A 55,258-nucleotide genomic window follows, 5' to 3' on the forward strand; every position below is an offset into this window, starting at 1 on the left:
CACCGAGAGGCACATCGTGAAGAACAAGATCTTGACGACCGCAGCGGGATTCGGCACCGTCGCCGTCCTCGCTCTCACCGGCTGTTCCGCAAGCTCCGGCCCGTCGGCCGACGGCACCGTCACCTTGCAGATGGTCGAGAGCCTGACCAACCCTGCCCGCACCGAGCTCCTGCGCGGGCTGCTCGACGACTTCGAGAAGGCGAACCCGAAGATCACGGTCAACCTCGTCTCACCGCCCACCGAGCAGGCAGATGCGAAGATCCAGCAGATGCTGCAGTCCGGCAAGGGCGTCGACGTACTCGAAGTCCGTGACATCACGGTCGGCCCCTTCGCCAACAACGGCTGGCTGTACGACCTCGCCCCCGACCTCGAGAAGTGGGACGGCTGGGATGCCCTGACCGACAACGCCCAGTCCGCCTCGGTCGCCGCCGACGGCAAGAGCTACTTCGTGCCCTACGGCTTCTACGGGCTGTCGCTGTTCTACCGCACGGACCTCGTGAAGGACGCCGGCTTCGACGGTCCGCCGCACAGCTGGAAAGACCTTCTGGAGCAGGCGAGCAAGATCCAGGACCCGTCGAACAACATCTACGGCTACGCCTTCCGCGGTGGCCAGAACGCCAACAGCAACGTGGTCGCGGCCATCGAGGCGTACACGATCGACGGACTCGACGTCGACGACGCGTTCCTCATGGAAGACGGATCGACGATCTTCGCCGCGCCCGAGGCGCAGGATGCCGTCGACGACTACTTCGACCTGTTCACGGAGGCCTCCCCGCCCTCGGCCGTCTCGTGGGGCTACCCCGAGATGGTCGCCGGCTTCACGAACGGCACCACCGCCTTCCTGCTGCAGGACCCCGAGGTCATCGCGACGGTGCAGGACTCCTCGCTGACGGAAGACCAGTGGGACACCGCTCCGCTGCTCGTCGGCCCTTCGGGCAAGGCTGCGCAGCCGCTCGCCGTCGCCGGCTGGGGCGTCGCTGAGGCCAGCGAGAGCAAGGAGGCGGCCGTCAAGCTGGTCGAGTTCCTCTCATCGGCCGAGCCCGCCACCGAGTTCGCGCAAGCCAACAGCCTGGTGCCGATCATCTCCGCCGCCGCAGACGACGAGTTCTACGCCTCCGGCCCCTGGACGAGCTACGTCACGATGACGGACGACCCGGAGACCTACGTCAACGTGCGCCAGCCGCGCGGGGTCAGCTGGTGGACCGAGTGGATCCAGAAGTCCGACCAGGACGTGCAGAACGTGCTGCTGGGCAACATGTCGACCAGCGACCTGCTGGCCTCGTGGGATGCGTTCTGGACCGAGAAGTACGCCGCGGAAAAGGGCTGACCTGTGGCCCGCACCGCTCTTGAGGGAGGCTCCGTCGGCACTGCTTCGCAGCAGACCGCCGTCGGGGCCTCCCCGGCATCCCCTCGACGCCGCCCGTTCCGAGGCCGCCAGGCATGGACGCTGCTGGCCTTCCTCGCACCGGCGATCGTCTTCGTCTGCTGGTTCACCTACTGGCCGATGCTGCAGGGCGCGCGCATGGCCTTCCACGACTGGAACCTGTGGGACCTCACCTCGACGCCGTTCGTGGGCTTCGACAACTTCCTCGCGGTGTTCCGCGATCCGGCCTTCCCGACAGTGGCGTGGAACTCAGTGCTGTGGGTCGTCGGCTCGCTCGTGCCGCAGCTCGTGATCGGGTTCCTGATCGCGCTGGCCCTGCGCAAGAAGTTCCGCTTCCGCGGGCTCTACCAGGCGCTCGTGTTCTTCCCGTGGGCGGTGTCGGGCTTCCTGATCGGCATGCTGTTCCGTTGGATGTTCAACGCCGAGTTCGGCGTGGTCAACGACCTGCTCATGAAGGCGGGGCTGATCGACGCACCGCTGCCCTGGCTGGCCGATCCGAAGCTCGCGATGTTCGCGGTGATCGTCGCGAACGTCTGGTACGGAGTGACGTTCTTCGCGATCATGATCCTCGCAGCCCTGCAGTCGGTGCCCGACGAGATGCTGGAGGCTGCGAGCCTCGACGGCGCGGGCAAGTTCCGGCAGCTGTTCTCGATCATCATCCCGTACATCTCGATGACGCTGCTGCTGACGATCCTGCTGCGGGTGATCTGGATCTTCAACTTCCCCGACATCATCTACGCGATGACCAACGGCGGCCCCGCCAACCAGACGCACATCATCACGACCTGGATGATCAACTACACCCAGCAGGGCAACTACGGCTTCGCGAGCGCGATCGGCCTCATCGTGATGGCCGTCCTGTTCGTGTTCTGCGCGTTCTACCTGATGGCGATGCGGAGAGTGCAGCGATGACCATGACAGACACCTCCCGGACGGGGTCCTCGATCACCGAGACCCGGCGCATCACCGTGCCGGATCCGGCATCCGCACCACGCCCGAAGCCCCGCGTCACGATCGGCGGCGTCGTCCGCGTCGTGGGTCTCGGGCTCTGGCTCGTGATCACGCTGTTCCCGCTGTATTGGATCGCGCTCACGTCGATCAAGTCGCCGGGCACGATCAACCGCTTCCCGATCGAGTACTGGCCGAGCGAGCCGTCGCTCGAGAATTACATCAGCCTGTTCCAGAAGAGCTCGTTCGGCGTCTTCCTCGGCAACTCCGCCCTGGTCGCCGTCGTCGGCGGGGCGGTGGCGACGCTCATCGCCCTGCTGAGCGCCTACGTGCTCGCCCGGTTCGAGTTCCGCGGAAAGGGAGCGGTCCTGATCGCATTCCTGCTCACGCAGATGATTCCGGCGTTCATCGCGCTCGGTCCGCTGTACTCGATGATGACCGACCTCGGTCTGGTCGACACCAAGCCAGGACTCATCCTCGTCTACATCGCGATCTGCATCCCGTTCTCGACGGTCATGCTCCGCGGCTTCTTCGAGAACGTGCCGGACGCGCTCGAAGAGGCGGCGATGATCGACGGATGCTCACGCCTCGGCGCCCTGTTCCGGGTGCTCGTGCCGGTGATGACCCCCTGCATCATCGCGGCGTTCATCTTCAACTTCGTGAACTGCTGGAACGAGCTGTTCCTGTCGGTCGTGCTCATGAACACCGATGCGAACCGCACCGTGCCCTCGGCGCTGAACGGCTTCATCTCGACGTTCAACGTCGACTGGGGTTCGATGAGCGCCGCAGCCGTCCTGACGATCCTGCCGACCATGGCGATGTTCGCACTCGCGAGCCGCTGGATCGTGCAGGGCCTGACCGCCGGCGCCGTCAAGGAGTAGCCCTCGGATCTCGCAAATGGCCCCATCTGCCAGGCGGATGGGGCCATTTGCGCGATTCGAACCTGTGGTTCAGACCAGACGGGACTTCGGCGAGGTCGAGTACGTCGCCTCGGCGTCGCGGTTGACCGTGTCGCCCAGGGCCGTGTCGATCGCGGCGAGGGTGTCGGCGTCGAGCTTCACTCCAGAGGCCTTGACGGTCTCGGCGAGCTGCTCCGGACGGGAGGCCCCGACCAGGGCCGCCGCCACGTTCGGATTCTGCAGAACCCACGCGATCGCGAGCTGCGGCATCGAGAGCCCGGCCTGCTCGGCGATGGGCTTCAGGCGCTGGACGGCGGTGAGGATGTCGTCCTGCAGGAAGCTCTTGATGAAGTCGGCGCCGCTGTGCGGGTCGGTCGCGCGCGAGCCCTCGGGCACCGGCTGACCGGGCAGGTACTTGCCGCTGAGCACGCCTTGCGCCATCGGCGACCAGACGATCTGCGAGATGCCGAGCTCTTCAGAGGCCGGCACGACCTTGCCCTCGATCACACGCCACAGCATCGAGTACTGCGGCTGGTTCGAGATGAGCTGGATACCGAGCTGCTTGGCGAGAGCGTGCCCCTCGCGCAGCTGCTCGGCCGTCCACTCGGAGACGCCGATGTAGAGCGCCTTGCCCTGACGGACGACGTCGGCGAACGCCTGGAACGTCTCCTCCAGCGGGGTCTCGTAGTCGAAGCGGTGCGCCTGGTACAGGTCGACGTAGTCGGTGCCGAGGCGGGTGAGCGAGCCGTTGATCGACTCGAAGATGTGCTTGCGGCTCAGGCCGGTGTCGTTCGGCCCCTTCGGACCGGTCGGGAAGTAGACCTTCGTGAAGATCTCCAGCCCCTCGCGGCGCTGACCCTCCAGTGCCTTGCCGAGCACGACCTCAGCCGCCGTGTTGGCGTAGGTGTCCGCTGTGTCGAACGTGGTGATTCCGGCATCCAGTGCGGCATGCACGGTCTTGACGGCGGCGTCGTCGCCGACCTGCGAGGCGTGGGTGACCCAGTTGCCGTAGGTGATCTCCGAGACCTTGAGACCGCTGTTGCCGAGATAGCGATAGTTGACCATGGATCAACGCTACTGGCTGCCCACTATGACAGGGCCGGATGCGGCGGACGGCGTCAGGCGACGGCGCGGGCAGGGCGCTGACGCACCGCGGACATGATGCCCACGACGACGAGTGCGACCCCGTAGAGCGCGCTCACGGCGTAGAGCGGCACGGCCCAGGGTGAGTAGTCGCCACCGCTGATCCCGAATGCGTCGGCGAGCCCCATTCCGGCGCCGAACGAGGCAGCGAAGTAGCCGATCGTACCGAGCATCAGCAGCACCAGGAAGCCGATCGTCGGCACCAGAGGATGCGCGCCCGTGCCGATCGAGACCACGGCGAGCACCACGGCAAAGACCACGCCGATGCCGAGGATGAAGAACATCGCGCCCTCGCTGAGATTCTCCCCCGCGTTCGCCATCTCGGACCCGATCTCGTCGAGCGTGAGGCCGGGGGCCGCGGCGAGCGGGTTCAGCACGAGGATCTGCACCGCCGCCAACGCCGCATAGGCCGTGACGGCGAGCACGCCGGCGATCGAGATCCACAGGGTCCGACGCTGCATCCGTGTCATGCGGGTCATCCTAGGAACGCATCCCGAGATTCTCCCGATACTCACGCCAGGCCGCACCGAGCCGGCGGATGCCTTCGGTGAGCACATCGTCGGGCGCGGTGAAGGGGATGCGGATGTGGTCGTCGGGCGAGGTAGCGACGGCGAAGGCCGCACTCCCGGCGATCGAGACACCGTGGGCGGCGGCGACGCGGGCGAGCGCGGCCGCAGACCCCGCCGGCAGCGCGACCCACAGCGACAGCCCGCCGCGGGGAGGGTCGACGGTCCACTCGGGCAGGTGTTCGGCCATCAGGCTCTGCAGCAGCCTCAGTCGCTCCTGGTGGATGCGGCTGTTGGCCCTTCGGAGGTCGTCGGCGCGGGCGATCAGGTCGAGGGCGAGCAGCTGCCCCGGCACACTCGTGGACTGGTCGGCGAGCTGCCGCGCACCGCGCAGACGTCGCACGAGCACGGGGTCGGCGCGCAGCCAGCCGATCCGCAGCCCCGCCCACACCCACTTCGACACCGACTCGACCACGATGACGGGGGCATCGGCGCGCTCGGCCGCGAGCGTGGGCGGCACCACCCCGTCGAACGAGATGCCGGCGAGCACGCGGTCCTCGATCACCGGCACGCCATACTGCGCGGCGAGCTCTGCGATGCGATGCCGCGCGGCGGCGGGCAGGCGCGACCCCGTCGGGTTCTGGTGGTGCGGGTTGAGTGCGACGAGCACGGGTCGCAGTCGCGCGAGTGCCTGCTCGAGCGCAACGACATCGAGGCCGTCGTCGCCCATCGGGATGCCGTGCACCGTGCCGCCGCGCAGGCCGACCGAATCGGTGACTCCCGGCCAGGTGATCTCTTCGGCGAGCACGATGTCACCGGGGCCCACGAGCGCGTTGACCACGAGACTGATCGCCTGTTGCGCGCCATGCGTGACGAGGATCTGCTCGGGCGTGGTCGGCGTCCCCTCCGCGGTGTACATGTCGGCGATGAGGGTCCGCAGTGCAGGGAGGCCTGCGGGATCGGTCTCGGGCAGCAGGGCGAGGTCGAGTCGCGGTTTGTGATCGCGGATGAGTTGCACCCCGAGTTCGGAGATCTGCGGCACGGTGCGCAGCAGATCGATCGCATTGGGCAGGGCGGAGAACAGTGCTTCGCCGCGTCCCGGTCGCTGGGCAGGCACGGAGGTTGCCACGGCACCGGCGATACGCGTGCCACTCCCCTGCCGCCGATCCACCAGGCCACGTTCGGCGAGGTCCGCGTATGCGGCGACGACCGTTCCGCGCGACACCGAGCCTGCAGCGGCGAGCGCCCGCTCGGCCGGCAGCCGGTCGCCCGAACGCAGCTCGCCGCTCCCGATCAGCGCTTCGATGCCTCGCGCGAGCCGAGTGGCGAGCGTGCCGTCGCCATGCGTCCAGCGACCGAGTCGCGCCGAGAGCGCATCCGATGACACCTCGCCGCCGCGCACGAGGGACCGAGAGGCATCCGGGGCCGATCCGTGGTCCAGTGGCCGCTCATTGGCCCTGTCATCCGCGCTCATGAGACCTGATTCTGGACCAATGGACACACCATTGACCACCCTCGCCTCCGATCTTGAGCCAATTGATCCGAATTGGACCATAGCCGAGCTCGTCGAGTGGCTCAGTGACGACGCGCGTCAGCACGATCCGGCACTGCAGCAGCCGCTGGCCCTGATCGAGGCGGCCCTCACCGGATCCGCATGGTCGCGCTCACCGTCGACGGTCGCACTGATCCGCTCGCTGACTCTGGCGGCCCCGCATCGTCCCGGCTCCGTGATCGCCGACGTGCTGCTTCCGGTCGCAGTTCCTGCCGCTCATCGCGTGAGCGGACGGCAGCAACTGCGACCGGAAGGAATGCCGCAGCGTCAGGTCGCCTGAGCGGAAGACGCCGCAGCCGACGTCGTGGCAGCCGACGTCGTGGCAGCCGACGTCGTGGCAGCCGACGTCGTCGGCGATGGGGTCGACGGCGTCGAGACGACGATGTCCGCGCGGTCGCGGAAACCCTCGGCCGTCACCCTGTCCAGCGCGACCTGCTTGCGGATCGCGGCGGCCTTCTCGTACAGGCTCGGATCGCCGTAGCTCGTGAGCACCTTCACCAGCACCGGCAGCAGCTCGATCATGAAGAACAGCGCGGCGATCAGGATGTGCGCCCACAGGATCGAGGGCTCCTTCTCGCTCAGCCGGTTCAGTCCGCTGATCTGGCTGAGCAGTCCGACAGCTCCCGCATTGCCCTGCGCCACGGCATCCGCTCGCGCGTTGTACGCGGCGAGCGCCTGGTCGTAGGAGTCACGGGCGGTCGGCAACTGCGAGTTCGCCTGCTCGCGGTTCTGCGTCTCGGAGGACGAGGTGTTCTCCTTGGCGGCAGTGCCGGCGGCGGCGAGCTCCTCGTTCGCCGTGCGCAGCTGCGCGGCGAGCGCGTCGTAGGTCTGCTGGGCCTCGGCGAGCTGTGCCTTCGCGGCGTCCGAACTGGCTCCCTGGCCGTTGACGCCGGTGCAGCCGGGAACCGTGCCGGCACCCTCACCGGTGAGTTCGCACTGGTACAGCACGCGCGCCTGGTCGATCACGGCCTGCTGGGCGGTCATCTTCGCCGTCACGTCGTCGACCGTGGCCTGGGCTGCCGACTCGGTCGCCGATGAGGAATCGGTGCCGGCCACGATGCCTGTCGCCGCCTGGTTCTCGAGCGCTGCGACCTTGGCGGTCGCTGCGTCCAGCGCGATCTTCTCCGGTCCCGTCTCCAAGGCCTCCTGATCGGACTGCGACTGCGAGATGTTGGTGGAGGCGACCTCGCGGGCGATGTCGTTGTGGAAGATCTGCAGGACCAGCGGCTCGGCGACGACGAAGCCGATGATCGCTGCCATGATCACACGCGGGATCGCGAGGCCGATGAGGCGCCACACGTTCCTGGTCGAGCTCATGGTGGAGGTGAGGAAGCGGTCGAGGTTGAAGATGATGAGCGCCCACACGAGCGCCAGCGGCACGGCCAGCCACATGGCCGCCTGCACACCGGTGGTGAGGGCGAAGAGCATCGAGATCGCCGAGACGAGCGCGGTGCCGGCGAGCACGAAGAACATCTGGACGAAGCGCGGGGTCTCGCCGGGGACGCGGTCGAGGATCTCGCCTTCCGCTCCTCCGAGGATCGCCAGGGTCCGTGCGCGCGAGCCGCGAGTGCGCGGTTCGCGCTTCTTGCGGGGCTTGCGGACGCGCGGCTGACGCGGAGGCTTCGCGGGGGCGGGGTCATCCGCGATCGCATCGGCGATCGGGGTCGCCTCGGCGGGGGCTGTGACGGGCGCCTCTCGGGTGGCGTCGTCGGTGCCGGAGGGCTCGTACTCGCGCAGAAAGTCGAGGTCATCCGTGACGGCGTCGGGTTCGCTGTCGAGGATGATCCGACCCTGCGAGTCGTAGCGACCCGGCCTGTGGGCGGAATAGGGCATCCCGACAATCTACGAAACTTCGCCTGTGCATCGCGTGGAAGAGTCCTTTGAGCGACTCACAGGTTCCCGCAGATCCAGGAGAATTCAGTCTCCCGGGAGCAGCCGATCGAGTGCTGCGGCGTAGGCGGAAAGACCGTCGTCGAGTGTGAAGTGGCCGGCTGCGGCGAGCGTGCCGAGGCCGTGGATCAGCCCCCAGAGCGCCACCACATCGGACGGACGGTCAAGGCCCACCGCGGCCGCCCCCTCGGCGAGCACGGCCTCGAGCCCATCGATCAGGGGTGCCATCGTCGCTGTCGGTGATCCGGGGACGCAGACCGTCGGGTCGTAGACGGCATCGAACGCGTGCGGGTGCTCGACGGCGAAGCGGATGTACGCCGAGCCGCCGTCGGTGAGTGCTGCCCGCGGGGGCGAGGCCTTCTCGGCAGCGGCGCGGACCTGCCCGAGGAGGTCGGCCATGCTGCGCTCGGCGATCGCCTTGAGGAGTCCGAGCCGGTCGGAGAAGTGGTGGTACGGGGCGTTGTGGCTGACGTTCGCGGCCCGTGCGACCTCGCGCAGGCTGATCTCCGCCGCGGGCATGCGCTCCAGCAGCTGCATGGCGGCATCTTCCAGGGCACGGGCGAGATCGCCGTGGTGGTAGCCATCCTTCGAACTTGACATGAGCAACATCATCTCCTATCTTGACAGTGTCCACCAGCTTGACACTGTCCAGATAGGAACAACGCCATGACTGCTCTCGTGATCGACGGCCACCCCGACGCCCGCTCCCTGACCGCCGCGCTCGCCCAGCGCTATGCCACAGGACACGGCGACGCCCGCGTGCTCGCGCTGCGTGACCTCGACTTCGACCCCAACCTGCGCTTCGGCTACCGAGAGCGCATGACGCTGGAGCCCGACCTCGTCGAGGCGAAGCTCGCGCTGCAGAGCGCCGACACGGTCGTCATCGCGACGCCGCTGTGGTGGGGGTCGGTCCCCGCCATGCTCAAGGGCTTCTTCGACCGCGCTCTGCTGCCGCAGCAGGAGTACCGCTACACGAAGCTCGGCCTCGTCGAGGGGCTGCTGCCTGCGCGCAACGGCCGCCTGCTCCTGCTCGCGGACACACCCTGGTACTTCGTGCCGTTCACGGGGCTCCCCGCGCAGACCCACGTCGCCCGAGGGACGATGCGCTTCTGCGGGATCCGCTCGGTGCGCACGCATCGCATGCTCGGCGTGAAGGACGCGAGCAGTGCCACCATCACGCGATGGCTCGACCGCGCCGAACGTCTCGGCGCCGCAGACGGACGCCGCACGGGTGCGCCTCAGACCATCGCGTCTGCGCCTCAGGCCATCGCGGCGGAGGCAGCCTCGTCTTCGGTGGTGGCGACGAGCTGACCGCAGGCGCCGTCGATCTCCTTGCCGCGGGTGTCGCGGAGGGTCGTCGGGATGCCGGCGTCGTTGAGGCGACGCACGAACTCGTTCGTGACGTCTTTCTCGGATGCGGTCCAGATCGAGCCGGGCGTCGGGTTCAGCGGGATCGGGTTCACGTGCACCCACCCGCGACCGCGCTCGTTGAGCTTGTCGGCCAGCAGGTCGGCACGCCAGCCGTGGTCGTTCATGTCCTTGATCAGCGCGTACTCGATCGAGACACGGCGACCGGTCTTCTCGTAGTAGTAGCGGGCGGCGTCGAGCGCCTCGTCGACCTTCCACCGCGAGTTCACCGGGATGAGCTCGTCGCGCAGGTGGTCGTCCGGTGCGTGCAGCGACAGCGCGAAGGTGACGGGGATGCCCTCGTCGGCCAGCTTCTTGATCGCGGGCACCAGGCCGACCGTCGACACGGTGATGCCACGGGCACTCATGCCGAGGCCGTCGGGCTGCGGGGCGACCATCGAGCGCACCGCATCCATGACGCGCTTGTAGTTGGCGAGCGGCTCACCCATCCCCATGAAGACGATGTTCGAGACGCGCTCCATGCTGTGGTCGTCGGCCTTCTTGCCGCCGAGGCCGCCCTCGGCGATCAGACGGTTGGCGCGCACGATCTGCTCGATGATCTCGGCGGTCGACATGTTGCGGGTCAGCCCCGCCTGTCCGGTCGCGCAGAACGGGCAGTTCATGCCGCAGCCGGCCTGGCTCGACACGCACAGCGTGATGCGGCCGGGGTAGCGCATGAGGACCGACTCGACCAGCGCGCCGTCATGCAGGCGCCACAGGAACTTGATCGTGTCGCCCTTGTCGGTCTCGAGGCGTCGCACCTCGGTGAGCAGCGGCGGCAGCATCCCGCCGACGAGCTGCTCCCGGGTGTCTGCCGGGAGGTCGGTCATGTGCTCGGGGTCTGACGTGTAGTGGCGGAAGTAGTGCGTCGAAAGCTGCTTCGCGCGGAAGCCGGGAAGCCCGAGCTCCTTCACCTTCTCGATACGCTCGGCCGGGGTGAGGTCGGCCAGGTGCACCGGCGGCTTGCCGCGCTTGGGGCTCGCGAACTGCAGGAGCGGACGCCCCTCGGCATCCTTCTGCTGGGTCCAGCCCTCGGTCGCAGGGCGCACCTGTGGCTTCTTGGTCTCGCGGACCTTGCCCTGGGCGGGCCGACCCTGCGGAGCGGACGCGGATGCTGCGGGGCGCGTCTCGCGCGTGCGGGGAGTCTCGGTCATACCCTCCAGGGTACGCGGTGACGGATGGGAACGCCCTGGGGCGCGGGACGCTGCTCCCGTAGACTGCCCCCACGATGGATGGATGGGACAGTCTCCCGTGGCTTTTCCTGGGGTTCCTCCTCTTCATCGTCGGCATCATCGTCGGCGGAATCTGGATCATCGTGATCGCTGTGCGCAACACCCGGCCCCAGCCGCCCGCGCCGCAGGCCTTCATCGCTGCGCCGACGACTTCGCGTTCCGCTCCCGCGTACTCGTCACTCGCCGCCGCCTCGGGCCTCACTCCTGCCGTGATCGCCGAGATCGACCGGCTCGTCGCAGCCGGGCAGAAGATCCATGCCATCAAGCTGTACCGCGACCACTCCGGCACAGGACTCAAAGAGGCGAAGGACCGCATCGACCACTGGTCGGTGAGCACCACGGCCCCCCACACCGCAGCCGTGTCGAACACCACCGCCACGCACTCCTCGATCACCCCGACGGCGGCGACCCCGTCGTCGGTCCGCGCCCAGCTGCCTGCGTCGGCGGCGTCCGACATCGACAGGCTGGTCGCCGGCGGCGCCAAGATCGCCGCGATCAAGGCGCTCCGTGAGCACACCGGACTCGGGCTCAAGGAGTCGAAGGACCTGATCGAGGCCTGGCCGCACAGCCACGCATCCTGACCAACTTGTCATTACAGGCTGCGCCCGGAAGAATGGACGAGCCCGCCCGATGAAGGAGCCCCATGCCCGACCGTCTCGACCGCGCCCGCACCACCGGCATCCTCGCCGTCCTCCGCGCCCCCTCCCCTGAACTGGCGCTCGAGGCGTCGGAGGCGATCATCCGCGGCGGTGTCACCGGGATCGAAGTGACCTTCTCCACTCCCGACGCACCGGCCGTGATCCGCGAGCTCATCGCCCGCCACGGCGATGCCGCCTACATCGGCGCCGGCACCGTGACGACGGCAGCACAGGCGGCACAGGCAGCCGATGCGGGAGCCGAATTCCTCGTCAGCCCCGGCACCCTCCCCCACCTCACCCGCACCATGCTCGACACCGGCCGCGTCGTGATGACCGGCGCGATGACCCCGACCGAGGTCATGGGCGCGCTCGAGCTCGGCGTCGACGTCGTCAAGATCTTCCCGGCATCCCTCGGCGGCCCGTCATACCTCGGCGCCCTGCGCGGACCGTTCCCCGATGCGCCTCTGATGCCGACGGGCGGCGTGAGCCCCGACAACCTGGCGGCCTGGTTCGCGGCCGGTGCGGTGGCGGTCGGCGCCGGCGGAGACCTCGCGAACGGCGCATCGATCAAGGCATCCGACTGGGCGGACCTCGCGCAGCGCGCCGCCCGGTTCGCCGCCGCGCTCGCAGCTACTCGGGCCTGACGGCCCTGCGCCCGGCATCATTTGGTATACCGGATGCATGGGTGCACGACGAATGCTGGCCATCGGCGCGATCACGATCACGCTGCTGACCGCGACGGGCTGCACAGCCGGGCCGGATCCGTCGACTCCGGATCCGCACCCGCCGACTCAGGAGGCCACCATGACCGTCGCCACTCGTGATCTGCTCGCCGCAGCTGCGACCGGAGACGCCGCTGCCGTGCAGGCGGCGCTCGATGCCGGCGCAGAGATCGAGGCGCGAGGATCCGAGGGCATGACCGCGCTGATCGCGGCGACCAAGGCGAATCACGTCGATGCGGCGCGGACTCTCATCGCGGCCGGCGCTGACGTGAATGCGAAGGACGACATCCAGGACTCCGCGTACCTGTACGCGGGCGCTCGCGGGCACGATGAGATTCTCATCCTCACGCTCGAGAACGGCGCCGACCTGACCAGCACGAACCGCTTCGGCGGCACCGCTCTGATCCCGGCATCCGAGCGTGGGCTTCTCGCCACCGTCGAGATCCTGCTCGAGGCCGGAGTCGACCCCGACCACGTGAACGACCTGAACTGGACGGCACTGCACGAGGCGATCGTGCTCGGCGACGGGTCGGACGTGTATGTCGATGTGGTGCGCGCACTCATCGACGGCGGAGCGAGCATCGACATCCCCGACGGCGACGGCGTGCTCCCGGTCGACCTCGCCGCGAGCCGCGGTTACGACGCGATCGTCGCCGAGCTCGAACGGTGATCGTCCTCGAGCCCTGGGCATGGGCGGCCCTCGCCGTGGCCGCGGTGACGATCGGCATCTCGAAGACGGCACTGCCCGGCGGCAGCATCCTGGCGATCGCACTGTTCGCGGCGGTCCTGCCGGCGCGCACCTCGACCGCGGCGACCCTGCTGCTCCTGATGGTCGGCGATCTGTTCGCGCTTTTCGCCTACCGCCGTCACGCCCATTGGCCCACGCTGCTGCGGCTCGCCCCCGCTGTCATCGCCGGCCTCCTGGTCGGGTTCGCCTTCCTGGCGCTCGCCGGCGACGGAGTGGTCCGTCGCGCGATCGGCGTGATCCTGCTGCTGATGATCGCCGTGACGCTCTGGCGACGGTGGCGGCAGAGCAGGGCGGATACCGTGGCCCCGGCCTCCGGTGGACTCCTGCTCGCGGGCGCCTACGGCACGCTCGGCGGGTTCACCACCATGGTCGCGAACGCCGGCGGTCCGGTCATGTCGATGTACTTCCTGGCCACCCGCACCCCGGTGCAGGTCTTCCTCGGCACGTCCGCGTGGTTCTTCGCCATCATCAACGTGATCAAGGTGCCGTTCCTCGCAGGCCTCGGGCTGTTCCAGACTCCCGTGCTGCTGATGGATGCCGTGCTCGCCCCACTCGTGGTGGTCGGCGCGCTCGCCGGACTCCAGGTCGCCCGACGCATGAATCAGCGCGTGTTCGACCGCATCGTGATCGCTCTCACGATCGTCGGCGCGGTCTACCTGCTCATCTGACCAGCCTTCGCCCTGGCCGACACCCTCAGTCGAGGAAGATGTCGGGGAAGAGCGCGCTGTCGGGGGTGCCGGGGATCGCGGCGTAGCCGGAGAAGTCGGTCACGCCGTCGGCTTCGAGCACGTCCTCGACGATGAGCGTCTGGCCCGTGTATGACGCTGCGGGCTTGAGGAGCACGGCATACGCGGCGTCCGCGTAGATGTCGGGCGTGCGGCTCGCCGCCATGACCTTGTCTCCACCGAGGAGGTTCTGCACCGCCGCGGTCGCGATCGTGGTGCGCGGCCAGAGCGTGTTGGCCGCGATCCCGTCGCGCGCGAACTCCGCCGCAAGGCCGAGGGTCGCCATCGTCATGCCGAACTTCGCGAGCGTGTATCCGGTGTGCGCGCCGAGCCACTTCGGCGTCGGGTTGAGCGGCGGCGAGAGTGAGAGGATGTGCGGGTTCTCGGCATCCTTCAGGATGGGCACGGCCGCGCGAGAGAGCATGAACGTGCCGCGCACGTTCACGTCCTGCATCAGGTCGTACTTCTTGGCGTTCAGGTCGAGCGAGCGCGAGAGATCGATGACGCTGGCGTTGTTGATCACGATGTCGATCCCGCCGAACTCGCCCTGCGTCTTCATGACCGCTTCGGTGATGTCATCGTCGTCGCGCACATCGCCCACGATCGGCAGCGCGTTCCCGCCGGCAGCGCGGATCTGCTCGGCGGCGGTGTGGATCGTGCCCTCGAGCTTCGGATGCGGGGTGTCGGTCTTCGCGAGCATCGCGATGTTCGCACCGTCGGCTGCTGCCCGCAGCGCGATCGCGAGGCCGATGCCACGGCTGCCGCCCGACATCAGGATGGTCTTGCCTGCAAGAGACATGGGTTCTCCTTGGTTCTCAGCCGGAACGGCGGGTTATCTCGGGGCCATGCGGATCGCGCCGTCGAGGCGGATGGTCTCGCCGTTGAGGTAGCCGTTCTCGACGATCTGCTGCACGAGGGCGGCGTACTCATCGGGACGACCGAGGCGCGACGGGAACGGAACCTGCTGACCCAGGGAGTCCTGCGCGGCCTGCGGGAGCCCCATCAGCATCGGGGTCTCCATGATGCCGGGAGCGATCGTGCAGACCCGGATGCCGTAGCGGGCGAGCTCGCGCGCCACCGGGAGGGTCATGGCGTGCACGCCGCCCTTGGACGCGGAGTACGCGGGCTGGCCGATCTGGCCGTCGAATGCGGCGACGCTGGCGGTGTTGACGATGACGCCGCGCTCTTCGTCATGGGGCTCGTTCTTGGCGATCACGGCAGAAGCCTGCGAGATGACGTTGAACGTACCGACGAGGTTGATGCGGATCACGCGCTCGAAGTCGGAGAGCACGGCCGGATTGCCCTCGCGGTCGAGCACCTTCGCGGGCGGTGCGATGCCCGCGCAGTTCACGACGACGCGCAGAGGGGCGGCCGACTGCGCGGCGGCGACGGCGGCCTGCACCTCGTCGGCGCTCGTGACGTCGGCGGCGACGAACAGTCCGCCGAGCTCGTCGGCGACTTCAGCACCCTTCGACGATGCGAGGTCGATGATCGTGACGTGGGCGCCGGCGGCGACGAGTCGGCGCGCTGTGGCGAGTCCGAGGCCCGAGGCCCCACCGGTGATGAGTGCACCCTGTCCGCTGATCTGCATCTGATGTTCTCCTTCGAACGTCGTCGTGCGACATGCATTGATGGAACGCAGTATCAGCCTACGTGGTTCCTGGTTCCACCACGACTCTGAGCGACTGCGTCGAGACCGAGCCTAGTTCCCGTCTCCCGCTCGAAGGAACGCGATAAGTCGTGGGAGTAGGATCCGGAGAATGCGCCGCTCGCCCGGGATCCACCGATCCACGGCGTCTGTCGACCGGCCGGTGATAATGCGCCTCATTACCACTGCAAGCCTGGCACTCCTGCTCCTCTTCGCCCTCACGGCGACCGCCCACGGCGATGCCGGGGAGAACGGAGCGGCCCCCTCGCTCGCCGCCGCGTCCATCGAAGCGTTCGACGACGCCGTCGCCGTGGGCGACGCTGCCGCGGTGGACAGCACTGCCGCGGTGGAGAACGCTGCCGCGGTGGACCAGGACCAGACACCGGCCGCGCTTCCGGCCACCGGGATGAGCGCCCTCGCCGGCGCCGCAGTCTGCATTCTCGGGGTGCTGTGCGGCCTCGCCGCGATGCTCCTGCTGTCCCGCGTGCTCCGGCGCCCCGGACAGCTCTCGACCCTCCGGGAGAAGCCGCACGCGCGGCCCTCAGCGCCGGCTTCTCCCGTGCACCCCCGCGTGACCGCGATCTCGCTGATCCAGCTCGGCCTCTCCCGAACCTGATCGTCGACGCGCCGTCATCAGGACGACGCCTTCCGCCGGCATCGCGCGGCTCCTCGGCTTCCTGCGTCGAGTGCGCACGCCCCGGCATCCGGATCGCGCCCGCTCCCACCGGGAATCACGCGACCCCTGCGTGACGGCATCCGACGCCACGCCCGTGCTCACCCCCTCGAAGGAGACCCCATGAAACGCACATCGAACGACGGCGAACCGCTCGCTCCCGACAGGCCGGGACGGTGAGCCGGCCGGTCGGCACCACCTCTCGGCATCCGGTCCGCACGACGATCGCTGTGGCGGTTCTCAGTGCCCTGATCATGTTCATCGGTGCGGAGTCGGCAGCCGCCGGCGAGCAGCGCGGTGCCGTCGACGCCCCGGGAGCGGATCTTCGCTCAGCGAGTTCGACGCCGAGCCGCACGGCGACGCCCGATCCCGCTCCGACCCCGACTTCCACTCCGACCCCGACTCCCACCTCCCGCACCACGCATGAACAGCAGAACGGCGAACAGGGGGTGCAGCGCACCGATCTCGGCTTCCTCGGCGTCGCCTTCCTCTTCGGGATCGGTTTCCTCCTCGCTGCCGGCGCGCTCGGTGTTCTCCTCTCAGGGCGCGCGCGGCGTCGGCGCGACCGTGCGGAGGCCGCTGCAAGAGAAGAGCGTTCCGATGTTGCGTGAGAACAGTCCCCGGTATGGGATCGCCTTCGTCGTCGCCGGCATCATCGTGCTCATCGACCAGGCGAGCAAGGCCGCCGCGATCGCAGGACTCAGCCGGACGGAGCGGATACCCCTCCTGGGCGATGCGCTCGGCCTGCAGCTCGCCTTCAACCCCGGCGCGATCCTGTCGCTCGGGTCAGGGGCGACCTGGTTGCTGACCGTGGTGGGGGTGGGTGCGGTGGTGGCACTGTTCGTCGCCGCGACCCGCGCCCGCACGAAGGGTCGGGCCTGGGGGCTGGGCTTCATCCTCGGTGGTGCCATCGGGAACGTGCTGGACCGTCTGCTCGCACCTCCCGGATTCGGTCGCGGTCACGTCACCGACTTCCTCGCCTACGGGAACTGGTTCATCGGGAACCTCGCCGATGTCGCGCTCGCGATCGGAGGCGTCATCCTCGTCGTCGGGCTCTTGATCGACCAGCGGGCGGCAGCACGGACTGCGCAGGACATCGACCGGCCCGACGGCTCGCGGGAGGACGCGACCGGATGAACGACTGGATGCCCGATGCGCCGCCGACCTTCTCGGACTTCCTCACACCGGCCTTCCTCACTCCGGCCGCGGGACCGTTCCCCCTCCTGCCCCTGGTCGCGGCAGTACTGGCGGTCGCCTATCTGGCCGGGGCGACGCGGTTGTGGCGGCAGCACCGTCGGTGGCCCGTCTGGCGAACCGTCGTCTTCCTCCTGGGCTGCGTCGCGCTCGCGGCCACCACGGGCCTCGGGGTCGAGGTCTATGGCTATGCGCTGATGTCGGTGTTCATGTTCCAGCAGCTCACCCTCATGATCGCGATCCCGCCGCTGCTGGTGCTCGGCTCACCGGGAACGCTCCTCCTGCGGGCAGTGCCGCACCGCGGGGCGGGTGCCGTCGTCCTGCGTGCCGCCCACGCCGGCCTACGCAGCCGGATCGCCCGGTGGCTGCTGAGCCCGTGGATCGCGCTGCCGGTGTACCTGATCGCGTTCTACGGGCTGTACCTGGCCGGTCTCGCCGATCGGGTGCTCGCAGCGCCCGGAGGCCACCTCGCCCTGGAGGTCGGGTTCCTCGTCGTCGGCATCCTCTTCGCGATCCCCGTGCTGAGCTCCGACCCGCTTCCGGTGCGCCTCGGCCACGGCGGGCGGGCCCTGGACGTCTTCGCGGAAGCCGCCCTGCACGCGTTCTTCGGTGTCTTCCTGATGATGGCGACCACCATGCTCGTCGACTACTTCGTCGCACCGACTCTGGCACTCGGGATGGATCCGCTCGAAGACCAGCAGCTGGCCGGTGGGCTGGCGTGGTCATACGGCGAAGCCCCGACCCTGCTGATGCTCGTCTACGTCATGCATCGCTGGTTCCGTGATGACACGGCCCGCGCCGCCGCCGCCGATCGCTATGCGGATGCCCACGGCACGAGCGAGCTCGACGCCTACAACGCGTATCTGCGCAACCTGCGTGACGAGAGCCGATGACGAGGTCCACGACGATCCCGTCGGGCAGGATGGACGGATGACCATCCCCTCCGCCTCCCTCGACGTGCCGACGCGGGTTCGCGAACTCGCCGGCGGTGCCGCACTCGTACCGGTCTGGCTCAACGGGATCGGCGGACTCACGTTCCGCACCGACGACGGCCGGTACATCAAGTGGGGCCCGCTCGACGACGAGGCGAACATGCGCGACGAAGCCGAGCGCATGAGGTGGGCACGAACATGGCTCCCCGTGCCGGAGGTGCTCGAGCAGGGCCAGGACGACACGCACGACTGGCTCGTCACGGTCGCGATCGATGCGAGCAGCGCCGTCGACCCTCGCTGGGCCGAGCAGCCGGAGACCGCGGTACGGGCGGTGGGCGCGGGCCTTCGAGCACTGCACGACGCCCTGCCGGTGGCCGAGTGCCCGTGGGAGTGGAGCACGCAGTGGCGGATCGCCAACGCCGTCGACCGCGGCACGGTCGTGCCGGAAGAGCTGCACCAGGCACCGCCGATCGACCGGCTGGTGGTGTGCCACGGCGACGCGTGCATGCCGAACACGCTTCTCGACGCCGATGGGCGCCCTGCCGCTTTCGTCGACCTCGCCGCTCTCGGAGTCGCCGACCGCTGGGCCGACATCGCGGTGGCGTCGATGAGCACTCTGTGGAACTTCGGCACCGGGTGGGAGGACACGCTCATCGAGGCCTACGGCGTCGAACCCGACCGCGAACGACTCGAGTACTACCGGAGACTCTGGAACGAGACGTGAGCGTCTCTCCCCCGTCTCCCGGTCGCCCCCCGGTGTTCGGCGCCGTCGTCGACGACATGACCCGGTGCGCGCACTACCGGGGCCCGACCGACATCATCGCGATCCGGTTCGCCTGCTGCGGCGACCACTACCCGTGCCACCTCTGCCACGAGGAGTCGGCGGGGCACCCGGCTGCGCAGTGGGCGCCGGATCAACACGATACGCAGGCGATCCTCTGCGGTGCGTGCGGGCACGAGCTCACGATCGCGGAGTACTTCGCGGTGACGGCCTGCCCGCGGTGCGCTGCGCTGTTCAACGAGCGGTGCGCACTGCACCGGGACCACTACTTCCAGCCGAACCCGGGCTAGCGCGAGCTAGCTCCAGACGAAGCGGAACGTGCCGAGGAGAACCGCGGCGGCGAGCGCGAGCGCCATGATCGCGATGCCGCCGATCAGCGCCACCGCATCGCGCGGATGCAGTCGTGACCGACGCGACCAGGTGCGGGGGATGCCGGATCCGAAGCCCCGCGCTTCCATCGCGAGTGCCAGCTTGGATCCGCGCCGCACCGCGAACACGAGCAGCACGAAGGCCATCGAGAAGAATCTCCGCAGCACCCCCCGGTCTCCCACGCCCCGTGCACGACGGGCCAGGCTCATGGTGCGCCAGTCGTCGAGGAACAGGCCCAGCATCCGCGTGCCGGCGAGGATGCCGAGCACGAAGCGGCTCGGGAGCTTCGCGACCTGTGCCAGCGCATCGGCGAGCTCGGTCGGGTCGGTGCCGCCGAAGAGCAGGATCGTGGGAAGGCCGAGCGCGATCACCCGCAGGCTCACGGCGATCGCGAGCGTGATGGAGTCGTCACTGATGGTCGCGAAGCCGAACGTCCAGTAGATGTGCCCAGCCGGCTCGGCATAGAGCAGCATGCTCACGCCGGCGATCGGTGCGAAGATAGCGATCGGCAGCAGCCGCTTGAGCACCGTCGACAGACGCAGCCCGGTCAACGGCAGGCAGAGCAGTTGCAGAACGATCGCGGCGAGCGCGCTGGTGATGTCGATGGACGCGAACAGCGGCACCGACAGCAGCACCGCGAGCACCAGCTTCGTGACCGGGTTCACGCCGTCGAGCCACACCCGCCGCGCGGTCTCGGTCGTCGTCACGATGCCGCCCCCAGCTCGATCCCCAGTTCGATGCAATGACCGCCCAGGTGCCGGATCACGGCGTCGTCGTGCGTGACCGCGATGATCGACCGGCCTCGCGCGATCTCCTCCTGCAGCAGGGCGACGAGCGAGATCCACCCGCGACGGTCCTGTCCGAACGTCGGTTCGTCGAGCACGATCACCTCGGGCGCTCCCGCCAGCACGGTCGCGACCGACAGCCGCCGCTTCTGCCCTCCGGAAAGGGTGAACGGGTTGGCGAGTGCGAGAGGGGCGAGGCCGAGGCGCTCGAGCAGCTCGTCGACGACGGCATCCGTCTTCACACGGTCCCAGCCGAGCGCCCGGGGGCCGACGGCGAGCTCGTCGCGCAGCGTCTGGGCGAGGAACTGATGCTCCGGCTCCTGGAACACCATGCCGATCCGGGTGAGCAGCTCGCGCGAGGTCCAGCGGATGGGACGCGTGCCCTTGCGCCCGGCGAGCTCAGGCGCAGACCGCACCTCACCTGACTGTTCCGGGATGAGCCCGGCGAGGGTCAGCGCGAGCGTCGACTTGCCCGCCCCGTTCGGCCCCGTGATCACGGTCGCGTTCGCCCGCGGCACCCGCAGGTCGAGTCCCGCCTGCACCACGACGCCCGGCTCCCTGGCGATCGCGAGAGCGGAGGCGGTGAGCGCGTCGGGCGCCGGCACCTGCTCCAGCACGGGAAGGCCGATGTCGCGGTCGGGCACCCACACTCCGGCGTCGGCGAGCACGTCGCCGTGGACGGCGAACACCTGATCCGGCGCGCCGTCGGCCAGCAGCCCGCCGTCGGCCCCGAGCACGATCACCCGGGTCATCAGATCGACCCAGATCGGCGTGCGGTGCTCGACGACGATCAACGTCGCACCGGTGGAGGTGACCGCACGTTCGACACTCGCCCGCACCTCCCCGACGCCCTCGGGGTCGAGGTTGGCCGTGGGCTCATCGAGCAGCAGCAGTCCCGGGCGCATCGCGAGGACGCCGGCCAGCACCAGTCGCTGCTTCTGTCCGCCCGAGAGCGCCTTCGTGGGGCGCTGCAGCGGAACATCGAGCCCGACGGCGTCGAGGGCCTCGGCGACGCGGCCGGGGATCTCGGATGCCGCGACGCCCAGGTTCTCGCAGCCGAAGGCGACATCGTCGCCCACCTTCGACAGCACGATGCCGGCATCCGGATCCTGCAGGACGAGTCCCACCTGACCGTGCCGCGATTCGGGGGCCGCACCGTCGATGCGCAGCGACCCCGTCCGCTCACCCTCATCGTCGTCGCCCAGCACACCGGCGAGACCGGCGAGCAGCGTCGACTTCCCCGCGCCGGACGCACCGAGCAGCAGCACGCGCTCACCGGGTTCGATCGTGAACGAGACGTCAGCGACGGCGGGGCGCTTTCGACCGGCGTACCGCCAGCCCCAGCCCGCAGCCTGCACGCGGGCCGGGGAGGCGAAGGTCACGCTCAGACCTCGCGCACGTGCTCTCGCCCGACGGCGAAGCGGTTGAGTGCACCGGTGACGGCGAGGGCGCGCACGAGCAGCCAGCCGACCACGCCCGCCAGGATCGCGCCGGAGACGACCACGCTGACCAGGTAGATCGTGTTGAACTCGACCGACTTCAGGATGTTGGGCGAGCTGCCGTAGAACAGCTCGAACACCCAGGCGGCGACCGCGGCTCCGACTCCGGCCAGCGCGGCGACCGCGATCCCGAAACGACGGTAGAAGAACAGGGCGAAGATGATCTCCGCGCCGAGGCCCTGCACGATGCCCGACAGCACGGTCGAGATGCCCCACACGTTGCCGATCAGCATCGACACGATCGCGGCGACCAGCTCGACGACCAGCGCGGCACCCGGCTTGCGGATCACGAGGCCACCGACCACGCCGCCGAGCAGCCAGATGCCGACGGCGATGCCGCCGAGGCCGGGCGTCAGAGCGTCTGCTGCGCCGAACCAGGCGTAGCCGATCGTGTTCCAGCCCCAGAACACGAGACCGATCGCGACGCCGAGAACCGCGGCGACGACGATGTCGACGACGCGCCAGCGCCAGATCGATGTGCGGTGAATGCCCGTCGCGGCGGCGGATGCCTGCTGCGCGGATGTGGACGTAGGCGTACTCATCTGAACTCCTCCCTGCGCTGGCATTACCCAGATCAGGTTCGACGGTCGAAGCGCGATTCGCTCCCTCTCAGCCCGGCTCGCCGGACTCCCGTGGTTGTGCTGATGATCCTACCGCCGGCGACACCCGCACGGCGACAAGGCCATGCGCCGCGGAACTCGCCCGGGATTGGGTACCGTAAACGAGTGACCGCAACAGACCCCGCCGACGAGGCGACGGGCGTCGTCAGCGACGACGGCCCGGCGACCGCCGCCCCCTCCGGACCTGTCGATGCTGCGACAGGCGGTTCGGTGCTGACGGCCGAGCAGACGTCGACGCGCGCGCTCGCACCGGAGTCCGTGATCGAGCCGGAATCGGTGATCGCACCCGAGCCGGTGACCGCGCCGGAGCCGGTGACGCCCGCTCTGACCAAGCCACCGTTCATCCCGAAGGAGCGCATCGTCCAGGACGCCCCTGACGAAGCGAGCGCTCTCCTGGATCCGGCCTCACCCCGATGGGCGGATGACTCGACCACTGCCACCGCTCTGACGTGGGTCGATACTGCAACGGTCGCCACGCATACCGGCACTGCGACTCTCGACGAGACGCCCGAGAGCGAGAAGGCGCCGGGACTGATGGGCGGGGCACGCCTTCGCCCCGCGATCGCCCGCCCGGGGGTCCTCGTGCCGCTCGGCACGCTCGTCGGACTCATCGCCGTCTACGCCGGCACGACGCTGCTCTGGCCACTCCACGAGGTGCCGCCGACGGTGCAGTCCGTCGAGATCGCGACCGCCCCCGCTCCCGCAGCCACCGTCACCTGGCCGGCACAGGGCGCGGGAGCCGTCGGCATCGCCGGGCTGAGCACCGCCGCATCGGTCCCCGACCCCGTGAGCATCGCGAGCATCACGAAGGTCGTGAGCGCTCTGATGGTGCTCGACCGGATGCCGCTCGCGCTCGGCGAGCAGGGTCCCGAGTTCTCGTTCACCCGCGCCGACAGCGTGAAGTACTGGGACTACCGGCGCAGCGACCAGTCCGCTCTCGATGTGCCGATCGGCGGGGTGCTGACGGAGTACCAGCTGCTGCAGGGCACGCTCATGGGCTCGGCCAACAACTACATCGACCGCCTGGCTTCCGAGATCTGGGGCTCCGAGAGGGAGTTCGCGACGGCCGCAGAAGTCTGGCTGCGCGAACGTGGTCTCACGGGAATCACGGTGGTGACCCCCTCGGGCTTCGACGAGCGCAACGTCTCCACTCCCGAGGCCCTGGTCGCGCTCGGCGAGCGGGCGATGCAGAATCCGGTGTTCGCCGAGATCGTCGGCACCAAGTCCGTCGACCTTCCGGGCGCCGGCACCGTGGTCAACACGAACGGGATGCTCGCCGACCCGGGCGTCGTCGGCATCAAGACCGGCACCCTCGTCGGCTGGAACCTGCTCACCGCGAAGGATGTGACCGTCGGGGACACGACCGTGCATCTCTTCGCCGCGGCCCTGAACCAAGACGACAACGAGCAGCGGCTCACCCTCACTCGTTCCCTGTTCGCTGAGACGGAAGCGGCGTTGGAGGCTCAGGATCCGGCGGTCGCCAAGAGTACGGTCGTCGGCCAGGTCACGACGCTCTGGGGCGACGAAGTCGACATCATCACCGAGGCCGATGCCGATGTGGTGCTGTGGAACGGCGCCACCGCCACGGCGACCGCGGCGTTCGACCTCGGTGACGAGCGCGCGCAGGACGGCACCGTCGGCACGCTCACCGCTGCCGGTCCGCTCAACACCGCGACGATCCCGTTGGTTCTGGCGGAAGACGTCGAGGGGCCGAGCCCCTGGTGGCGTCTGACCCACCCGCTGGAATTGCTCGGCATCACCGCCGAACGCTCCTGACGCACCTCGCTGGGCACCGGCGAGCACGGCGCTGCGGCGCCCGATCTCGCTCCCGACACGGCGCCTTCCAGCCGCTGACCGGACACAGCACGACGCCCCACCCCGCGTGAGCGGAATGGGGCGTCGTCCTGCGATACGCGGGATCAGGAACGGTGGCCGGAGCCGTCCGCACCGTCTTCCAGCACGGCCTGCGCTGCCGCGGTCTCGGCACCGGGCACCTGAGCGCCGACCGACGCGCCCGCCACGGCTGCCGCAGCTTCGGCCGCCGTGCCGTCGGCGTTGCTCGCGTCACCCGTGACGACGACCGGCGTCGTTCCGGTGAGCGCATCTTCGGCGTCGATGTCCGTCGCCGCCTGCTCGAACTGCGACTGGTACAGACGCCAGTAGGCGCCCTGCGCGGTGATGAGCTCGTCGTGCGTGCCCTTCTCGACGATGTCGCCGTGCTCCATCACGAGGATGAGGTCGGCGTCGCGAATGGTCGACAGACGGTGCGCGATCACGAACGACGTGCGTCCTTCACGGAGCGCGGCCATCGCGTGCTGCAGCAGCAGCTCGGTGCGGGTGTCGACAGCCGATGTCGCCTCATCGAGGATGAGGATCGAAGGCTGCGCGACGAACGCCCGCGCGATGGTGATGAGCTGACGCTCACCCGCCGACACGTTCGCGGCATCCTCGTCGAGCACCGTGTCATATCCCTCGGGGAGGGCGTGCACGAAGCGGTCGACATAGGTCGCCTTGGCAGCGGCGAGAACCTCTTCGTCGGTCGCGGTGGAGCGGCCGTACCGGATGTTCTCGCGGATGCTGCCTGCGAACAGCCACGGGTCCTGCAGCACCATGCCGGTGCGCGAGCGCAGTTCGTCGCGGGTCACCTCGGCGATGTCCTGACCGTCGAGCATGATCCGTCCGCCGCTGAGCTCATAGAAGCGCATGATCAGGTTGACCAGCGTCGTCTTGCCCGCACCGGTCGGACCGACGATCGCGACGGTCTGACCCGGCTCGACCCGGAACGACAGATCCCGGATGAGCGGACGCTCCGGCGTGTAGGAGAACGCGACGTTCTCGAACTCGATGACGCCCTTGCCCTCCGTGAGCTCGGGAGCATCGGCGTCGTCCGCCTCCTGCTCATCCGCATCGAGCAGCTGGAAGACCCGCTCGGCCGATGCCGTGCCCGACTGCACCACGGCAGCCATGCCACCCAGCTCGGACAGCGGCTGCGTGAACTGCTGCGAGTACTGGATGAACGCCTGCACGTCACCGAGACGGAGCTGGCCGTTCGCGACCATCAGACCACCGAGCACCGCGATGCCCACGTAACTGAGGTTGCCGACGAACATCATCGCCGGCATGATGACGCCGGACAGGAACTGGGCCTTGAAGCTCGCCTGGAACAGTTCTTCGTTCTCGACCTGGAACTTGTCCAGCGCGTCCTTCTCGCGTCCGAAGACCTTCACCAGCGCGTGACCGGAGAATGCCTCCTCGACGCGGGCGTTCAGCCGACCGACCTTGCGCCACTGGGTGCCGAAGGCCTTCTGCGAACGCGGTCCGATGATTCCGAAGATGATGCCCATGAGGGGCAGTGTGACGAGCGCCACGAGGGCCAGCTGCCACGAGATCGAGAACATCATCACGAGCACGCCGATCACGGTGAGCACCGAGGTGAGAGCACCGGAGAGCGACTGCTGCATCGTCTGCGTGATGTTGTCGATGTCGTTCGTGACGCGCGAGATCAGCTCACCGCGCTGCACCTTGTCGAAGTACGCCAGCGGCAGGCGGTTGATCTTCGCCTCGACCGACTCACGCAGTCGCCACATGGTGCGCACCATGATCACGTTGATGACGTAACCCTGGATCCAGGTGAGGAAGGCAGCCGCGACGTAGATCGCGAGCACCGCGGCGATGACCAGCCGCAGCGCGTCGAAGTCGATGCCCTGGCCGACCGTGAAGTCGCCCAGCGCCCCGACCTGATTCGCGAAGTCGTCTTGCCCTCCGGCTCGCAGCGCCTCGACGACGACGTCTTGCGACGTGCCGGCGGGGAAGCCGGGGAAGCCATCGGTCGGCTGCCCGAGCTGGATGGAGATGAAACCCTTGTAGACGAGGTTGGTCGCCTCCGCGAGCACCTTGGGCGCCGCGACCGTCAGGACCACACCGATCGCACCCAGGATCGACACGAAGACGAACCAGATGGCCGACGGCTTCAGCAGCCCGATCATGCGCGCGAAGCTGGGGCCGAAGTTGTCGGCCTTGCCCGGCGCGACGCTGTCCCAGTCTCCGGAGTTCTGACGCGCCTGCTCAGCGAGCTCGGCCTCGTATTTCTCCTCGGCGCTCAGCTCGACCTCGGCCACTGCTGCCTTGCCGCGGCCGCGGCCGCGCTTGACCTTGCCCTGTTCGTTGTTCTGCTCGCTCATGCGTCCACCCCCAGCTGCGATTCGACGATCTCTCGGTAGGTGTCGCTCGTCTCGAGCAACTCCTCGTGGGTGCCGACACCGACCATGGTTCCGCCTTCGAGCACGACGATGCGGTCGGCATCGGTGATCGACGAGACGCGCTGGGCGACCACGATCTTCGTGACGTGCGGTAGTTCCCGCCACAGCGCCTGACGCAATCGGGCGTCGGTGGTCAGGTCGAGGGCTGAGAACGAGTCGTCGAAGACGAGGATCTGCGGCTGATGCACGATCGCACGGGCGATGGCGAGACGCTGACGCTGACCGCCGGAGACGTTCGTGCCGCCCTGGGCGATACGAGACTCGAGGCCGTCGGGCATCTCCTCGACGAAGTCGCGACCCTGCGCGATGTCGAGCGCGTGCCAGAGCTCTTCGTCTGTGGCCTCTTCACGGCCGTAGCGCAGGTTCGACGCGACGGTGCCGGTGAAGAGGAACGGACGCTGCGGCACCAGGCCGATGCTGTCCCACAGCGACTCGACGTCGGCCTCGCGCACATCAGTGCCGCCCACATGGACGGAACCACCGGAGACGTCGAACAGACGCGGGATGAGCGAGACGAGCGTCGTCTTGCCCGAGCCGGTCGATCCGACGATGGCGACGGTCTCACCAGGCTCTGCGGCGAAGCTGATGCCGGTGAGCACCGGAGAGTCGGCACCCGGGTAGGTGAACTCGACGTCGTCGAGCGCCACGGATCCGGGGACCGGGAACTCGGTGACGCCGTTCTCCGGGCGCAGCAGCGTGGACTCGGAGTCGAGCACCTCGCCGATGCGCTCGGCCGACACGGCAGCACGAGGGATCATCATCGCCATGAAGCTCGCCATGATGACGCCGCCCATGATCTGGCCGATGTACTGCATGAAGGCGAACAGCGTGCCGACCTGCACAGTGCCGTTGTTGACCTCGATGCCGCCGAACCAGATGACGGAGACGACCGTGACGTTGAGGATGAGCATGAACAGCGGGAACAGCAGCACGAACAGCGAGCCGACCTTGCGGCCGACGTCCATGATGTCGGTGTTGGCCCCGCGGAAACGCTCTTCTTCGATGCGCTCACGCACGAACGCGCGCACGACGCGGACGCCCGTGAGCTGCTCGCGCATGATGCGGTTGACGTTGTCGAGCTTGCCCTGGTAGCTGCGGAACAGCGGCACCATGCGCCCGATCACGAGAGCAGCGAGGATCAGCAGCAGCGGCACCGAGACGGCGATGAGCCAGCTGAGACCGACGTTGGTCTGCACGGCGAAGATGATGCCGCCGATCGCGAGCAGCGGCGCGGTGACGAGCATGGTGGCGCCCATCATGGCGAGCATCTGCACCTGCTGCACGTCGTTCGTGTTGCGCGTGATGAGTGAGCCGGCGCCGAACTGCGAGACCTCGCGCTCAGAGAACCCGCTCACCTTGCCGAAGACGTCGGCGCGGATGTCACGGCCGGCACCCATCGCGGCGCGAGCCGCGAAGAAGGTCGCGGTGATCGAGGCGATGATCTGGCCCAGCGACACGGCGAGCATGAACAGACCGGTGCGCCAGATGTATCCGGTGTCGCCCTGGGCGACGCCCTTGTCGATGATGTCGGCGTTCAGGCGCGGGAGGTAGAGGGTCGCGGCGACGCTGGCGAGCTGGAAGACCAGCACGGCAAGCAGCAGCCACCGGTATCGAGAGAGATAGCGGACGAGAATTTTTCCCAGCACAGGCGGACTTTCTAGGAAGGATGGAACGGCGGATTTCTCGGCAGACGGATGCCGACCGACAATCGGCCACAAGACAGAGTGCCACGAACTGCGGACATTCGGATCCCCCTCACGGCGGACCTTCGCTGACAGCGAACCTCTTCCCGCCCCGATCAGCGGTTTCTGCACGCGGGTGAACAACAGAGGGAGGGAATCTCAGGAGCATCTTGTATTTACTCACTGGTACAATTTGTGTTAGACATGTGACACAAAGAAGAACGGACGCCACATGCCTGTGACCATCGCCTCCCCGACCGCGCTCGGCCCCTGGTTGAACGATCCCGCACAGCTGCTGGGGGCCGTCCTCTCGATGCCGTGGGTGTCGCTGATCCTCGCGGCGATCATCGCCGTCGGCATCGTCACCTCTCCTCGCTGGCGCGCGCGTCAGGAGAGCGGCGTGCGGCTTCCCTCGACGTCGTCCGGAGCGATCGCCACCCGCTACGCACCCGAGCATCGGACGCTCGGCGTCGCGGCGATCGCGGTCATCGCCGTCTTCCTCGCCGAGAACCTGATCACCGGCTACGCCCTGAACCTCAACGGCGTCGTGTCCTGGTGGCGGTACGCGACGCCCGTGTTCACGGCATCCATCGGCATCGGAGTACTTCTGGCGCTCATCTCCGCACGAGGCAGCTCCCGACCTGAGCACCCGGTCCTCTCCTCACGCCGCACCTGGCTGACTTTCAGCCCTCGCATCGGCTCCGTGATCGCGACCTCCGCAGTGCTCGCCCTCATCGCCACCTCGGTCGCCGCAGGCATGGCCTCTTCACGCATCGGGGACGGCCCCTACGTCTACCTCGAGATCAGCATTCCGAACGAGTCCATCGACCCGATCCGTCCCTGGTTCTACGGGTGGGCCTACGGCATCCCCGTCCTGATCTGCACCGCCGCCCTCATCGCGGTGGCCGTGGCCACGCTGCATGCCAACGCGGCGCGCTCGTTCCTCCGCCCCGAAACGGTCGTCGCCGAGCAGCGGGAACGTCGCGACATCGCGACGGGGGTCACGCGGATCGTGGCGTCAAGCGCCCTGCTCGCCCTCGCGGGGGCGTGGCGGTTCATCGCCGAAGCCGGTTCGATCAGCGGGCTCAGCATCGACGGCGACGGCGGCAGCGACTCGTACGAGGCCTTCTGGCGGTATGGCGAGATCGCCGCCGTCGGCGGTTGGCTGGCTCCCGCCCTGGAGATCACGGCATTCGTGCTGCTGCTCATAGTGACGGCGCAACTGGGATACGTCCCGCGATCGGATGCTCCGGTCGAGAGCACGGCGGACGAGGAGGCCGCACGGTGAGCCCGAATCCGAAGCTGTCACCCGCCGACGAGGCGAACCCCGCGCTGGGCATCTACCGCCAGCTGCGCGGACTCATCGTCGCCGGGCAGCTCGGCGCGGGCGAGCGGCTCCCGACCGTCCGCCAGACGGCGAGCGATCTCGGAGTGGCTCCGGGCACCGCCGCCCGCGCCTACAAGATGCTCGAGGCCGAAGGCCTCGTGGTCTCGCGCACGGCGGCAGGCACGAGAGTCTCCGAGTCGGCCGGCGTTCTCCCCGCATCCGTGATGCGGCGCATCCGTGAGCTCGTCGATGAGGCCGGGACCGCCGACGCCGATCCGGATGACGTCATCGATGTGCTCCGGACCATCTGGCAGCGACGCTCGAACCCCGAGGCGGATGCCCCGGGCGCAAACGAGAACTAGAACTAGAGCGAGAACGAGAACGAGAACGAGAAGACGATTCCGATCGATCAACCTGATCGCGGGGCCACCCGGAGCCCGCTCACGACAATGGCGCGATTGATCGCGTTGTAGGCCACGCACAGCCACGAGAGCGCCGCGAACTCCTTCTCGGTGAAGACGGCCAGCGCACGACGGCCGAGATCATCGGAGATCGCTCCGGAGGGGATGTGCACGAACGCCTCCGCGATCTCGAGGGCGACCCGCTCACGTTCGCTGAACACGCCGCTCTCCCGCCACGTCGCGAGTTGCAGGAGCGTGTCGGGCTCGACGCCGGCAGCGATCGCGTCTTCCGCGTGTGCGCGGTTGCAGTACGCGCATCCGTTCAACTGCGACGTGTACACGGTCGCCAGTTCCTTCAACCTGTCATCGATGCCGTTGGCCGCGCATGCCTCGTCGACGGAGTCCGAGAAGGCATCGAGCGCGCTGTAGGTGTCCGGCTGCGCTTTGAGGAGATTCACTGTGAAAGACGTCATGCCCCAGACGCTACGCAAGCCCGCCTACCGCAGCCCCCGGATACTCCTTACAAAGCGGTGACTTCGCCCACGCACCGCTCCGGGCTCAGAACAGCGGCGGCTGCGGAACGTAGGTGCGCGCGGGGGCACCAGCATCCGGAGCGAGCTCCGCCAGGGTCGGCGGGTCCCACTTCGGGTTGCGGTCCTTGTCGACCAGCTGCGCCCGGATGCCCTCGACGAGGTCGGGATGCTCGTTCACGAACCACAGCACCCGGCGGTATTCGCCCTCCAACGCGGCGCGGAGCCCTGGCAGCTCGCGCGCCTCGCGGACGGCATCGAGTGTGACGGTGAGCCCGGTGGGTGCGAGCCCTTCCAGAAGATCCGCGGTGGCCGCGGCCTCCGTGGTCCCCTGCGCGTGCAACCGCTCGACGATCTCGGTCACGGTAGGAGCGGAGAACGCCTCGTCGATCCATTCCCGCGATGCCGGCAGCTGCGTGGGCTCGGGGGTCTCATCGAAGAGCAGCACGATCTCGCTCGGCCCGGTCGGATCGGCACGGAAGGCGAGGGCCTCGCTCAGCGCTTCGAGGCGGTCGGACGGCACGAAGTGGTCGGCGAACCCCAGGTACACGGCATCCGCGCCACTCATGGTCGCCCCGGTCAGCCCGTAGTACTCGCCGAAGCGCCCAGGGGCGCGTCCGAGCAGCCAGGTGCCACCGACATCGGGCGTGAACCCGATGCGGGTCTCCGGCATCGCGAGCTTCGAACGCTCGGTGACGATGCGGATCGCGGCGTGACCGGCCAGCCCGATTCCGCCGCCCATGGTGATGCCGTCGGCGAAGGCGACGACCGGCTTGGGATACTCCGCGATCATCGCGTTCAACGCGTACTCGGCTCGGAAGAACTCAGCGGTCTGATCGGCCTGCCCCGCGACGATCTGGGCATGCAGCGCGCGCACGTCGCCGCCCGCGCACATGCCCCGCTCGCCGGCCCCGTCGAGCAGCACGATCTGCACGTCGGTGTCGTCGCGCCAGGCGTTCAACGTCTCGGTGAGGCTCTCGATCATGTCGACGTCGAGCGCGTTGATCGCCTCAGGGCGGTTGAGTGTGAGCCGCCCCAGGGCCCCTTCGGTGCGGACGAGGACGCGGGATGCAGCGTGAGAATCGGTCACGCTGGCCAGGCTACCCCTTTCGACAAAGGGCGGTATTCCGCGCGAAATGCGGGATCCGACAGGCTTTTCCGGCAGGATAGGGAGGAACTGTTCAAATGCGACGAGAGGTCACGGATGCCTGAAGGACAGGTGCTCGAGTTCACGCACGTGACGAAGCACTTCAATGAGGTGACCGCTGTCTCGGACTTCTCCGCGCGCGTCGAGCCGGGAGCCGTCACCGCCTTCCTCGGCCCGAACGGAGCCGGCAAGACCACGACGCTGCGCATCCTGCTCGGTCAGGTGCGCGCCACATCCGGCACCGCGACGATCGGAGGCACGGCCTACGCCGAGCTCCGCCAGCCGCTGCGCACGATCGGCGCCGTGCTCGAGGAGACGGTCTACCGTCCTCGCCGCACTGCCGAACGCCAGCTCACCATCGCCGCCAAGGCGAACGGCATCCCGCTGGCGCGAGTGGGCGAAGTGCTCTCCCTGGTCGGACTCGATGGCGAAGGCGACTCACGGATCGGCGGCTTCTCGCTCGGCATGCGCCAGCGGCTGAGCGTCGCCCACGCACTCCTCGGCGACCCCGGTGCTCTCGTCTTCGACGAGCCGGCCAACGGGCTCGACCCCGAAGGAATCCGCTGGATGCGGCTCCTGATGCGCCGCCTCGCCGACGAAGGACGCACGGTTCTCGTGTCGTCGCACGTGCTCAGCGAGGTCGAACAGGTCGCCGACAACGTACTCGTCCTGTCGAAGGGGCAGCTCGTGCTGGCCAGCGGCATCGAGACACTCGCCGACCCGAAGGGCGGTGGCTCGGTGATCGTCGACGCCGCCGATCGCGGCGCACTCACCGCGGCCTTGTCCGCGGCCGGATTCGACATCGAAGTGCTGCGCTCCGGCCTGACCGTCCGCGGCGGAGACGCCGGCACGGTCGGAGCAGTCGCCGCCGACGCCGGTATCGCCCTGAGCACCCTCGTGCAGCGTGGGCCGACGCTTGAAGACGTCTTCATCGACCTGATGCGCGGCGGCAGACTCGCGCCGTCGGCCGAGCCTGTCGCGCCGCAGCTCGTCGCCCCGGCGCCGGTTCCGGCCGAGGTCACGCCCACCGAACCCTCCCCTGCGACCGAACCCGCCTCGGCCCCGGTCGAGTCCGTGGTCGCCATCCCGGTCGCCGCTGCTGCCGCATGGGCCGCTGAGGCTGCTGCCGCTCCGGCGGATGAGGCCGTGGCTGATGACCTCGCCACGAGCGTTACCCCTGCCGAGGCCGCCGCTGAGGAAGCTGTCGTCGAGGACGTGATCGTCGAGGACGTGATCGTCGACGAAGAGGCACCCGCAGACGAAGCTCCCGCAGCAGACGCCACCGAAGACGGCACTGACGACGGCACTGACGAGCACGCATCCGGCTCAGACGCTGCACCGGTCGACGAAGCTCACGCCGAAGGCGAGCAGGAGCACGCCGCACAGACGGACGAAGCCCCAGCCGAAGAGACGCCGGCTCGGTCGTTCGACGAGATCCTGTTCGGTTCCGCAGCACCCGCCGCAGCTGACGAGGCCACGACGCCGGGTGACGACGACCTCGCCGGTGACGAAGACCACGCCGGTGTCGAGGTCTTCGCCGATCTCAACGGCGCCGTCGCCTCAGACGCTGAGGATGCGGTTCCCGACGCTGAGGATGCTTCCTCAGACGCTGAGGATGCTTCCGAGAACGACCCGCGGTCGGCTGCCGTCAGCTCGATGCTCGCTGCAGCTGCGCGCGCGTACTACGAGGACGAGCCGAAGGACTACCCGCTGAGCACGGAAGACCAGGCCTCGGAAGACGGCTCCGCTGCGGAGAGCGCACACTGGACCGTCGCGTCCACCGGCGTCATCGACACCGTTCCGCTGGCCGAATCAGCGGAGGCAGTCTCCGACGAGCACAGTTCCGAGGAGCAGAGCTCCGACGAGAACAGTTCCGAAGAGAACACCTCCGAAGAGAACAACTCAGACGAGAACACCTCAGAAGAGCACGCCTCAGAAGAGCAGAGCTCCGACGAGAACAGTTCCGAAGTGAACACCTCCGAAGAGAACAACTCAGACGAGAACACCTCAGAAGAGGACAGCTCGGAAGAGGACAGCTCGGAGGGATCCGCCGCGGCCGACGAGACCGACGCCGAGAACAGCGACGAGCACGAGAACCAGACTGACGGCGAGAACCACTCCGACGGCGAGAACCACTCCGACGGCGAGAACCACCACAGCTAGAGATCCTGCTGACGAGAACGCCCTCCGGACCTACGGGTCACGGAGGGCGTTCGTCGTTCAGGGGCGTGTGCCAGCGAATGGATCTCGCTCCGTGGCGAGTCAGGCAGGCCGGGGGCGGATGACGGGTCGGCGGCTGCCCTTCGATGTGGGCACCGGCGAGGTCGCGACGATCTCCTCGACGCTCGCCGGCTCGGTCGAGACGTCGAGTCGCAGCGCCTGCGTGAGGGCCAGCCCATGTCGCGTGGTGAGGATCAGTCGGCGGTACTGCTCGTCGCCTTCGAGGTCGATGACGACGCTCGGGCGACGGCGGCGGATCAGCACGAAGTCGAGGCTGCCCGCGGCCTTCCAGCTGCCGGCGGCGAGAACACCGGGGATGTGCGTCCCGGGGTTCGGGACTCCGCGGAGCCAGGTCCAGGCGTCTTCCGTCAGCTGTACCTTCGCGATGGTGTCGCGCGAGATCCGGAGGTTGTCGCGGTGGAAGGTGGCGGCACGTTCGATCGGCGAGAGCACGACCTCCAGTTGCGTCTGGTCCAGCAACAACGTCACCATGTCACCCAGTCTGCCAGCGCCGCCCTGCCAGTTGTCTGGAAGTTGTTCACAGGAACACAACGATCCCTTGTCGGTTGGCACCAGTCATCAATATTCCCCTTTCCAGAGTCGAACATATGTACTATACTCGACTCATGGCCGGCATCGCGAACGACATCGAGCACTGCGAGGCGCTGCTCGATGCGTGGGTCGAGAAGCGTCGCCAGATCGCAGCGCTCGAAGCCGAGGCTTCAGCTCTCCTCGCCGACCGCATTCGGGTTCTCGACGATGATGTGCGCGAGCAGCCGCAGCATCGTGAGTCGATCCGTCGATCGATGATCGCCGAGTACTCCGCAGCCGGTCGCATGTCGAAGGGCAGCGTCGAGTACGCATTCGCAGATGCCCTGTTCCTCGAATCAGAGCATCCTGTCGTGCAGCAGGCTTTCCGCGACGGTGCGATCAGCGGGGCTCATGTCCGAGAGATCGTGCGGGCGGGCATGGTGGTTCGCCAAGCTGTCCGCGACGGTCGTGCCGTCGCGGAGACCCTCGCGCTCTACGACGCGGCCGCTCTGGTCGTGGCTGAGCACGACTCGCCCGCTCGCACCCGAGCGGCAGTGCGGCAGATCGCTTCGTCTCTCGCCGGCGAGACGGTGCTCGAGAGGCACCGGCGCGCCCGCGACGAACGGTCGGTCACGGTGCGTTCTCTCGACGACGGACTCGCGATGCTTCAGATCGTGCTCCCCGAACACCTCGCCCATGCGATCCTCGATCGCCTGACCCGACTCGCGCAGCACGTCGTCAAGACACGCGGTCTTCCTACCGACTGCGATCCTCACGCAAGCGCAGCGCCGATGCTCTCTCCGGATGAGCTCGACTCGGGCACCGACCCGATCTTCCTGCAAGATCTGGCGGCGGACGACACCCTCCGCGATGCTCCTGCTCTCAATCACTATGCGCTCGGCACCCACCGTCTCGACGACTCCTGGGTCGACGCGCACGTCATCTTCAGCGAGGGCGACACCTTCACCACCGATCCGTCGCACAGTGTGGATCACATCGCGCCCGACGAACGCGGCATCGATGCGGTTCGCGCCGATCTGCTGAGCGACCTGCTCCTCACCAGCGACCCGTCCGCGGCGAGCGGTACCGGGCTGGAGAGCATCCAGGCCCGCATTCAGGTCACGGTCGCCGCCGGCACTCTGATCGGAGCCGACGACCGGGCGGCCGAACTCGACGGCATCGGCCCGCTTCACCCCGACATCGCTCGCGATCTCGCCGGTCGCAATGGCGGGTGGGCGCGACTCTTCCTCGACCACGCGGGGATGGTGACCGCCACGTCTGCCTACACTCCGACCGCGGCGATGCGCCGGCATCTCCAGGCCCGCGATCAGCACTGTCGATTCCCCGGCTGCCGCACGCCTGTCCACCGGTGCCAGGTCGACCACAATCACGATCATGCGAAGGGCGGGAAGACATCGATCGAGAACCTCAGCCACTTCTGCGTAGGGCATCATGCCCTCAAGCATCCTGACGTCGACGAGAAGCACCGGTGGCATGCGCGACAACTCACCGGTGGAGATATCGAGTGGATCAGCCCGCTCGGTCGGATCTACACCGATGCCTCACCGCGTCGCGTCATGTTCGTCTGAGCACGCGTCTCCCGAAGAGACGAAGAGCAGAACTGCACGCTCCCTGGCGCAACAACTGCCAGGTCACCAGGGCAGCTGACTAGGCGCGAGCGGTAGCGGCTGCAACAGCAGCCACGGGAAGCGCGGCCTCGATGTGCTGCAGCTCCTCCTCGCCGTGTGCGGCGGTGAGGAACCATGCCTCGAACACGCTCGGCGGGAGAGCCACGCCCTGCTCGCGCAGCGAGTGGAAGAACGGGGCGTAGCGGAACGACTCCTGCGCCTGCGCTTCGGCGTAGTTCCTGGGCGCCGAGGCGCGGAACGAGGCACTGAACAGGTTGCCTGCTCGCGCGACCGCGTGGGTGACCCCCGCCGCAGTGAGTGCGGCATCGAGAGCGCTCGACACGCGCGCGGACGCCGCGTCCACCGTCGCGTACACCTCGGGCGTCGCCAGCCGCAGCGTCGCAAGACCTGCAGCGACCGAGAGCGGGTTCCCGGAAAGCGTGCCCGCCTGGTAGACCGGCCCGAGCGGCGCGAGCAGGTCCATGACGTCGGCGCGACCACCGAGCGCGGCCAACGGCATCCCGCCGCCGACGACCTTGCCGAAGGTGAAGATGTCCGGCAGATAGTCCTCGCCTGCCGCAGCCTGCAGACCCCAGAAGCCCGCCGGGTGCACACGGAATCCGGTGAGCACCTCGTCGAGGATCATCAGGGCGCCGTGCGCGTGCGCCGTCTCGGCGATCAGGCGGTTGAAGCCGGGGAGCGGAGCGACGACACCCATGTTCGCGGCCGAGGCTTCGACGATGACGGCGGCGATGCGCTCACCATGCTCGGCGAACACCGCGGCGAGAGCCTCCGGGTCGTTGTAGCCGATCACGAGCGTCTGGGCAGCGATCGGGGCCGGGACGCCTGCAGAACCGGGGAGCGCCAGCGTGGCGACACCCGAGCCCGCCTCGGCGAGCAGTCCGTCGGAATGACCGTGGTAGTGCCCGGCGAACTTCACGAGCAGGTCGCGACCGGTGGCGCCCCGCGCGAGGCGGATCGCCGTCATCGTCGCCTCGGTCCCGGTCGACACCAGACGCACACGTTCGATGGGCCGGATCTCGCCGAACCGCACACGGTCGGCGATCAGCGACGCGAGCTCGACCTCACCCTCGGTCGGAGCGCCGAACGACAGACCTCGCGATGCAGCCTCCTGCACCGCGGAGACGATCTCGGGGTGCGCGTGTCCGAGGAGAGCAGGACCCCACGAAGCCACGAAGTCGACGTACTCGCGACCTGCGGCATCCGTCACCGTCGCGCCCTTCGCCGACGCGAGGAACCGCGGCGTCCCACCGACCGAGCCGTAAGCGCGCACCGGGGAGTTCACTCCACCGGGGATCACCGCGCGGGCAGCGGAGAACAGGTCGTCATTGCGGTCGGTCATGAAGGAGAGCTCCTCGGAGAAGTCAGTCGCGCAGCCAGCCGGCCGCTTCGGTGGCCCAGTAGGTGAGCACCGCGTCGGCACCCGCACGGCGGATGGAGAGAAGGGATTCGAGGATGGCTGCGCGACGATCGATCCAGCCGTTCGCGCCGGCGGCCTCGATCATCGCGTACTCGCCGGAGACCTGATATGCCCACACCGGAATACTCACGGTGTCGCGCACCTCGCGCAGAACGTCGAGGAAGGCCATCGCCGGCTTCACCATCACGATGTCGGCGCCCTCGGCCTCATCGACGACAGCCTCACGCACACCCTCGCGCCGGTTGCCGGGGTCGAGCTGATACGTGCGGCGGTCGCCCTTGAGCTGAGAGTCGACGGCTTCGCGGAACGGCCCGTAGAACGCGCTCGCGTACTTTGCCGCGTAGGCGAGCAGCAACGTGTCGGTGAAGCCCTCGGCGTCGAGCGCCTCGCGGATGACTGCGACCTGGCCGTCCATCATCCCGGACAACCCCAGCAGCTGCGAGCCGGCACGAGCCTGGGCGAGCGCCATGGACGTGTACCGCTCGAGCGTCGCGTCGTTGTCGACCGAGCCGTCGGCCGCGAGTACGCCGCAGTGACCATGGTCGGTGAACTCATCCAGACACAGATCGGTCTGCACAACGAGCGCGTCGCCGACCTCGGCGGCCAGCGCCTCTGTCGCCACGTTCAGGATGCCGCGCGGATCATCGGCACCCGACCCCACGGCGTCGCGCACTGCCGGCACGCCGAACAGCATCACGCCACCGACACCGGCCTCCGCGGCCTCGACCGCTGCCGCACGCAGCGAGTCGAGCGAATGCTGGGCGACGCCGGGCATCGACCCGATCTGCACGGCCTGGTCGATGCCTTCGCGCACGAAGAGGGGCAGCACGAGCTGACGCGGCTGCAGCGACGTCTCACGCACGAGATCGCGAACGGCCCGGGACTGACGCAGTCGCCTCAGCCGGACATCGGGGAAGCTCACGGCGCGAACTCGTCGGCCGCGTGCGGGAGGGTGAAGTGCGAGACGGCATCGATCAGCGCGTCGATGGTCTGCCGATCGGCGACCACCGACACCGGAAGTCCGGCGCGCTGGGCATCGTTCGCGGTCCGCGGTCCGATCGCCGCGAGCAGCGTCTCATCGGGGATCTCCGGGAACTGCTCACGCACCTGCTCGGCGACCGAGCCGCTGGTGATCAGGATCGCGTTGATCCGGCCGTTCTCGACGTCGCGTCGGATGCGCTCGGTCACCGGCACGCCGACCGTGCGATAGGCGACGACGCCGTGCACATCATGACCCGCTTCGGAGAGCAGTCGGCTGAGCACGGGTTTCGCGATCTCGCTGCGGAGAGCGAGGATGCGACGGGGCTCCTTCTCGAGGGCGATGAGCTGCTGCGCCATCCCCTCGGCGGAGTTGTCCTGTTCCGGAACCAGCGTGACCTCATAGCCGACCGCCTGCAGAGCCGCGGCTGTCGTCTCGCCGACGGCGGCGATCCTGGTCTCCCGCGGAACGACCGCCCGGTGGGCGAAGAGCACATCGACGGTGGTCGCGCTCGTGACCGTCAACCAGTCGAACTCACCCGCTGCCAGCTGCGCGAGCGCGGTGTCGAGCGTCGCCTGGTCGGTCGTCGGGGCGAAGTTGATGAGCGGTGCGACGACGGGCACAGCACCCAGCGCCCGCAGACTCGCGGCGACGCTGTCGCCCCAAGGCCCGCCACGGGGCACGAGAATGCGCCAGCCGTCCAGCGGTCGGTCATGCTTGATTTCGGAAGTGGTCATGAGGATTGCTCTCGGGATACGAGGCCGGCTGCCCCTTGATCGAGCAGCCGACGGGCAACAGTGAACCCGAGCTCGCGCGCTGCGTGCATCGGGTCTGCACCATCGGCAGCATCCGCTCCATTGCCACTGCCGTTCCGACGAATATACTCCCCGTTCAGCGGCTCGGTGACGTCGAGCCCGATCCGGCGGCTTCCGTCAACGGCGTAGACGACGGTTCTGACACGGATGGAGGAGCCCTCCACGATCGCGTGCGCCGCCATCGGCGCCTGGCATCCGGCGTCCAATCCTTGGAGGATCGCGCGCTCCACCGTGATGGCCAGACGGGTCTCCGCATCGTCCAGCCCGGCGAGGGCGATGAGCAGTTCTTCGGGAGCATCCGCACGGGTCTCGACGGCGAGCGAACCTTGCCCTGGCGCGGTCGGCCATTCGGCGAGGCCGAGCTCTTCGCGCCGCAGTGGCGACTTCGCTCCGAGCCTCGAGAGACCGGCCGCCGCGAGGATCACGGCATCCAGCTCACCGGATGCGACCCGTGAGAGACGCGAGTCGACGTTGCCGCGGATGTCGACGACCTCGGCGCCTGGCGCACGTCGGTACACCTGTGCGATGCGGCGCGGTGAGCCGGTGCCGACGGTGCTGCCTGAACGCAGCTCGTGCAGCGGGACGCCGTCGCGAGTGAGCACCACGTCGCGCGGATCCTCCCGCTTCGGAGTCGCCGCGATCACGAGACCGTCCGGGATGGCCGTCGGCAGATCTTTCAAGGAGTGCACGAGGAAGTCGCACTCCCCCGCGAACAGTGCCTCGCGAAGTCGCGTGGCGAAGATGCCCTGACCGCCGATCTCGGAGAGGGAAGCACGATTCGTGTCGCCCTCACTGGTGATCGGGACGAGCTCGACCGGGCGCCCCGAGAGCTTCTCGAGGGCCGTGGCGACATGACCCGACTGCGCCTGCGCGAGCGCGCTGCGACGGGTACCCAGACGGATGGGGGTGCTCATGGCGTTTACTGGAGAACGTCCGCGATCTCGTCGAACCGGAGCCTGCGCCCGGTGTAGAAGGGCACCTCCTCCTTCACGAACAGACGTGCGTCCGTGTAGCGGAGGTCGCGCATCAGGTCGACGAGGTCGGTGAGCTCATCGGCCTCGAGCGGCAGCAGCCACTCGTAGTCGCCGAGCGCGAAGGACGCGACGGTGTTCGCGATCACGCCCGTGAACGCGGCACCCTTGCGTCCGTGGTCGGCGAGCATCTTGCGGCGCTCGTCTTCGGGCGCGAGGTACCACTCCGGGGTGCGGACGAACGGGTACAGGCACAGCCAGTCCTTGGGCTCGACACCTCGGAGGAATCCGGGGACGTGCGCGCGATTGAACTCCGCGTCACGGTGCACGCCCATCACGTTCCACACCGGGAGGAGGGAACGCAGCAGCTCGGTGCGACGAAGGCGACGGAGGGCCTTCTGCAGCTCCTCGGCAGTCTCGCCGTGCAGCCAGACCATGAGATCGGCGTCGGCCTTGAGGCCGGAGACGTCGTAAAAGCCGCGGACGGTGACGCCCGAGTCCTCGATGTAGGAGACGATCGTCTCGAGTTCCGTGGCGTCGGTCTCCGTCACGGGGACGTCGGGGTTTCGTCGCCAGACAGCCCAGAGGGTGAAGCCGGACGGGTTCTCATCGCGCTCTTCGGACATCATGCTCCCCAGTCTGCCTCGTTTGCGCAGGAGCCGCTAATCACCCGAGGGGCTGTTTGCGGCATCCTGGAATGCTGCGCCTCAGCGCGAGATCACGCGCGCGATCCCCCAGACCACGCCTCCCACGACCGCAGCGATACCGACCGCAGCAGCGATCGCACCGATCGGATTGCGATCGGCGAAGACCCGGGCCTTCGCCACCGCACGCGTCGACGCCTTCTCGACGCGGCGCGGGATGTTGCCTTTGACCTCGATGGCCGCCAGGGCAGCCTTCAACTCGGCGCGGGCCGAGGTGACCGGGTCGACGATTCCGCCGGGAACGGCGGTGCGCGGCAGCGACTCAGAATTCGTCATCGCCGGCCTCCTTCACGAGTCGGATGTCTTCGGCTACGGCCTGCGCCGGGTTCTGGCGCGCGAGCACCTTGCGGAACTTGAGGATCCCGAGAAGCGCGAACAGCAGCACGGCCAGGATCAGGATGCCGAACACCGCGATCGCCGAGAGCCACACGGGCCACCAGGAGGAGAGCCCGGCGATCGCGAACACGAGGATCACCGGCACCGCCCAGAACAGGAAGAACAGCGCGACGAGGAACCACACGGAACCGATGCCGGCATCCTTCGAGGTGCGCGAGATCCACGCCTTCGCGGCATCGATCTCAGCCTTGACCAGATTCGTGACGAGTTCGGGCAGGTCCCCCAGGAGGGTCAGCAGACTGTCGTCGGCACGATCTCGGTATCCGCGGGGCATCTCAGGCGCCGGACTTCTTGGCTGCGGGCTTGGCGGCAGGCTTCTTCGCGGCAGGCTTCTTGGCGGCGGTCTTCGCTGCGGGCTTGGTCGGAGGCGTGGTCGACTTCGCGGTGGCCTTCGCCGCCTCGACCGCTTCCTCCGTGGCCTCGGCGAGGTCTTCCGCCGCTTCCTTGCCGGTGGCGATGGCGGAGTCGAGCCGCTGACCGGGCGTGCCGTTGCCGCTGACCGACTTCGCGACCTTCACGACACCGGTCCAGAGCGCTCCGGGCACGGCCGCGGCTTTATCGCCGACGAAGCCCTTGACCTTGGAGACCTGCTCCTGCACAGGATCGAGGTGCCACACCTTCAGCCACTGCGTCTTGATCTGCTCGTAGCGCTCACGTCCGGCACGGGTGCCGAGGACGTAGCCCACGCCGAGTCCGACGACGAGTCCGATCTTCCCCTTCATGGGGTCTCCTCACCTTGTTCCGGTAGTCCGGCCAGATTCGCCCGGTTGGGATCGACCACAGGCTCTCACACCCCGCGGCCAGGTACCCAGCGTAACCCCGTATGCCGATTTCGGCATCTATGGGTCAGAGGGTTGACACGGAGTGCGCTCTCACTCCCACAACAGGGCGCGTCGCAGGCGATCGGCCTCGTCCCGCGCATCCGGGATCACCTGGGCGAGACCGGTTCCGGCGAGCCAGGCGCCGACCGCAGCCACACCCGGGACCGCCGTGACCGCCGCACGCGCAGCAGCCCGGCGTTCTGCGGAGCCGATGATCGACGCGGGCTGCGACTGGACGAAACGACCGCGATGCGACGCGATCACCGCTTCCGGCGCGATGGCGACTCCGAGCAGGGCGGCAGCTTCGCGCCGGGCCAGGTCTGCGGCAGCCTCATCGCTCAGCTCCGCTGTGGCCGCAGGTTCTCCCTGGGCGCCGAACGACACCCGCACCACCTGCCGAGCGCCGGCGGCATCACGCACCCAGCTCCATTTCGCGGTCGAGTGCGTGAGCGCCTTGGCCGTGTGACTCCCCGGAACCGTGAGCACACCGGTGCCGCGCGGGGCGACCTCCAGCTCAGGAGCATCGAGGAGGAGGGTGACGATCTCGATCTCGGGCGATGACGCGGCCTCCGTCGTCGTCAGCGCGGGAACGGCCGTGGCGAGGAGATCCCGCGCGGCGGACTCTGACGTCGCGATGATGACGGCGTCGGCGGTGATGTCTTCGAGCACCGGCTCCGCTGCAGCGATCTCGGCGGCGTGCAGCTCTGCGGCGAGCGCATCCGTATCGTCGTCGGCGCTCGCGAGAATGTCACCGGCAGGCGCAACCTCGGTCTCGACCGACCAGGTCGTCGCCGACTTCCGGACGCTTCGCACCCGCACGCCCGTCCGCACCTCTGCCCCGAGGCTGACCAGATCGGCGGCGAGCGCATCGACGAGCACACTCATTCCCCCGGAAAGGCCCTCGACCGCCGCCCCCGGCGCCTTCGCCGCGGTCGATGGCCCGGTGACCGACGACCCAGTGGCCTTGGCGGCGGCGTCATCGCGGAGCGCCTGGACAGCACCGGAGAGAGATCCGACCCTGGTGAGAGCGGCATTGAGTCCCGGGGCCGCGACATCGATGTCGACATCGTCGGGAGACGCCGAGTAGACACCGGTCGTCACGGGGGCCACGAGGCGATCCCGTACCTTCGCGCCCATGCGCGATCCGACGAGCTTGCCGAGGCTGAGCTGGTGTCCGATCGTGAGCGGCGGACGCACGCGGTCGAGATACGCGCGCCACACGCCGGACCAGCCGATGATGCGACGGACGTCGTCCTGGAACGGGTTCGCGGGGATGCCGAGGATGCCACCCACCGGCAGGGGTGCAGCCCCCACTCCGGGTATGCCGGCGAGCCAGGCACCTCCTGCCTGCGGGGTCACGATGCGGTCGGCCAGACCGAGCTCCTCGACGAGTGCGCGCACGAGGCCGCCCCTGGTCGCATAGCTCTCGGCCCCGGCATCGATGGTCACGCCGTCGAGCTCGACCTTTCGGATCGCGCCGCCCAGGTCGTCCGCGGCCTCGAGGAGAGTGACCCGCATGCCGACCTTCGCGCACTCCCGAGCCGCGACGAGCCCTCCGATGCCGCCGCCGATGACGACGACGTGCTTTTCCGCCGCGCGAGCGGCGAGGTCGGACGGCTCGGCGGAAGAGGGCTCAGGGGTCATGCCCTCAATTCTCCCACCGGGGGCGCTCAGGCCTCGACGGGGGCAACCTCGACAGGTGCGGCCTCGACAGGGGCGGCCTCACCGCGGCCGCGCTTGCGCACCTCTCGCAGCACGATCTGCTCCGGGCACACCGTGGAGAGGAAGTCGCCGACCGAGAGCGCGAGCCGCTCGCCGACGAGGGAGTAGAGGATGCGGTTGGCATCGCGGCGCTCACTGATGAGGCCCGCCTGTCGCAGCACGCTCAGGTGGCGGGAGATGGTCGGCCCGCTCGCGGAGAAGCGAGCGGCGATCTCACCGGCCGCGAGCTCACCGTCTTTGAGGTCCTGGAGAATCTGGCGCCGCGTCGGATGCGCGAGCGCTGCGAAGATGTCGGTCGCGCTGTCTGCCATGGTTGCAATATAGCACCTTTGCTAGATAGTATTTAGCCGCATAGCTAATGAGCGAAGGAGATGCAACATGAAGGTTGCGATCACGGGCGGCACGGGATTCGTCGGAAGGAATCTCGCAGAGCGTCTCGACGACGCGGTCGTGATCTCCCGGCGCAGCGGCGTCGAGATCACAGACGTCGACGCGCTGACCGCAGCGTTCGAGGGCTGCGACGCCGTCGCCCACTGTGCGGGCATCAACCGCGAGATCGGCGACCAGACCTTCCGCCGGGTGCACGTGGACGGCACGAGGGCTGTGGTGGAGGCCGCCCGCCGCGCAGGGGTGCAGCGCATCGTGCTGGTCAGCTTCCTCCGGGCACGCCCCGACTGCGGGTCCGAATATCACGAGTCGAAGTGGGAGGCGGAGGAGATCGTCCGCGGCTCCGGCATCGCGCACACGATCCTCAAGTCCGGCATGATCTACGGCCCCGGCGATCACATGGTCGACCACGTGACCAAAGCCGTGCGAACCCTGCCGCTCTTCTGGACCGTCGGTTATCGCGAGCGCACGGCGCGTCCTGTTCCGGTTCACGATGCGGTCGATGTGCTCATCGCCGCGCTCGAAGGCCGCATCCCGGATCCGACGATCGCGGTCATGGGCGCGGACGAGGTCACGCTCGGCGAGGCCATCCGCCGCATCGCTCGTGTCGCCGGGCGTCGTCCGGCATTCATCCCCGTGCCCACGTGGATGGTTCGAGTGCTCGCCCAACTGACCGAGTGGACGATGGTCGTGCCGCTCGTCGCGAAGGCTCAGGCACGGATGCTCGCCGAGGGTGTGAGCGAGGCGGCACCGTTCGCCCCCGAGGCTCCCCTCGGCATCCGCCCCTCGCGTCCGTTCGACGACCAGAGCATCCGCGAAGCACTCCCCGTCGGCCGCTTCACCCTCGACGACCTGCGGGTCACGCGTCGCCTGCGGCGGACGCACGGCGCCTGAACGTCAGACCGTGTGCGCCAGTTCGACGATGCGGGTGAGCTGGTCCGGGTCGGTCTCCGGCGGTACGCCGTGGCCGAGATTCAGGATGTGCGCGCGCGCCGCACGGCCACGCTCGATCACGTCGCGCACGTGCGCCTCCAGCACCGGCCACGGGGCCGACAGCAGCGCCGGGTCGATGTTGCCCTGCACCGTGACATCCGGCCCGAGGATCGCGGCGGCTTCGTCGAGCGGCTGCCGCCAGTCGACCCCCACGCCGTCGGCCACCCCGTCGAGACGCATGTCGGCGAGGAACGGGCCGGTCCCGACACCGAAGTGGATGCTCGGGAGGCCGATACCCGAAAGTGCCGCATGCGAATGCGGGGCCACGAAGGTGCGGTAGTCGGCGGTGCTGAGGGATCCGGCCCAGCTGTCGAAGAGCTGGACGACGGATGCTCCGGCGTCGCGCTGCGTCTCCAGGAATCGGCGCGAGACCTTGGCGAGCCAGCCCGCGAGACGGTTCCACGAATCCGGGTCGGAGTGCATCATGGCCCGCGCCCGCAAGTGCTCCTTGGAGGGGCCGCCCTCGACGAGGTAGGCCGCGAGCGTGAAGGGTGCACCCGCGAAACCGATCAGCGGGGTGTCGCCGAGCTCTGCCGTGACGAGCCGAACGGCCTCGGCGATGGCCGTGCCGTCGAGGTCATCCGGGTCGATGGCGGTGATGCGCTCGACATCGGCCGCCGTGCGCACCGGGTTCGCGAACACCGGGCCGCGACCGGGCTCGATCTCCACCTCGACGCCGGCCAGGCGCAGCGGGATGACGATGTCGCTGAAGAACACGGCCGCGTCGACCCCGTGGCGGCGCACCGGCTGCAAGGTGATCTCGGCTGCGAGGGCGGGGGTGAGGCAGGCGTCGAGCATCCGCGTCCCGACACGCAGGTCGCGGTACTCGGGAAGCGACCTGCCGGCCTGTCGCATGAACCACACCGGGGCGTGGGCTGGGCGGTCGCCGGCGAGGGCGCGCAGGAGCGGAGCGTCGGAGAGGGCCATGAGTCCATCCTCCCATCCGCCCCTTATGGAGCCGCCGAATTCGGCCGTTCGAATCCTCACCACCGGAGCCTCCGGTACACTCGATCTGTGCTGCTGTGTGTGACGGCGAGTCACAAGACCGCCTCCTTCGAATTGCTCGAACGCCTGAGCCGCACCCCCGACGACGTCGCTCCCACCATCGTGGGCATGACGCCGTGCGTGCAGGGTGCGGTCGTCCTGGCGACGTGCAACCGGTTCGAGGCGTACGTGGAAATGGACGAACCGGTCACCGCCGCCGGTGCCATCGGCGTCGAAGCCGTGATCGAAGCGGTCGAGTCCGCGACGGGCATCGCAGCCGCCGACCTCGACGGCGCCTACACCGTGCACTCGGGCCGCCGCGTGGCCGAGCACCTCTTCTCCGTCGCGTCCGGCCTCGAATCCGTCGTCTCCGGCGAGGGTGAGATCGCAGGGCAAGTGCGCCGCGCCCTCAAGTCCGCCCGCAAGGACGGCACCACCTCGCCAGAGCTCGAGCGTCTGTTCCAGCGCGCCAGCCAGGCTCAGCGCAAGGTCAAGAACGTCACCGCCCTCGGTCGCGCCGGCCGCTCGCTCGTGCGCCTCGCGCTCGAACTGGCCGACAGCCGCATCGCCGACTGGTCGGCCGAGCGCGTGCTGCTGGTCGGCACCGGCGCCTACGCCGCGGTCACCCTCGCCACGCTCCGAGAGCGCGGCGCCGTGAACATCTCCGTGTACTCGCCCTCGGGTCGCGCCGAAGTCTTCGCCGCGAAGCACGGCATCCGTCCGGTCCCCGCCGACGAGTACGCCCGCACCGCCGCACGGTCGAGCCTGCTCATCACCTGCACCACGGCGACGGAACCCGTGCTCGGGCCCGAGCACCTGCGGCTCCCCCTCGGCCCGGCCGAGGCGGGCTGCCCCGTCGGCGCGCACAACCAGCTCGTGGTCGATCTGGGCATGCCCCGCAACGTCGATCCCGCTGTCGCCTCCCTCGAGGGCGTGGCCCTGCTCGACCTCGAGACGATCCGCCTGCACGCACCGCTCGAAGAGTTGCAGGCGACGGATGCCGCCCGCAGCGTCGTCCGCGAAGCCGCCGAGACCTTCCACGTGGTGGGCGCGCGCCAGAGCGTGACCCCCTCGGTCGTGGCCTTCCGCTCGCACATCTTCGAGCTGCTGGAGCGCGAGATCGACCGTGCCCGTGCACGCGGCGACGAGGACGGCAAGGTCGAGCAGGCCCTGCGTCACCTCTCCGGCGTGCTGCTGCACACCCCGACCGTGCGGGCTCACGCGCTCGCCGCCGCGGGCCGCGCCGACGAGTTCACCGCAGCACTGGCCGCGCTGTACGGCATCGCACCCGAGGCTGAGTCGTCGGAGGACGCCGCCACCGCCTGACGTCTCGTCCGCACGGGGCGGCACTGGAGGCCCACGCCATGAGAGTGTGGGGAACGAGGAGGCGCGGATGACACAGGATCTGTACTCGGACGCGAGGCTGTACGATCTGCTGTTTCCGGCGAGCAAGGCAGCCGTGGATTTCTACCGCGCCGAAGCGGGCGGCAGGGGCGGGCACGTGCTCGAACTCGGATGCGGAACAGGTCACAAGCTGATCCCTATCGCGGCCGATGGACACCCGAGCGTCGGCCTCGACCTGTCGCAGGACATGCTGACTGCGGCGCGGCAGAAGGCTGACGAGCGCGGCGTGTCTGTCGAGTGGCAGCAAGGCGACATGCGTGACTTCGACCTGGACAACGAGTTCGACCTCATCTTCATCGCGGGCAACGCACTGCTGCACCTGCACGAGGCTGACGACATAGTGCAGTGCTTCCGCGCGGTCAGGCGTCACCTCGCGCCCGGCGGACGGTTCGCATTCGACGTCTTCAATCCCAATGTGCGTCTCCTGGCCGACGCCGACGGGGTCCGGCGCCCGCGCACATCATTCACCGATCCAGGCCGCGGCGATGTCCACGTCGACGTCGCCGACGCATACGATGCTGCCGCGCAGGTGACACGCGGAACCTGGCACTTCTCGACGGACTCCGAGCCCGACTTCCAGACAGTGTCAATCGAGGTGCGAAGCATCTTCCCCCAAGAACTGCCGGTGCTCCTTGCGCACGCTGGACTCCGGCTGGTCGAGCGCCTGGGCGATTGGGACGGCAGCCCCTTCGGGGCGGACTCCTCGACCCAGCTCTGCATCTGCGAATCCGCCGCCTGGTCGTAAGAGAGGATGGACTCATGGCCCTTCACATCACCGGAGACACCGCCGCCGACGAGCTGCTGACCGACAACCCGCTCGCCCTCCTGGTGGGGATGCTGCTCGACCAGCGTGTGTAGTAACCACGTACAACGCGAACCATCCGCGATGCCATGGTTCGATCGGTCACCGCGCGGATCGAACCATGGCAGTGTCATCCGGTGCTCCGAACCCGAATCGTTGATACAGCGCGTGCGCGTCGCCGGTGAACAGCGTCCATCTGAAGCCGGATCCGGGCCCATCATCGATCATGAGCTGCACGAGGCGCTTGCCTAGCCCGCAGCCGCGGTGGCCCTCAATCACGAAGACATCTGCAAGGTATGCGAAGTTGATACCGTCGGACACTGCTCGCGCGAAGCCGACCTGCTCGCCGGTGTCGCTCCGGTAAGCACCGACGACACGCCACGCGCCCGCGATCTGCACCTCGACGTCGGCACGGCTGCGCTGCCGCCCCCAATAGGCCTCCGTCGATAGCCAGCCCCACACCACGTCGGGCTGAATCCGAGATGGGTCATCGTCGAGGTCGTAGTCCATCCACCAATTATCAGCCCGCCGATGACGGCGTTCACCCGCGCCAATGTCGATCGCGTGGACCCCCAGCTCACCAAACTGTGCCCCCGACGCGACGTGGCGGTGCGAGACTGAACGCATGCCCGACCTTCACATCACCGGAGACACCGCCGCCGACACGCTGCTGACCGATAACCCGCTCGCGCTTCTGATCGGGATGCTCCTGGACCAGCAGGTTCCGATGGAGACCGCGTTCGCCGGGCCGCTCAAGATCGAGCAGCGCACCGGAGCCGCCGACGCTGCGACCATCGCGCACATGGCACCGGACGAGTTCCTCGAGGCGTTCAAGCAGACGCCGGCCGTGCATCGGTTCCCCGGGTCCATGGCGACACGCGTGCAGACGCTGTGTCAGACCCTCGTCGAGGACTGGGACGGCGACGCCGCAGCCCTGTGGACCGAGGGCGACCCGGACGGGCCCGAAGTGCTGAAGCGCCTGAAGGCGCTCCCCGGATTCGGCGAGCAGAAGGCCAAGATCTTCCTCGCCCTCCTCGGCAAGCAGTACGGCTTCACGGGGGAAGGGTGGCGTGAGGCCTCCGCTCCCTACGGTGAGGACGGGTCGTACCGCAGCGTCGCCGACATCGTCTCCCCCGACTCGCTCGCGAAGGTGCGCGAGCACAAGAAGGCCATGAAGGCTGCGGCGAAGGCCTCGAAGTGAAACCCACGGGGGACGACGTCGCGGGGCTCATCGCCCGCTCCTCCCCCGCGGTCCGCCGCCGGGACGCCGAGACCCTGACCGCGCTCATGCAGGAGATCACCGGACGCGAGCCGCAGACGTGGGGCACGATCATCGGATTCGGATCCTGCCACTACCGCTACCCCACCGGCACAGAGGGCGACAGCGGACTGCTCGGCTTCGCTCCGCGCAAGGCCGCAACGACGATCTACCTGTTCGACGGGGTCGACGCGCACACTGAAGCCCTGGCGAAGCTCGGACCACACACCACCGGCGTCGGCTGCCTGTACATCAAGGACCTCGAGCAGATCGACCTCGACGTGCTGCGGGTCATCCTGGAACGCTCGCTGGCCTGGGTCGAGGCGGGCGGCACTCCCGAGGTGCAGCTCACCGTGACGGGCTGACGCACCTGCCCGTCTCCGCGAGCAACCGCTCAGCGCAGGACTTCGACGAGCGCGACCCACGACACGACCACGGCCGAGACGATCGCGAGCAGACCGCCCGCCGCTGCGAGGTACAGTCCGGCCGGATGCCCGATCCACACCAGCACGCCCGCGGCGAGGTAGGCGATGATCGGCAGGAAGCCGACCAGGTACTTGAGCGCACGGGCACGATCCTCGGGGCTCGGGTCGGTCGCGATGAGGCGCGTCGCGTGCACCTGGAACACCGCGGCCAGCAGTGTCGCGATGACGGCCACCGCGCCGAACCACGGGCCGTCGATATCGGGGACCAGCCCCAGTGCCGACACCGCGAGCGCCAGGAGCAGGGCGGCGATCCCGGCGAGGAGCCGCGCGGTCAGGGTGCGCGACTTGACGATCTCGGCGATGTTCACGCTCGCCGCGACGATCACGAGGCCCGCGAGCGCGGCCGTCGCCCCCGCCATCGCGACGTTGAACTCGCTCCACGGCTCGAACATGCCGACATGCTAGACCCACCCGCGCGGCGAGCGCACGGGTGGGCCGGGACAACGGGACGGGCTCGAGGCTCAGCGGACGTCGGCGAAGAATGCCCGGATGTCGCCGGCGAGCAGGTCGGGGCGCTCCAGAGCGGCGAAGTGCCCGCCCTCGTCGAAGCGGCTCCAGTGCACGATGTTCGAGTTGTCGCGCTCGGCGAACACCCGGATCGTCTGGAAGTCGTCGGCGAACACGGCGACCCCGGTGCGTGCGGCGTTGATCCGCGGCTCGGCATCTTCGGCGCCTTCGGCCGCGGCGTCGGCCCTGGCGTTCTCGAGGTAGCTGCGGCTCATGCCCGATGCCGCGTTCGCGAACCAGTTGACACTGACCTCGAGCAGGATCTTCTCCAGCGGCACCAGCGACGTGCCGTTGCCGAATGAGTTGAACAGCTCGCTGTAGGCGAGCAGGCCGACCGGGGAGTCGCTGATCCCCACCGACACGGTCTGCGGGCGCGAGGAGTTCATCGTGTTGTACCCGCCGACCGACTGGAACCACTGCATGTGCTCCAGGCCGGCGTAGTCCGCGGGCTCGAGCTTCTCGAACTCCGCCGGGTCGCCCGAAGGGAACGAGAACAGCTGCAGCACGTGCAGTCCGAGGAAGCCCTCCGGGTTCAGCAGTCCCAGCTCGCGGGCCACCATGGCGCCGTTGTCCGAGCCGTGGATGCCGTAGCTGTCGTAGCCGAGCCCGCGCATGAGACGGTCGTAGGCCTCGGCGACCTTCCCGACCGTCCAGCCCGGTGAGGCGAGCGGCTGCGAGAAGCCGTACCCCGGAGCATCCGGGATCACGACATCGAAGGCGTCTTCGGCACGGCCGCCGTGGGCCACCGGGTCGACGAGACGATCGATCAGGTCGAGGTAGTCGACCGAGGAACCGGGATAGGTGTGGGCGAGCAGCAGGGGCGTCGCGCCCTCGTGGGCCGAGCGCACGTGGAGGAAGTGAATCGTCTGGCCGTCGATCTCGGTGGTGAACTGCGGGACGGCATTGATCCGGTCCTGGGCGGCGGCCCAGTCGAACTCGCGCCAGGCGGCGATGGCCTCCCGGAGGTAGGAGTTGGGGGTGCCGGCATCCCAGTCGTCCGTCGGCGACGGCTGCGGAAGGCGGGTGCGGGCGAGGCGATCCTGGAGATCGGCGACCTCGGCGGCGGAGACCGAGACGGTGAAGGGGCGGAAGGTGAGCGTCGTGTTTTCCATATCTCGAAGGTAAGAGGGCATTAGGTTGGATTCGTTCCTAATGGATGAAGAACTTTCGAGGAGCTCTCATGGCCGATCCGACCGCACGACTGCTCGCGCTGCTGGCCCTACTGCAGACCGGCCCCGAGCGCTCCGGAACCGAGCTCTCCGCCCGGCTCGGCGTCTCCTCGCGCACCGTGCGGCACGACATCGAGCGCCTGCGCGACCTCGGCTACCCCGTCGACGCCACGCGAGGGTCCGTCGGCGGATACCGTCTCGGGGCGGGCGGCACCCTTCCTCCGCTGCTCCTCGACGACGAGGAGGCCGTGGCGGTCACGGTCGGGCTCCGCGCCGCAGCAGGCATCGCGGGGGTCGCCGAATCCGGGGCTCGGGCGCTCGCCAAGCTCGAACAGGTGCTGCCGTCGCACCTGCGCCCCACGGTCGACGCACTCCGGTCGAGCGTCGACCGCGCTCCGGAGAACAACGACACCGATGCTCCCGACCCCGAGGTCGACGCCGCGTCGCTGCAGGCCATCGCACGCGCGATCCGCGACGAGGAGTGGCTGCGCTTCGACTACGAGGGCGCACCCGTGCTGGTCGAGCCGTACCGACTGCTCACCTGGGTGCGGCGCTGGTACCTGGTCGCACGCGATCCGCAGACCGCGGAGTGGGGCACGTACCGGGTCGACTGGATGCAACTGCGGATGCCGACGCATCGGCGCTTCGATCCACAACCGCTGCCCGGCGGCGACTACACGGCCTTCGCGATGCGCACCATCGCGGTGAGCGGGTGGATCGTGCACGCCCGGCTGCGCATCGACGCCCCCGCAGAAGCCGTGCTCGACCGGATCCATGCCGCGGTCGGGGTGGTCGAACCGGTCGACGACGAGCACTGCATCCTCGTCACCGGCGCCGACAGTCTCGACACCGTCGCCGCCTACATCGGGATGCTCATGATGGACTTCACGGTCGAGAGCCCACCCGAGCTGATCCCCCGCCTGCAGCTGCTCTCCGAGCGGTACGCACGCGCCGTGGCCGGGAGCTCATGAAAGAACCCCGTCGGCCCGCATGAGGCCGACGGGGTCCGGATGATGCGTGCTCAGGCGCCGCGCAGGCGCTCGGCCAGGTACGCGTGCAGCTCGTCGATCGAGACGCGCTCCTGCGCCATCGTGTCGCGGTCGCGCACGGTGACGGCACGGTCGTCGAGCGAGTCGAAGTCGACCGTGACGCAGAACGGGGTGCCGATCTCGTCCTGGCGGCGGTAGCGGCGGCCGATCGCACCCGCGTCGTCGAAGTCGACGGCCCAGGAGCTGCGGAGCGTGTCGGCGACCTCGCGAGCGAGCGGCGACAGGTTCTCATTGCGCGACAGCGGCAGCACGGCGGCCTTGACCGGAGCCAGGCGCGGGTCGAGCTTGAGCACGGTGCGCACGTCGGTGCCGCCCTTGGCGTTGGGCACCTGCTCCTCGACGTACGCGTCGACGAGGAACGCCATCATGGCGCGCGTGAGGCCGAACGACGGCTCGATCACGTACGGGGTGTAGCGCTCGCCCGTGGCCTGGTCGAAGTACGTCAGGCTCTGGCCGGATGCCTCGCTGTGGCTGGAGAGGTCGTAGTCGGTGCGGTTGGCGACGCCCATGAGCTCGCCCCACTCCTTGCCGACGAAGCCGAATCGGTACTCGACGTCGATCGTGCCGGCCGAGTAGTGCGCGCGGTCGTCTTCCGGCACGTCGAACTGACGCATGTTCTCCGGGTCGATGCCGAGATCGATGAACCAGTTCCAGCAAGCCTTGACCCAGTGGTCGAACCACTCCTGCGCCTCTGCGGGCGGGGTGAAGAACTCGATCTCCATCTGCTCGAACTCGCGCGTGCGGAAGATGAAGTTGCCGGGGGTGATCTCGTTGCGGAACGCCTTGCCGACCTGGCCGATACCGAACGGCGGCTTCTTGCGGCTCGCGGTGAGCACGTTCGAGAAGTTCACGAAGATTCCCTGCGCGGTCTCGGGGCGCAGGAAGTACAGGGCCGACTCGTTGTCGACGACACCGAGGTAGGTCTTCACTAGACCGGAGAAGGCCTTGGGCTCGGTGTACTGGCCCTTGGTGCCGCAGTTCGGGCACGGGATGTCGGCGAGGCCGTTCTCGGCCTTGCGTCCCTTGCGCGCCTCGAAGTCCTCGATGAGGTTGTCGGCGCGGAAGCGCCGGTGACACTGCAGGCATTCGACGAGCGGGTCGGTGAACGTCTCGACGTGTCCAGAGGCCTCCCACACACGCTTGGGCAGGATGATGCTGGAGTCCAGGCCCACCATGTCTCCACGGCCGCGCACGAACGTCTGCCACCACTGGCGGCGGATGTTCTCCTTGAGCTCCGTGCCGAGGGGACCGTAGTCCCACGCCGACCGAGAGCCGCCGTAGATCTCACCCGATTGGAACACGAACCCGCGGTGGCGGGCGAGGGCGATGACCTTGGCGAGGCGGGACTGTTCGGCCATGGTGGCTCCAATGGTCGGATGCGTGGTGACACCCGTGATCACGGGCATGCCATTCTATCCGGGGTTCCCGCGCGGTCCCTGGCCCCAGCGGCTGCGCCGGAGTACCGTCCTGGCATGAGCACTGCAGCGCGAACACCGCGGACCCGCGACGACGACACCCGCTTCTTCGGTCAGCCGTGGGCCCTGGTGCACATCTTCGGCGTGGAGATGTGGGAGCGCTTCAGCTTCTACGGCATGCAGGGCATCCTGCTCATCTACCTGTACTACTCGGTCTCGCAGGGTGGCCTCGGCATCCCGGAGGCGGTCGCGGGCGGCATCGTGGGGGCGTACGGCGGCTCGGTCTACCTGTCGACGATCCTCGGCGCGTGGCTCGCGGACCGGCTGTTCGGCTCCGAGCGGGTGCTCTTCGTCAGCGCGATGGTGATCGTGGCGGGCCACCTGGCGCTCGCGTTCCTGCCCGGCGCGGTCGGGGTGGGAGTCGGCCTGGTGCTCGTGGCCCTGGGCTCCGGCGGGCTCAAGGCGAATGCGACCTCGGTCGTCGGCAGCCTGTACAGCGCTGACGACCCGCGAAGGGATGCCGGCTTCTCGCTGTTCTACCTCGGGATCAACCTCGGCGCGTTCATGGGGCCGATCCTCACCGGCATCCTGCAGTCCTCGCTCGGCTTCCACTACGGCTTCGGACTCGCCGCCATCGGCATGACTCTCGGACTCGTGCAGTACTCGTTCGGCCGCCGCTCACTGCCCGCCTCGGTACGCGAGGTGCCGAATCCGCTCCCCCGCTCGCGCTACCCGCTGGTCGGGATCATCGCTGCGGCCGCGATCGTGCTGATCGCCGTGCTGGTGCTCACGGGAGTGATCAAGGCCGACAACCTCGCGACCCTGGTCATCTACGGCACGATCATCGCGGCGGTCGCCTACTTCGCGGTGATCCTCTCGAGCCGGCGCATCGACGCCACCGAGCGCTCCCGCGTGTGGGGCTTCCTGCCGCTGTTC

58 protein-coding genes, 1 pseudogene and 1 riboswitch (1 of these 60 cut by a window edge) are annotated in these 55,258 nt (G+C 68.6%); of the genes and pseudogenes, 28 read left to right on the forward strand and 31 right to left on the reverse strand.

What is annotated here, in order from left to right:
- Window positions 1-16: 16 nt before the first annotated feature.
- From CQ040_RS13995 to CQ040_RS14005, 3 genes are read left to right on the forward strand one after another with little or no spacing between them, the layout of a single operon-like run.
- Window positions 17-1,327: a sugar ABC transporter substrate-binding protein gene (locus tag CQ040_RS13995; RefSeq protein WP_105527464.1), complete on the forward strand. Its 1,311-nt coding sequence runs from the start codon at window positions 17-19 to the stop codon at window positions 1,325-1,327.
- Between the two features lie 3 nt (window positions 1,328-1,330).
- Window positions 1,331-2,296 (forward strand): carbohydrate ABC transporter permease, encoded by a 966-nt coding sequence (locus tag CQ040_RS14000; protein ID WP_105527463.1) that lies wholly within the window; start codon window positions 1,331-1,333, stop codon window positions 2,294-2,296.
- Window positions 2,293-3,213 carry a carbohydrate ABC transporter permease gene (locus tag CQ040_RS14005; RefSeq protein WP_219844722.1) on the forward strand — a complete coding sequence of 307 codons (921 nt, stop codon included), beginning with the start codon at window positions 2,293-2,295 and terminating at the stop codon, window positions 3,211-3,213. Before CQ040_RS14000 ends, CQ040_RS14005 begins: the two co-directional genes overlap by 4 nt.
- Window positions 3,214-3,282: 69 nt before the next feature.
- Here CQ040_RS14005 and CQ040_RS14010 read toward each other — a convergent pair whose 3' ends face one another.
- Genes CQ040_RS14010 through CQ040_RS14020 form a run of 3 tightly spaced genes read right to left on the reverse strand, consistent with a single transcriptional unit; the run spans window position 3,283 to window position 6,354 of the window.
- Window positions 3,283-4,296 (reverse strand): aldo/keto reductase family protein, encoded by a 1,014-nt coding sequence (locus CQ040_RS14010; protein WP_028500799.1) that lies wholly within the window; start codon window positions 4,294-4,296, stop codon window positions 3,283-3,285.
- 53 nt (window positions 4,297-4,349) lie between these two features.
- Entirely contained in the window at window positions 4,350-4,844 is a 495-nt protein-coding gene (locus CQ040_RS14015; RefSeq protein WP_105527462.1) for a hypothetical protein, read from the reverse strand.
- A gap of 10 nt (window positions 4,845-4,854) precedes the next feature.
- Window positions 4,855-6,354: a PLP-dependent aminotransferase family protein gene (locus CQ040_RS14020; RefSeq protein ID WP_258131410.1), complete on the reverse strand. Its 1,500-nt coding sequence runs from the start codon at window positions 6,352-6,354 to the stop codon at window positions 4,855-4,857.
- A 19-nt stretch (window positions 6,355-6,373) separates the two neighbouring features.
- Between CQ040_RS14020 and CQ040_RS14025 the strand changes: the two genes are divergently transcribed.
- Window positions 6,374-6,712 carry a hypothetical protein gene (locus tag CQ040_RS14025; RefSeq protein WP_105527460.1) on the forward strand — a complete coding sequence of 113 codons (339 nt, stop codon included), beginning with the start codon at window positions 6,374-6,376 and terminating at the stop codon, window positions 6,710-6,712.
- Here the strand turns inward: CQ040_RS14025 and CQ040_RS14035 are convergent.
- Complete coding sequence (locus tag CQ040_RS14035) at window positions 6,700-8,265, reverse strand: DUF4407 domain-containing protein (RefSeq protein WP_258131411.1); 1,566 nt, start codon at window positions 8,263-8,265, stop codon at window positions 6,700-6,702. The genes CQ040_RS14025 and CQ040_RS14035 overlap by 13 nt on opposite strands.
- A gap of 84 nt (window positions 8,266-8,349) precedes the next feature.
- Window positions 8,350-8,922 carry a TetR/AcrR family transcriptional regulator gene (locus CQ040_RS14040; protein ID WP_105527478.1) on the reverse strand — a complete coding sequence of 191 codons (573 nt, stop codon included), beginning with the start codon at window positions 8,920-8,922 and terminating at the stop codon, window positions 8,350-8,352.
- 66 nt (window positions 8,923-8,988) lie between these two features.
- Between CQ040_RS14040 and CQ040_RS14045 the strand changes: the two genes are divergently transcribed.
- Entirely contained in the window at window positions 8,989-9,633 is a 645-nt protein-coding gene (locus CQ040_RS14045; RefSeq protein ID WP_105527459.1) for an NAD(P)H-dependent oxidoreductase, read from the forward strand.
- Here the strand turns inward: CQ040_RS14045 and rlmN are convergent.
- A complete protein-coding gene (gene rlmN, locus CQ040_RS14050; protein ID WP_181156944.1) occupies window positions 9,582-10,883 on the reverse strand; it encodes a 23S rRNA (adenine(2503)-C(2))-methyltransferase RlmN in 1,302 nt (433 codons plus the stop codon). The two genes, CQ040_RS14045 and rlmN, sit on opposite strands and share 52 nt — an antisense overlap.
- A 74-nt stretch (window positions 10,884-10,957) precedes the next feature.
- On the opposite strand from rlmN, the gene CQ040_RS21240 reads away from it, so the two are divergent.
- From CQ040_RS21240 to CQ040_RS14070, 4 genes are all read left to right on the forward strand, one after another.
- The gene (locus CQ040_RS21240) at window positions 10,958-11,542 is read left to right on the forward strand and encodes a ribosomal protein L7/L12 (protein WP_374954138.1); all 585 of its coding nucleotides are present in this window, start codon (window positions 10,958-10,960) and stop codon (window positions 11,540-11,542) included.
- Window positions 11,543-11,604: 62 nt separating this feature from the next.
- Complete coding sequence (locus CQ040_RS14060) at window positions 11,605-12,243, forward strand: bifunctional 4-hydroxy-2-oxoglutarate aldolase/2-dehydro-3-deoxy-phosphogluconate aldolase (protein ID WP_105527458.1); 639 nt, start codon at window positions 11,605-11,607, stop codon at window positions 12,241-12,243.
- A gap of 37 nt (window positions 12,244-12,280) precedes the next feature.
- Window positions 12,281-12,991, forward strand: coding sequence for an ankyrin repeat domain-containing protein (locus CQ040_RS14065; protein ID WP_105527457.1), 711 nt, complete (start codon window positions 12,281-12,283; stop codon window positions 12,989-12,991).
- Entirely contained in the window at window positions 12,988-13,737 is a 750-nt protein-coding gene (locus CQ040_RS14070; protein WP_105527456.1) for a sulfite exporter TauE/SafE family protein, read from the forward strand. Before CQ040_RS14065 ends, CQ040_RS14070 begins: the two co-directional genes overlap by 4 nt.
- Window positions 13,738-13,762: 25 nt before the next feature.
- Here CQ040_RS14070 and CQ040_RS14075 read toward each other — a convergent pair whose 3' ends face one another.
- Together CQ040_RS14075 and CQ040_RS14080 are read right to left on the reverse strand one after the other, a co-directional pair.
- Window positions 13,763-14,593 (reverse strand): NAD(P)-dependent oxidoreductase, encoded by an 831-nt coding sequence (locus tag CQ040_RS14075; RefSeq protein WP_028500808.1) that lies wholly within the window; start codon window positions 14,591-14,593, stop codon window positions 13,763-13,765.
- A gap of 33 nt (window positions 14,594-14,626) precedes the next feature.
- Entirely contained in the window at window positions 14,627-15,385 is a 759-nt protein-coding gene (locus tag CQ040_RS14080) for an SDR family NAD(P)-dependent oxidoreductase (protein WP_105527455.1), read from the reverse strand.
- Between the two features lie 169 nt (window positions 15,386-15,554).
- On the opposite strand from CQ040_RS14080, the gene CQ040_RS14085 reads away from it, so the two are divergent.
- The 6 genes from CQ040_RS14085 (at window position 15,555) to CQ040_RS14110 (ending at window position 19,312) form a co-directional block, all read left to right on the forward strand.
- Window positions 15,555-16,058 (forward strand): hypothetical protein, encoded by a 504-nt coding sequence (locus CQ040_RS14085; RefSeq protein ID WP_146113907.1) that lies wholly within the window; start codon window positions 15,555-15,557, stop codon window positions 16,056-16,058.
- Between the two features lie 233 nt (window positions 16,059-16,291).
- Complete coding sequence (locus CQ040_RS14090; RefSeq protein ID WP_105527453.1) at window positions 16,292-16,726, forward strand: hypothetical protein; 435 nt, start codon at window positions 16,292-16,294, stop codon at window positions 16,724-16,726.
- Window positions 16,716-17,252: a signal peptidase II gene (locus CQ040_RS14095; RefSeq protein ID WP_105527452.1), complete on the forward strand. Its 537-nt coding sequence runs from the start codon at window positions 16,716-16,718 to the stop codon at window positions 17,250-17,252. Before CQ040_RS14090 ends, CQ040_RS14095 begins: the two co-directional genes overlap by 11 nt.
- Window positions 17,249-18,202, forward strand: a complete 954-nt coding sequence (locus tag CQ040_RS14100) for a cytochrome c oxidase assembly protein (RefSeq protein WP_258131413.1) — start codon at window positions 17,249-17,251, stop codon at window positions 18,200-18,202. Before CQ040_RS14095 ends, CQ040_RS14100 begins: the two co-directional genes overlap by 4 nt.
- Window positions 18,203-18,239: 37 nt before the next feature.
- Complete coding sequence (locus tag CQ040_RS14105) at window positions 18,240-18,965, forward strand: aminoglycoside 3'-phosphotransferase (RefSeq protein WP_105527474.1); 726 nt, start codon at window positions 18,240-18,242, stop codon at window positions 18,963-18,965.
- On the forward strand, window positions 18,962-19,312 hold the full coding sequence (locus tag CQ040_RS14110) for a CHY zinc finger protein (protein WP_258131414.1): 351 nt from the start codon (window positions 18,962-18,964) through the stop codon (window positions 19,310-19,312). The genes CQ040_RS14105 and CQ040_RS14110 overlap by 4 nt, the downstream gene beginning before the upstream one ends.
- A gap of 6 nt (window positions 19,313-19,318) precedes the next feature.
- On the opposite strand, the gene CQ040_RS14115 is transcribed toward CQ040_RS14110, so the two are convergent.
- From CQ040_RS14115 to CQ040_RS14125, 3 genes are all read right to left on the reverse strand, one after another.
- Window positions 19,319-20,098, reverse strand: a complete 780-nt coding sequence (locus CQ040_RS14115) for an energy-coupling factor transporter transmembrane protein EcfT (RefSeq protein ID WP_105527451.1) — start codon at window positions 20,096-20,098, stop codon at window positions 19,319-19,321.
- Window positions 20,095-21,558, reverse strand: coding sequence for an ABC transporter ATP-binding protein (locus tag CQ040_RS14120; protein WP_105527450.1), 1,464 nt, complete (start codon window positions 21,556-21,558; stop codon window positions 20,095-20,097). Before CQ040_RS14120 ends, CQ040_RS14115 begins: the two co-directional genes overlap by 4 nt.
- 2 nt (window positions 21,559-21,560) lie before the next feature.
- Window positions 21,561-22,217, reverse strand: a complete 657-nt coding sequence (locus CQ040_RS14125; protein WP_105527449.1) for an ECF transporter S component — start codon at window positions 22,215-22,217, stop codon at window positions 21,561-21,563.
- Window positions 22,210-22,319, reverse strand: a riboswitch (TPP riboswitch). Its footprint overlaps the gene before it by 8 nt.
- Before the next feature lie 81 nt (window positions 22,320-22,400).
- Between CQ040_RS14125 and CQ040_RS14130 the strand changes: the two genes are divergently transcribed.
- A complete protein-coding gene (locus tag CQ040_RS14130; protein WP_181156942.1) occupies window positions 22,401-24,071 on the forward strand; it encodes a D-alanyl-D-alanine carboxypeptidase family protein in 1,671 nt (556 codons plus the stop codon).
- A 143-nt stretch (window positions 24,072-24,214) separates the two neighbouring features.
- On the opposite strand, the gene CQ040_RS14135 is transcribed toward CQ040_RS14130, so the two are convergent.
- Both CQ040_RS14135 and CQ040_RS14140 read right to left on the reverse strand, forming a co-directional pair.
- Window positions 24,215-26,476: an ABC transporter ATP-binding protein gene (locus tag CQ040_RS14135; protein ID WP_105527448.1), complete on the reverse strand. Its 2,262-nt coding sequence runs from the start codon at window positions 26,474-26,476 to the stop codon at window positions 24,215-24,217.
- Window positions 26,473-28,200: an ABC transporter ATP-binding protein gene (locus CQ040_RS14140; RefSeq protein WP_105527447.1), complete on the reverse strand. Its 1,728-nt coding sequence runs from the start codon at window positions 28,198-28,200 to the stop codon at window positions 26,473-26,475. Before CQ040_RS14140 ends, CQ040_RS14135 begins: the two co-directional genes overlap by 4 nt.
- Window positions 28,201-28,468: 268 nt before the next feature.
- On the opposite strand from CQ040_RS14140, the gene CQ040_RS14145 reads away from it, so the two are divergent.
- Together CQ040_RS14145 and CQ040_RS14150 are read left to right on the forward strand one after the other, a co-directional pair.
- Window positions 28,469-29,524: a hypothetical protein gene (locus CQ040_RS14145; RefSeq protein ID WP_105527446.1), complete on the forward strand. Its 1,056-nt coding sequence runs from the start codon at window positions 28,469-28,471 to the stop codon at window positions 29,522-29,524.
- Entirely contained in the window at window positions 29,521-29,925 is a 405-nt protein-coding gene (locus CQ040_RS14150) for a GntR family transcriptional regulator (RefSeq protein ID WP_105527445.1), read from the forward strand. Before CQ040_RS14145 ends, CQ040_RS14150 begins: the two co-directional genes overlap by 4 nt.
- Window positions 29,926-29,972: 47 nt before the next feature.
- Here the strand turns inward: CQ040_RS14150 and CQ040_RS14155 are convergent, their stop codons facing one another.
- Window positions 29,973-30,437, reverse strand: a complete 465-nt coding sequence (locus tag CQ040_RS14155; protein WP_105527471.1) for a carboxymuconolactone decarboxylase family protein — start codon at window positions 30,435-30,437, stop codon at window positions 29,973-29,975.
- An 85-nt stretch (window positions 30,438-30,522) separates the two neighbouring features.
- Complete coding sequence (locus CQ040_RS14160; RefSeq protein WP_105527444.1) at window positions 30,523-31,584, reverse strand: enoyl-CoA hydratase/isomerase family protein; 1,062 nt, start codon at window positions 31,582-31,584, stop codon at window positions 30,523-30,525.
- 114 nt (window positions 31,585-31,698) lie between these two features.
- Between CQ040_RS14160 and CQ040_RS14165 the strand changes: the two genes are divergently transcribed.
- Window positions 31,699-33,804 carry an ATP-binding cassette domain-containing protein gene (locus CQ040_RS14165; protein WP_105527443.1) on the forward strand — a complete coding sequence of 702 codons (2,106 nt, stop codon included), beginning with the start codon at window positions 31,699-31,701 and terminating at the stop codon, window positions 33,802-33,804.
- Between the two features lie 99 nt (window positions 33,805-33,903).
- Here the strand turns inward: CQ040_RS14165 and CQ040_RS14170 are convergent, their stop codons facing one another.
- Window positions 33,904-34,353, reverse strand: coding sequence for a hypothetical protein (locus CQ040_RS14170; RefSeq protein WP_028500820.1), 450 nt, complete (start codon window positions 34,351-34,353; stop codon window positions 33,904-33,906).
- 134 nt (window positions 34,354-34,487) lie between these two features.
- Between CQ040_RS14170 and CQ040_RS14175 the strand changes: the two genes are divergently transcribed.
- Complete coding sequence (locus tag CQ040_RS14175) at window positions 34,488-35,981, forward strand: HNH endonuclease signature motif containing protein (protein ID WP_105527442.1); 1,494 nt, start codon at window positions 34,488-34,490, stop codon at window positions 35,979-35,981.
- 79 nt (window positions 35,982-36,060) lie between these two features.
- On the opposite strand, the gene CQ040_RS14180 is transcribed toward CQ040_RS14175, so the two are convergent.
- The 10 genes from CQ040_RS14180 to CQ040_RS14225 form a co-directional block, all read right to left on the reverse strand.
- Window positions 36,061-37,383, reverse strand: a complete 1,323-nt coding sequence (locus CQ040_RS14180) for a glutamate-1-semialdehyde 2,1-aminomutase (RefSeq protein ID WP_105527441.1) — start codon at window positions 37,381-37,383, stop codon at window positions 36,061-36,063.
- Window positions 37,384-37,405: 22 nt separating this feature from the next.
- Window positions 37,406-38,383, reverse strand: a complete 978-nt coding sequence (hemB, locus tag CQ040_RS14185; RefSeq protein ID WP_105527440.1) for a porphobilinogen synthase — start codon at window positions 38,381-38,383, stop codon at window positions 37,406-37,408.
- Window positions 38,380-39,177, reverse strand: a complete 798-nt coding sequence (locus CQ040_RS14190) for a uroporphyrinogen-III synthase (protein WP_105527439.1) — start codon at window positions 39,175-39,177, stop codon at window positions 38,380-38,382. Before CQ040_RS14190 ends, hemB begins: the two co-directional genes overlap by 4 nt.
- Window positions 39,174-40,169, reverse strand: a complete 996-nt coding sequence (hemC, locus tag CQ040_RS14195) for a hydroxymethylbilane synthase (protein WP_105527438.1) — start codon at window positions 40,167-40,169, stop codon at window positions 39,174-39,176. Before hemC ends, CQ040_RS14190 begins: the two co-directional genes overlap by 4 nt.
- A 5-nt stretch (window positions 40,170-40,174) precedes the next feature.
- On the reverse strand, window positions 40,175-40,855 hold the full coding sequence (gene hemQ, locus CQ040_RS14200) for a hydrogen peroxide-dependent heme synthase (protein ID WP_028500826.1): 681 nt from the start codon (window positions 40,853-40,855) through the stop codon (window positions 40,175-40,177).
- 78 nt (window positions 40,856-40,933) lie between these two features.
- Entirely contained in the window at window positions 40,934-41,206 is a 273-nt protein-coding gene (locus CQ040_RS14205; protein ID WP_105527437.1) for a hypothetical protein, read from the reverse strand.
- Entirely contained in the window at window positions 41,193-41,600 is a 408-nt protein-coding gene (locus CQ040_RS14210; RefSeq protein ID WP_021198266.1) for a phage holin family protein, read from the reverse strand. Before CQ040_RS14210 ends, CQ040_RS14205 begins: the two co-directional genes overlap by 14 nt.
- Window position 41,601: 1 nt before the next feature.
- Window positions 41,602-42,048: a hypothetical protein gene (locus tag CQ040_RS14215; RefSeq protein WP_105527436.1), complete on the reverse strand. Its 447-nt coding sequence runs from the start codon at window positions 42,046-42,048 to the stop codon at window positions 41,602-41,604.
- A 150-nt stretch (window positions 42,049-42,198) separates the two neighbouring features.
- On the reverse strand, window positions 42,199-43,791 hold the full coding sequence (locus CQ040_RS14220; protein ID WP_105527435.1) for an NAD(P)/FAD-dependent oxidoreductase: 1,593 nt from the start codon (window positions 43,789-43,791) through the stop codon (window positions 42,199-42,201).
- Window positions 43,792-43,817: 26 nt separating this feature from the next.
- Window positions 43,818-44,180 carry a metalloregulator ArsR/SmtB family transcription factor gene (locus CQ040_RS14225; RefSeq protein ID WP_028500830.1) on the reverse strand — a complete coding sequence of 121 codons (363 nt, stop codon included), beginning with the start codon at window positions 44,178-44,180 and terminating at the stop codon, window positions 43,818-43,820.
- 67 nt (window positions 44,181-44,247) lie between these two features.
- Here CQ040_RS14225 and CQ040_RS14230 point away from each other — a divergent pair, with 67 nt between their 5' ends.
- Entirely contained in the window at window positions 44,248-45,150 is a 903-nt protein-coding gene (locus CQ040_RS14230) for an NAD(P)H-binding protein (protein WP_105527434.1), read from the forward strand.
- A 3-nt stretch (window positions 45,151-45,153) separates the two neighbouring features.
- Here CQ040_RS14230 and hemE read toward each other — a convergent pair whose 3' ends face one another.
- On the reverse strand, window positions 45,154-46,176 hold the full coding sequence (gene hemE / locus CQ040_RS14235; protein ID WP_105527433.1) for a uroporphyrinogen decarboxylase: 1,023 nt from the start codon (window positions 46,174-46,176) through the stop codon (window positions 45,154-45,156).
- An 87-nt stretch (window positions 46,177-46,263) separates the two neighbouring features.
- Here hemE and CQ040_RS14240 point away from each other — a divergent pair, with 87 nt between their 5' ends.
- From CQ040_RS14240 to CQ040_RS14250, 3 genes and pseudogenes are all read left to right on the forward strand, one after another.
- On the forward strand, window positions 46,264-47,559 hold the full coding sequence (locus CQ040_RS14240) for a glutamyl-tRNA reductase (RefSeq protein WP_105527470.1): 1,296 nt from the start codon (window positions 46,264-46,266) through the stop codon (window positions 47,557-47,559).
- Window positions 47,560-47,626: 67 nt separating this feature from the next.
- On the forward strand, window positions 47,627-48,382 hold the full coding sequence (locus CQ040_RS14245; RefSeq protein WP_105527432.1) for a class I SAM-dependent methyltransferase: 756 nt from the start codon (window positions 47,627-47,629) through the stop codon (window positions 48,380-48,382).
- Between the two features lie 14 nt (window positions 48,383-48,396).
- Window positions 48,397-48,492, forward strand: a pseudogene (locus CQ040_RS14250) (Fe-S cluster assembly protein HesB); the annotation flags it as partial.
- A 49-nt stretch (window positions 48,493-48,541) separates the two neighbouring features.
- Here the strand turns inward: CQ040_RS14250 and CQ040_RS14255 are convergent.
- The gene (locus tag CQ040_RS14255) at window positions 48,542-48,949 is read right to left on the reverse strand and encodes a GNAT family N-acetyltransferase (RefSeq protein ID WP_105527431.1); all 408 of its coding nucleotides are present in this window, start codon (window positions 48,947-48,949) and stop codon (window positions 48,542-48,544) included.
- Between the two features lie 115 nt (window positions 48,950-49,064).
- Here CQ040_RS14255 and CQ040_RS14260 point away from each other — a divergent pair, with 115 nt between their 5' ends.
- Complete coding sequence (locus CQ040_RS14260) at window positions 49,065-49,640, forward strand: HhH-GPD-type base excision DNA repair protein (RefSeq protein WP_105527430.1); 576 nt, start codon at window positions 49,065-49,067, stop codon at window positions 49,638-49,640.
- Entirely contained in the window at window positions 49,637-50,062 is a 426-nt protein-coding gene (locus CQ040_RS14265) for a DUF1801 domain-containing protein (RefSeq protein WP_105527429.1), read from the forward strand. The genes CQ040_RS14260 and CQ040_RS14265 overlap by 4 nt, the downstream gene beginning before the upstream one ends.
- 29 nt (window positions 50,063-50,091) lie before the next feature.
- On the opposite strand, the gene CQ040_RS14270 is transcribed toward CQ040_RS14265, so the two are convergent.
- Entirely contained in the window at window positions 50,092-50,574 is a 483-nt protein-coding gene (locus tag CQ040_RS14270; RefSeq protein WP_105527428.1) for a hypothetical protein, read from the reverse strand.
- Window positions 50,575-50,643: 69 nt separating this feature from the next.
- Window positions 50,644-51,801 carry an epoxide hydrolase family protein gene (locus CQ040_RS14275; protein WP_105527427.1) on the reverse strand — a complete coding sequence of 386 codons (1,158 nt, stop codon included), beginning with the start codon at window positions 51,799-51,801 and terminating at the stop codon, window positions 50,644-50,646.
- 68 nt (window positions 51,802-51,869) lie between these two features.
- Between CQ040_RS14275 and CQ040_RS14280 the strand changes: the two genes are divergently transcribed.
- Entirely contained in the window at window positions 51,870-52,829 is a 960-nt protein-coding gene (locus CQ040_RS14280; RefSeq protein WP_105527426.1) for a YafY family protein, read from the forward strand.
- 50 nt (window positions 52,830-52,879) lie between these two features.
- Here the strand turns inward: CQ040_RS14280 and CQ040_RS14285 are convergent, their stop codons facing one another.
- The gene (locus tag CQ040_RS14285; RefSeq protein ID WP_105527469.1) at window positions 52,880-54,265 is read right to left on the reverse strand and encodes a glycine--tRNA ligase; all 1,386 of its coding nucleotides are present in this window, start codon (window positions 54,263-54,265) and stop codon (window positions 52,880-52,882) included.
- A gap of 114 nt (window positions 54,266-54,379) precedes the next feature.
- Here CQ040_RS14285 and CQ040_RS14290 point away from each other — a divergent pair, with 114 nt between their 5' ends.
- On the forward strand, window positions 54,380-55,258 hold the 5' portion of the coding sequence (locus tag CQ040_RS14290) for a peptide MFS transporter (RefSeq protein ID WP_105527425.1). It continues 591 nt past the right edge of the window; only the first 879 of its 1,470 coding nucleotides appear in the window; it begins with the start codon at window positions 54,380-54,382; its stop codon lies beyond the right edge, outside the window.

Source organism: Microbacterium sp. MYb54 (assembly GCF_002979515.1).
Classification (GTDB): Bacteria; Actinomycetota; Actinomycetes; order Actinomycetales; family Microbacteriaceae; genus Microbacterium.

Coding starts and splice junctions, on each gene's coding strand:
- CQ040_RS14020 (WP_258131410.1), bottom strand. CDS start 6,354: ATGAGCGCGGATGACAGGGCCAATGAGCGGCCACTGGACCACGGATCG.
- CQ040_RS14080 (WP_105527455.1), bottom strand. CDS start 15,385: ATGCAGATCAGCGGACAGGGTGCACTCATCACCGGTGGGGCCTCGGGC.
- CQ040_RS14010 (WP_028500799.1), bottom strand. CDS start 4,296: ATGGTCAACTATCGCTATCTCGGCAACAGCGGTCTCAAGGTCTCGGAG.
- CQ040_RS14100 (WP_258131413.1), top strand. CDS start 17,249: ATGAACGACTGGATGCCCGATGCGCCGCCGACCTTCTCGGACTTCCTC.
- CQ040_RS14210 (WP_021198266.1), bottom strand. CDS start 41,600: ATGCCCCGCGGATACCGAGATCGTGCCGACGACAGTCTGCTGACCCTC.
- rlmN (WP_181156944.1), bottom strand. CDS start 10,883: ATGACCGAGACTCCCCGCACGCGCGAGACGCGCCCCGCAGCATCCGCG.
- hemE (WP_105527433.1), bottom strand. CDS start 46,176: ATGGCCCTCTCCGACGCTCCGCTCCTGCGCGCCCTCGCCGGCGACCGC.
- CQ040_RS14170 (WP_028500820.1), bottom strand. CDS start 34,353: ATGGTGACGTTGTTGCTGGACCAGACGCAACTGGAGGTCGTGCTCTCG.
- CQ040_RS14155 (WP_105527471.1), bottom strand. CDS start 30,437: ATGACGTCTTTCACAGTGAATCTCCTCAAAGCGCAGCCGGACACCTAC.
- CQ040_RS14085 (WP_146113907.1), top strand. CDS start 15,555: ATGCGCCGCTCGCCCGGGATCCACCGATCCACGGCGTCTGTCGACCGG.
- CQ040_RS14220 (WP_105527435.1), bottom strand. CDS start 43,791: ATGACCCCTGAGCCCTCTTCCGCCGAGCCGTCCGACCTCGCCGCTCGC.
- CQ040_RS14205 (WP_105527437.1), bottom strand. CDS start 41,206: ATGACGAATTCTGAGTCGCTGCCGCGCACCGCCGTTCCCGGCGGAATC.
- CQ040_RS14180 (WP_105527441.1), bottom strand. CDS start 37,383: ATGACCGACCGCAATGACGACCTGTTCTCCGCTGCCCGCGCGGTGATC.
- CQ040_RS14135 (WP_105527448.1), bottom strand. CDS start 26,476: ATGAGCGAGCAGAACAACGAACAGGGCAAGGTCAAGCGCGGCCGCGGC.
- CQ040_RS14260 (WP_105527430.1), top strand. CDS start 49,065: ATGCCCGACCTTCACATCACCGGAGACACCGCCGCCGACACGCTGCTG.
- CQ040_RS14060 (WP_105527458.1), top strand. CDS start 11,605: ATGCCCGACCGTCTCGACCGCGCCCGCACCACCGGCATCCTCGCCGTC.
- CQ040_RS14165 (WP_105527443.1), top strand. CDS start 31,699: ATGCCTGAAGGACAGGTGCTCGAGTTCACGCACGTGACGAAGCACTTC.
- CQ040_RS14040 (WP_105527478.1), bottom strand. CDS start 8,922: ATGTCAAGTTCGAAGGATGGCTACCACCACGGCGATCTCGCCCGTGCC.
- CQ040_RS14095 (WP_105527452.1), top strand. CDS start 16,716: ATGTTGCGTGAGAACAGTCCCCGGTATGGGATCGCCTTCGTCGTCGCC.
- CQ040_RS14065 (WP_105527457.1), top strand. CDS start 12,281: ATGGGTGCACGACGAATGCTGGCCATCGGCGCGATCACGATCACGCTG.
- hemC (WP_105527438.1), bottom strand. CDS start 40,169: ATGAGCACCCCCATCCGTCTGGGTACCCGTCGCAGCGCGCTCGCGCAG.
- CQ040_RS14025 (WP_105527460.1), top strand. CDS start 6,374: ATGGACACACCATTGACCACCCTCGCCTCCGATCTTGAGCCAATTGAT.
- CQ040_RS14225 (WP_028500830.1), bottom strand. CDS start 44,180: ATGGCAGACAGCGCGACCGACATCTTCGCAGCGCTCGCGCATCCGACG.
- CQ040_RS14215 (WP_105527436.1), bottom strand. CDS start 42,048: ATGAAGGGGAAGATCGGACTCGTCGTCGGACTCGGCGTGGGCTACGTC.
- CQ040_RS14035 (WP_258131411.1), bottom strand. CDS start 8,265: ATGCCCTATTCCGCCCACAGGCCGGGTCGCTACGACTCGCAGGGTCGG.
- CQ040_RS14045 (WP_105527459.1), top strand. CDS start 8,989: ATGACTGCTCTCGTGATCGACGGCCACCCCGACGCCCGCTCCCTGACC.
- CQ040_RS14285 (WP_105527469.1), bottom strand. CDS start 54,265: ATGGCCGAACAGTCCCGCCTCGCCAAGGTCATCGCCCTCGCCCGCCAC.
- CQ040_RS14270 (WP_105527428.1), bottom strand. CDS start 50,574: ATGTTCGAGCCGTGGAGCGAGTTCAACGTCGCGATGGCGGGGGCGACG.
- CQ040_RS14005 (WP_219844722.1), top strand. CDS start 2,293: ATGACCATGACAGACACCTCCCGGACGGGGTCCTCGATCACCGAGACC.
- CQ040_RS14275 (WP_105527427.1), bottom strand. CDS start 51,801: ATGGAAAACACGACGCTCACCTTCCGCCCCTTCACCGTCTCGGTCTCC.
- CQ040_RS21240 (WP_374954138.1), top strand. CDS start 10,958: ATGGATGGATGGGACAGTCTCCCGTGGCTTTTCCTGGGGTTCCTCCTC.
- CQ040_RS14245 (WP_105527432.1), top strand. CDS start 47,627: ATGACACAGGATCTGTACTCGGACGCGAGGCTGTACGATCTGCTGTTT.
- CQ040_RS14145 (WP_105527446.1), top strand. CDS start 28,469: ATGCCTGTGACCATCGCCTCCCCGACCGCGCTCGGCCCCTGGTTGAAC.
- CQ040_RS14230 (WP_105527434.1), top strand. CDS start 44,248: ATGAAGGTTGCGATCACGGGCGGCACGGGATTCGTCGGAAGGAATCTC.
- CQ040_RS14105 (WP_105527474.1), top strand. CDS start 18,240: ATGACCATCCCCTCCGCCTCCCTCGACGTGCCGACGCGGGTTCGCGAA.
- CQ040_RS14190 (WP_105527439.1), bottom strand. CDS start 39,177: ATGACCACTTCCGAAATCAAGCATGACCGACCGCTGGACGGCTGGCGC.
- CQ040_RS14075 (WP_028500808.1), bottom strand. CDS start 14,593: ATGTCTCTTGCAGGCAAGACCATCCTGATGTCGGGCGGCAGCCGTGGC.
- CQ040_RS14255 (WP_105527431.1), bottom strand. CDS start 48,949: ATGGACTACGACCTCGACGATGACCCATCTCGGATTCAGCCCGACGTG.
- CQ040_RS14015 (WP_105527462.1), bottom strand. CDS start 4,844: ATGACACGGATGCAGCGTCGGACCCTGTGGATCTCGATCGCCGGCGTG.
- CQ040_RS14175 (WP_105527442.1), top strand. CDS start 34,488: ATGGCCGGCATCGCGAACGACATCGAGCACTGCGAGGCGCTGCTCGAT.
- hemQ (WP_028500826.1), bottom strand. CDS start 40,855: ATGATGTCCGAAGAGCGCGATGAGAACCCGTCCGGCTTCACCCTCTGG.
- CQ040_RS14280 (WP_105527426.1), top strand. CDS start 51,870: ATGGCCGATCCGACCGCACGACTGCTCGCGCTGCTGGCCCTACTGCAG.
- CQ040_RS14125 (WP_105527449.1), bottom strand. CDS start 22,217: ATGAGTACGCCTACGTCCACATCCGCGCAGCAGGCATCCGCCGCCGCG.